This is a genomic window from Klebsiella sp. X1-16S-Nf21 (genome assembly GCF_002837615.1).
Classification (GTDB): domain Bacteria; phylum Pseudomonadota; class Gammaproteobacteria; order Enterobacterales; family Enterobacteriaceae; genus Klebsiella; species Klebsiella variicola.
The window spans coordinates 1-57,671 of record NZ_PJDK01000023.1 but is presented as its reverse complement, the minus strand read 5'-3'; the positions used below and the strand labels follow the sequence as shown (position 1 = coordinate 57,671).

Annotated in this window: 51 protein-coding genes (1 of these 51 running past the window's edge); 42 read left to right on the top strand and 9 right to left on the bottom strand. The window is 58.6% G+C overall.

From position 1 onward, the window contains the following. From rseB to acpS, 9 genes are all read left to right on the top strand, one after another. Positions 1-504 carry the 3' portion of a sigma-E factor regulatory protein RseB gene (rseB, locus tag CW267_RS12930; protein ID WP_012540854.1) on the top strand. 453 nt of this gene lie to the left of the window's left edge, so the window shows 504 of its 957 coding nt (coding positions 454-957); its start codon lies off the left edge, out of view; it ends in the stop codon at positions 502-504. Next, on the top strand, positions 501-980 hold the full coding sequence (rseC, locus tag CW267_RS12925) for a SoxR-reducing system protein RseC (protein WP_008803764.1): 480 nt from the start codon (positions 501-503) through the stop codon (positions 978-980). The genes rseB and rseC overlap by 4 nt, the downstream gene beginning before the upstream one ends. A gap of 185 nt (positions 981-1,165) precedes the next feature. Beyond that, the gene (gene lepA / locus CW267_RS12920; RefSeq protein ID WP_008803765.1) at positions 1,166-2,965 is read left to right on the top strand and encodes a translation elongation factor 4; all 1,800 of its coding nucleotides are present in this window, start codon (positions 1,166-1,168) and stop codon (positions 2,963-2,965) included. 13 nt (positions 2,966-2,978) lie between these two features. Next, on the top strand, positions 2,979-3,953 hold the full coding sequence (lepB, locus tag CW267_RS12915) for a signal peptidase I (RefSeq protein ID WP_008803766.1): 975 nt from the start codon (positions 2,979-2,981) through the stop codon (positions 3,951-3,953). 249 nt (positions 3,954-4,202) lie between these two features. Then, positions 4,203-4,883, top strand: coding sequence for a ribonuclease III (rnc, locus tag CW267_RS12905; protein WP_002914065.1), 681 nt, complete (start codon positions 4,203-4,205; stop codon positions 4,881-4,883). Further along, positions 4,880-5,785, top strand: a complete 906-nt coding sequence (era, locus tag CW267_RS12900; RefSeq protein ID WP_008803768.1) for a GTPase Era — start codon at positions 4,880-4,882, stop codon at positions 5,783-5,785. Before rnc ends, era begins: the two co-directional genes overlap by 4 nt. 11 nt (positions 5,786-5,796) lie before the next feature. Continuing rightward, positions 5,797-6,534, top strand: a complete 738-nt coding sequence (recO, locus tag CW267_RS12895) for a DNA repair protein RecO (protein ID WP_016161647.1) — start codon at positions 5,797-5,799, stop codon at positions 6,532-6,534. An 11-nt stretch (positions 6,535-6,545) separates the two neighbouring features. Next, the gene (gene pdxJ, locus CW267_RS12890; RefSeq protein WP_016161646.1) at positions 6,546-7,277 is read left to right on the top strand and encodes a pyridoxine 5'-phosphate synthase; all 732 of its coding nucleotides are present in this window, start codon (positions 6,546-6,548) and stop codon (positions 7,275-7,277) included. After that, positions 7,277-7,657, top strand: coding sequence for a holo-ACP synthase (gene acpS, locus CW267_RS12885; protein WP_015370293.1), 381 nt, complete (start codon positions 7,277-7,279; stop codon positions 7,655-7,657). The genes pdxJ and acpS overlap by 1 nt, the downstream gene beginning before the upstream one ends. 12 nt (positions 7,658-7,669) lie before the next feature. On the opposite strand, the gene CW267_RS12880 is transcribed toward acpS, so the two are convergent. Together CW267_RS12880 and CW267_RS12875 are read right to left on the bottom strand one after the other, a co-directional pair. After that, entirely contained in the window at positions 7,670-7,930 is a 261-nt protein-coding gene (locus CW267_RS12880) for a YfhL family 4Fe-4S dicluster ferredoxin (protein ID WP_004144350.1), read from the bottom strand. Positions 7,931-7,986: 56 nt separating this feature from the next. Further along, a complete protein-coding gene (locus CW267_RS12875; RefSeq protein ID WP_023298078.1) occupies positions 7,987-8,835 on the bottom strand; it encodes a MurR/RpiR family transcriptional regulator in 849 nt (282 codons plus the stop codon). A gap of 212 nt (positions 8,836-9,047) precedes the next feature. On the opposite strand from CW267_RS12875, the gene yfhb reads away from it, so the two are divergent. Beyond that, a complete protein-coding gene (gene yfhb / locus CW267_RS12870) occupies positions 9,048-9,683 on the top strand; it encodes a phosphatidylglycerophosphatase C (RefSeq protein ID WP_008803773.1) in 636 nt (211 codons plus the stop codon). Positions 9,684-9,745: 62 nt separating this feature from the next. Then, positions 9,746-10,255, top strand: a complete 510-nt coding sequence (gene tadA, locus CW267_RS12865; protein WP_032700879.1) for a tRNA adenosine(34) deaminase TadA — start codon at positions 9,746-9,748, stop codon at positions 10,253-10,255. Here the strand turns inward: tadA and mltF are convergent. Then, positions 10,252-11,868: a membrane-bound lytic murein transglycosylase MltF gene (gene mltF / locus CW267_RS12860; protein WP_008803775.1), complete on the bottom strand. Its 1,617-nt coding sequence runs from the start codon at positions 11,866-11,868 to the stop codon at positions 10,252-10,254. The genes tadA and mltF overlap by 4 nt on opposite strands. A 175-nt stretch (positions 11,869-12,043) precedes the next feature. On the opposite strand from mltF, the gene purL reads away from it, so the two are divergent. From purL to glnB, 5 genes are all read left to right on the top strand, one after another. Beyond that, entirely contained in the window at positions 12,044-15,931 is a 3,888-nt protein-coding gene (gene purL / locus CW267_RS12855; protein ID WP_100781381.1) for a phosphoribosylformylglycinamidine synthase, read from the top strand. Between the two features lie 591 nt (positions 15,932-16,522). Beyond that, entirely contained in the window at positions 16,523-17,944 is a 1,422-nt protein-coding gene (locus tag CW267_RS12850; protein WP_012967434.1) for a sensor histidine kinase, read from the top strand. A gap of 29 nt (positions 17,945-17,973) precedes the next feature. Next, positions 17,974-18,660 (top strand): two-component system QseEF-associated lipoprotein QseG, encoded by a 687-nt coding sequence (qseG, locus tag CW267_RS12845; protein WP_023298077.1) that lies wholly within the window; start codon positions 17,974-17,976, stop codon positions 18,658-18,660. Further along, complete coding sequence (glrR, locus tag CW267_RS12840; protein ID WP_008803779.1) at positions 18,647-19,984, top strand: two-component system response regulator GlrR; 1,338 nt, start codon at positions 18,647-18,649, stop codon at positions 19,982-19,984. Before qseG ends, glrR begins: the two co-directional genes overlap by 14 nt. Positions 19,985-20,049: 65 nt before the next feature. Continuing rightward, positions 20,050-20,388 (top strand): nitrogen regulatory protein P-II, encoded by a 339-nt coding sequence (gene glnB, locus CW267_RS12835; protein ID WP_002914032.1) that lies wholly within the window; start codon positions 20,050-20,052, stop codon positions 20,386-20,388. A gap of 74 nt (positions 20,389-20,462) precedes the next feature. On the opposite strand, the gene hmpA is transcribed toward glnB, so the two are convergent. Continuing rightward, positions 20,463-21,653 carry an NO-inducible flavohemoprotein gene (gene hmpA, locus CW267_RS12830; protein ID WP_032730949.1) on the bottom strand — a complete coding sequence of 397 codons (1,191 nt, stop codon included), beginning with the start codon at positions 21,651-21,653 and terminating at the stop codon, positions 20,463-20,465. A 325-nt stretch (positions 21,654-21,978) separates the two neighbouring features. Between hmpA and glyA the strand changes: the two genes are divergently transcribed. Further along, positions 21,979-23,232 (top strand): serine hydroxymethyltransferase, encoded by a 1,254-nt coding sequence (gene glyA / locus CW267_RS12825; protein WP_008803781.1) that lies wholly within the window; start codon positions 21,979-21,981, stop codon positions 23,230-23,232. Positions 23,233-23,287: 55 nt separating this feature from the next. Here glyA and CW267_RS12820 read toward each other — a convergent pair whose 3' ends face one another. Further along, on the bottom strand, positions 23,288-23,710 hold the full coding sequence (locus CW267_RS12820; protein WP_012540860.1) for a DoxX family protein: 423 nt from the start codon (positions 23,708-23,710) through the stop codon (positions 23,288-23,290). Positions 23,711-24,010: 300 nt separating this feature from the next. On the opposite strand from CW267_RS12820, the gene CW267_RS12815 reads away from it, so the two are divergent. After that, the gene (locus tag CW267_RS12815; protein WP_012540861.1) at positions 24,011-25,147 is read left to right on the top strand and encodes a 3-phenylpropionate MFS transporter; all 1,137 of its coding nucleotides are present in this window, start codon (positions 24,011-24,013) and stop codon (positions 25,145-25,147) included. On the opposite strand, the gene csiE is transcribed toward CW267_RS12815, so the two are convergent. Next, positions 25,144-26,421, bottom strand: coding sequence for a stationary phase inducible protein CsiE (csiE, locus tag CW267_RS12810; protein ID WP_008803784.1), 1,278 nt, complete (start codon positions 26,419-26,421; stop codon positions 25,144-25,146). The genes CW267_RS12815 and csiE overlap by 4 nt on opposite strands. A gap of 124 nt (positions 26,422-26,545) precedes the next feature. Between csiE and CW267_RS12805 the strand changes: the two genes are divergently transcribed. From CW267_RS12805 to CW267_RS12795, 3 genes are all read left to right on the top strand, one after another. Then, positions 26,546-27,184 (top strand): DUF1007 family protein, encoded by a 639-nt coding sequence (locus CW267_RS12805; protein WP_072122187.1) that lies wholly within the window; start codon positions 26,546-26,548, stop codon positions 27,182-27,184. Next, positions 27,175-28,155 carry a nickel/cobalt transporter gene (locus CW267_RS12800; RefSeq protein WP_072122188.1) on the top strand — a complete coding sequence of 327 codons (981 nt, stop codon included), beginning with the start codon at positions 27,175-27,177 and terminating at the stop codon, positions 28,153-28,155. The genes CW267_RS12805 and CW267_RS12800 overlap by 10 nt, the downstream gene beginning before the upstream one ends. Positions 28,156-28,254: 99 nt before the next feature. Next, positions 28,255-29,091, top strand: coding sequence for a hypothetical protein (locus CW267_RS12795; protein WP_016161641.1), 837 nt, complete (start codon positions 28,255-28,257; stop codon positions 29,089-29,091). 46 nt (positions 29,092-29,137) lie between these two features. On the opposite strand, the gene suhB is transcribed toward CW267_RS12795, so the two are convergent. After that, positions 29,138-29,941, bottom strand: coding sequence for an inositol-1-monophosphatase (suhB, locus tag CW267_RS12790; protein WP_008803788.1), 804 nt, complete (start codon positions 29,939-29,941; stop codon positions 29,138-29,140). A gap of 120 nt (positions 29,942-30,061) precedes the next feature. On the opposite strand from suhB, the gene trmJ reads away from it, so the two are divergent. The 11 genes from trmJ (at position 30,062) to sseB (ending at position 38,951) form a co-directional block, all read left to right on the top strand. Continuing rightward, the gene (gene trmJ, locus CW267_RS12785; protein WP_008803789.1) at positions 30,062-30,796 is read left to right on the top strand and encodes a tRNA (cytosine(32)/uridine(32)-2'-O)-methyltransferase TrmJ; all 735 of its coding nucleotides are present in this window, start codon (positions 30,062-30,064) and stop codon (positions 30,794-30,796) included. Between the two features lie 252 nt (positions 30,797-31,048). Next, positions 31,049-31,540 carry a Fe-S cluster assembly transcriptional regulator IscR gene (gene iscR, locus CW267_RS12780; RefSeq protein WP_008803790.1) on the top strand — a complete coding sequence of 164 codons (492 nt, stop codon included), beginning with the start codon at positions 31,049-31,051 and terminating at the stop codon, positions 31,538-31,540. A gap of 179 nt (positions 31,541-31,719) precedes the next feature. Beyond that, positions 31,720-32,934, top strand: a complete 1,215-nt coding sequence (iscS, locus tag CW267_RS12775; RefSeq protein WP_008803791.1) for a cysteine desulfurase — start codon at positions 31,720-31,722, stop codon at positions 32,932-32,934. A 26-nt stretch (positions 32,935-32,960) separates the two neighbouring features. Next, positions 32,961-33,347 carry a Fe-S cluster assembly scaffold IscU gene (gene iscU, locus CW267_RS12770; RefSeq protein ID WP_002913991.1) on the top strand — a complete coding sequence of 129 codons (387 nt, stop codon included), beginning with the start codon at positions 32,961-32,963 and terminating at the stop codon, positions 33,345-33,347. A 17-nt stretch (positions 33,348-33,364) separates the two neighbouring features. Then, positions 33,365-33,688, top strand: a complete 324-nt coding sequence (gene iscA, locus CW267_RS12765) for an iron-sulfur cluster assembly protein IscA (protein WP_002913979.1) — start codon at positions 33,365-33,367, stop codon at positions 33,686-33,688. A gap of 74 nt (positions 33,689-33,762) precedes the next feature. Beyond that, the gene (hscB, locus tag CW267_RS12760; RefSeq protein ID WP_008803792.1) at positions 33,763-34,278 is read left to right on the top strand and encodes a co-chaperone HscB; all 516 of its coding nucleotides are present in this window, start codon (positions 33,763-33,765) and stop codon (positions 34,276-34,278) included. Positions 34,279-34,293: 15 nt separating this feature from the next. Next, complete coding sequence (hscA, locus tag CW267_RS12755) at positions 34,294-36,144, top strand: Fe-S protein assembly chaperone HscA (protein WP_023298073.1); 1,851 nt, start codon at positions 34,294-34,296, stop codon at positions 36,142-36,144. Between the two features lies 1 nt (position 36,145). Then, positions 36,146-36,481 carry an ISC system 2Fe-2S type ferredoxin gene (fdx, locus tag CW267_RS12750; protein ID WP_004201872.1) on the top strand — a complete coding sequence of 112 codons (336 nt, stop codon included), beginning with the start codon at positions 36,146-36,148 and terminating at the stop codon, positions 36,479-36,481. 1 nt (position 36,482) lies between these two features. Next, entirely contained in the window at positions 36,483-36,683 is a 201-nt protein-coding gene (gene iscX, locus CW267_RS12745; protein WP_002913954.1) for a Fe-S cluster assembly protein IscX, read from the top strand. Between the two features lie 107 nt (positions 36,684-36,790). Next, on the top strand, positions 36,791-38,077 hold the full coding sequence (gene pepB / locus CW267_RS12740) for an aminopeptidase PepB (RefSeq protein ID WP_100781382.1): 1,287 nt from the start codon (positions 36,791-36,793) through the stop codon (positions 38,075-38,077). A 97-nt stretch (positions 38,078-38,174) separates the two neighbouring features. Continuing rightward, positions 38,175-38,951 carry an enhanced serine sensitivity protein SseB gene (sseB, locus tag CW267_RS12735; RefSeq protein ID WP_012540874.1) on the top strand — a complete coding sequence of 259 codons (777 nt, stop codon included), beginning with the start codon at positions 38,175-38,177 and terminating at the stop codon, positions 38,949-38,951. Positions 38,952-39,021: 70 nt separating this feature from the next. Here the strand turns inward: sseB and CW267_RS12730 are convergent, their stop codons facing one another. Both CW267_RS12730 and sseA read right to left on the bottom strand, forming a co-directional pair. Beyond that, positions 39,022-39,864: a hypothetical protein gene (locus CW267_RS12730; protein ID WP_038421646.1), complete on the bottom strand. Its 843-nt coding sequence runs from the start codon at positions 39,862-39,864 to the stop codon at positions 39,022-39,024. 226 nt (positions 39,865-40,090) lie between these two features. After that, complete coding sequence (gene sseA, locus CW267_RS12725; RefSeq protein WP_012967442.1) at positions 40,091-40,948, bottom strand: 3-mercaptopyruvate sulfurtransferase; 858 nt, start codon at positions 40,946-40,948, stop codon at positions 40,091-40,093. 206 nt (positions 40,949-41,154) lie between these two features. Here sseA and CW267_RS12720 point away from each other — a divergent pair, with 206 nt between their 5' ends. The 10 genes from CW267_RS12720 to der all read left to right on the top strand — a co-directional run. Beyond that, complete coding sequence (locus CW267_RS12720) at positions 41,155-46,104, top strand: alpha-2-macroglobulin family protein (protein ID WP_039102423.1); 4,950 nt, start codon at positions 41,155-41,157, stop codon at positions 46,102-46,104. After that, positions 46,105-48,429 carry a peptidoglycan glycosyltransferase PbpC gene (gene pbpC, locus CW267_RS12715; protein ID WP_100781383.1) on the top strand — a complete coding sequence of 775 codons (2,325 nt, stop codon included), beginning with the start codon at positions 46,105-46,107 and terminating at the stop codon, positions 48,427-48,429. 160 nt (positions 48,430-48,589) lie between these two features. Continuing rightward, on the top strand, positions 48,590-49,021 hold the full coding sequence (gene ndk, locus CW267_RS12710) for a nucleoside-diphosphate kinase (RefSeq protein ID WP_004144312.1): 432 nt from the start codon (positions 48,590-48,592) through the stop codon (positions 49,019-49,021). Positions 49,022-49,504: 483 nt separating this feature from the next. Beyond that, positions 49,505-50,671 (top strand): bifunctional tRNA (adenosine(37)-C2)-methyltransferase TrmG/ribosomal RNA large subunit methyltransferase RlmN, encoded by a 1,167-nt coding sequence (locus CW267_RS12700; protein ID WP_008803802.1) that lies wholly within the window; start codon positions 49,505-49,507, stop codon positions 50,669-50,671. 276 nt (positions 50,672-50,947) lie between these two features. Continuing rightward, positions 50,948-51,940: a cytoskeleton protein RodZ gene (rodZ, locus tag CW267_RS12695; protein ID WP_032730938.1), complete on the top strand. Its 993-nt coding sequence runs from the start codon at positions 50,948-50,950 to the stop codon at positions 51,938-51,940. A gap of 26 nt (positions 51,941-51,966) precedes the next feature. Next, complete coding sequence (gene ispG, locus CW267_RS12690) at positions 51,967-53,088, top strand: flavodoxin-dependent (E)-4-hydroxy-3-methylbut-2-enyl-diphosphate synthase (protein ID WP_008803805.1); 1,122 nt, start codon at positions 51,967-51,969, stop codon at positions 53,086-53,088. A 91-nt stretch (positions 53,089-53,179) separates the two neighbouring features. After that, complete coding sequence (gene hisS, locus CW267_RS12685; protein WP_012967446.1) at positions 53,180-54,454, top strand: histidine--tRNA ligase; 1,275 nt, start codon at positions 53,180-53,182, stop codon at positions 54,452-54,454. Between the two features lie 34 nt (positions 54,455-54,488). Beyond that, on the top strand, positions 54,489-55,109 hold the full coding sequence (locus CW267_RS12680) for a YfgM family protein (RefSeq protein ID WP_004201892.1): 621 nt from the start codon (positions 54,489-54,491) through the stop codon (positions 55,107-55,109). Positions 55,110-55,119: 10 nt separating this feature from the next. After that, a complete protein-coding gene (gene bamB / locus CW267_RS12675; RefSeq protein ID WP_008803807.1) occupies positions 55,120-56,298 on the top strand; it encodes an outer membrane protein assembly factor BamB in 1,179 nt (392 codons plus the stop codon). Between the two features lie 113 nt (positions 56,299-56,411). Beyond that, the coding region (gene der, locus CW267_RS12670) for a ribosome biogenesis GTPase Der (RefSeq protein ID WP_101148628.1) at positions 56,412-57,671 on the top strand (1,260 nt) is incomplete at its 3' end.

Genomic DNA, 57,671 nt, shown 5'->3' with positions numbered 1-57,671 from the left:
ACGCGCTATAGCTTTATCGCCTGGCTGGACGCCGAGACCAAACTGCCTCTGCGCGTCGATTTGCTCGACCGCGACGGTGAAACGCTGGAGCAGTTCCGGGTTGTCTCCTTCAACGTTGGCGATAACGTCAGCGCCAGCATGGAGACGCTGGCAAAAGCGAATCTACCGCCGCAGCTGTCCGTCCCTGAAGGGGGCGACAAAGCCAACTTCAACTGGGCGCCAACGTGGCTTCCCCAGGGGATGGCTGAAGTTTCCAGCAGTCAGCGCCGTCTGCCCACTTTTGACGGTCCAGTCGAATCACGTCTCTATTCCGACGGCTTGTTCAGCTTCTCGATCAATATCAACCGCGCCACGGCGGCCAGCAGTGACCAGCTGTTGCGCACCGGCCGACGTACCGTCAGCACGACGGTACGCGATAACGCGGAGATCACCGTGGTGGGCGAACTGCCGCCGCAGACGGCGAAGCGTATCTCTGACAGTATTAAATTCAAGGCAGTACAATGATTAAAGAGTGGGCCACCGTGGTTTCCTGGCATAACGGCGTGGCGCAGGTGCACTGCGACGTTAAAGCCTCCTGCAGCAGCTGCGCTTCCCGTGCCGGCTGTGGTAGCCGGGTGTTAAACAAGCTGGGGCCGCAGACCAGCCATACCATTAGCGTGCCCTGCGAGCAGCCATTGGCCGCGGGGCAAAAAGTGGAGCTGGGGATCGCTGAAAGTAGCCTGCTGGGCTCAGCGCTGCTCGTCTATATGGCGCCGCTGGTGGGGCTGTTTGTGATGGCGTCCATTTTCCAGGTGCTGTTTGCCAGCGATATCGCGTCACTTTGCGGCGCGCTGTTGGGCGGCGTCGGCGGCTTCCTGGTGGCGCGCGGTCTGTCGCCGCAGCTGGCTGCTCGCCAGTCATGGCAGCCGGTGATTTTAAGCGTCGGTTTGCCGCCGGATCTGCTGCGTGTTGATACGCCCTCCTCTGAAATGGGGCAGTGATTTCACTGCCCCTCATCTTTATTTACTCTTCCTGTAACAACGCCACAATTTCTGCCGTTATGCTGGATCTAACAGCATTTCCTGGTTTCACGGATGTAGTGTAGAATGCGGCGTTTTCGGATTAAAAAACGTCAGGCACAGTACAGCGGCCTCATGATACTCGTAAGGCATAATTAACTCTAAATATGAAGAATATACGTAACTTTTCGATCATCGCTCACATCGACCACGGTAAGTCGACGCTGTCTGACCGTATCATCCAGATTTGCGGTGGCCTTTCTGATCGCGAAATGGCGGCCCAGGTTCTGGACTCCATGGACCTTGAACGTGAGCGCGGGATTACCATCAAGGCGCAGAGCGTCACCCTGGACTATAAAGCCAGCGATGGTGAAACTTATCAGCTCAACTTTATCGACACCCCGGGCCACGTTGACTTCTCCTATGAAGTATCGCGCTCCCTGGCGGCGTGCGAAGGCGCGCTGCTGGTGGTTGACGCCGGGCAGGGCGTAGAAGCCCAGACCCTGGCGAACTGCTATACCGCCATGGAAATGGACCTCGAAGTCGTTCCGGTGCTCAACAAGATCGACCTGCCTGCGGCCGATCCGGAGCGCGTAGCGGACGAGATTGAAGATATCGTCGGTATCGATGCTCACGACGCGGTTCGCTGCTCGGCGAAAACCGGCGTTGGCGTGCCGGACGTGCTGGAACGTCTGGTGCGCGATATTCCGCCGCCGGAAGGCGATCCGGACGCGCCGCTGCAGGCGCTGATCATCGACTCCTGGTTCGATAACTACTTAGGCGTCGTGTCGCTGGTGCGTATTAAAAACGGCACCATGCGCAAGGGCGATAAAATTAAAGTGATGAGCACCGGCCAGGTCTATAACGCCGACCGTCTGGGCATCTTCACCCCGAAACAGGTCGATCGTACCGAGCTGAAATGCGGCGAGGTAGGCTGGCTGGTCTGCGCGATCAAAGACATCCTCGGCGCGCCGGTGGGCGATACCCTGACCGCGGCGCGTAATCCAGCGGATAAAGCGCTGCCGGGCTTCAAAAAAGTCAAGCCGCAGGTCTATGCCGGTCTGTTCCCGGTGAGCTCTGATGACTATGAAAACTTCCGTGATGCGCTGGGTAAACTGAGTCTGAACGATGCTTCCTTGTTCTATGAGCCGGAAAGCTCAACGGCGCTGGGCTTTGGTTTCCGCTGTGGCTTCCTCGGCCTGTTGCACATGGAAATCATTCAGGAGCGTCTGGAGCGTGAGTACGATCTTGACCTGATTACCACGGCGCCGACGGTAGTCTATGAAGTGGAAACGACCTCCAAAGAAGTTATCTACGTCGATAGCCCGTCCAAGCTGCCGCCGCTGAATAATATTCAGGAGCTGCGTGAGCCTATCGCCGAGTGTCACATGCTGCTGCCGCAGGAGTTCCTCGGCAACGTGATCACCCTGTGTATCGAGAAGCGTGGCGTGCAGACCAACATGGTTTACCACGGTAAACAGGTGGCGCTGACCTACGAAATCCCGATGGCGGAAGTGGTTCTCGACTTCTTCGACCGCCTGAAGTCTACCTCCCGTGGCTATGCGTCGCTGGATTATAACTTCAAACGCTTCCAGGCCTCGAACATGGTGCGCGTTGACGTGCTGATCAACGGCGAGCGTGTCGATGCGCTGGCGCTGATCACCCACAACGACAACGCCCCTTATCGTGGTCGCGAACTGGTCGAGAAGATGAAAGAGCTGATCCCGCGTCAGCAGTTCGATATCGCCATTCAGGCGGCTATCGGCAACCACATCATCGCGCGCTCTACTGTGAAACAGCTGCGTAAAAACGTCCTGGCGAAATGCTACGGCGGCGACGTCAGCCGTAAGAAAAAGCTGCTGCAGAAGCAGAAAGAAGGTAAGAAGCGTATGAAGCAGGTCGGTAACGTTGAACTGCCGCAGGAAGCGTTCCTCGCCATTCTGCACGTTGGTAAAGACGGCAAATAATTAAGGAGTTGGCATGGCGAACATGTTTGCCCTGATTTTGGTCATTGCGACCCTTGTGACAGGGCTGTTGTGGTGTCTGGATAAGTTCATCTTCGCACCAAAACGTCGTGAGCGTCAGGCCGCTGCTCAGGCAGCGACCGGCGAGCAACTGGACAAGAAAACGCTGAAGAAAGTGGGCCCGAAACCGGGCTGGCTGGAAACTGGCGCCTCGGTCTTCCCGGTGCTGGCGATTGTGCTGATTGTGCGTTCGTTTATCTATGAACCTTTCCAGATCCCGTCAGGTTCGATGATGCCGACCCTGCTGATTGGCGATTTCATCCTGGTGGAGAAATTCGCTTACGGCATTAAAGATCCGATCTACCAGAAAACGCTGATCGAAACGGGTCATCCAAAGCGCGGCGACATCGTGGTGTTTAAATATCCGGAAGATCCGCGTCTCGACTACATTAAGCGCGCGGTGGGATTACCGGGCGATAAAGTCACCTACGATCCGGTTGCCAAGCAGGTCACTATTCAGCCGGGCTGCAGCTCCGGACAGGCCTGCGGCAACGCGCTGCCGGTGACCTATTCCAATGTTGAGCCGAGCGATTTCGTTCAGACCTTCTCCCGCAGCAACGGCGGCGAAGCGTCCAGCGGTTTCTGGCAGTTGCCGAAGGGCGAAACCAAAGCTGACGGCATTCGTCTGACCGAGCGTCAGGAGACGCTGGGCGACGTCACGCACCGTATTCTGATGGTGCCGATCGCCCAGGATCAGGTTGGGATGTACTACCATCAGTCCGGCCTGCCGCTGGCCACCTGGATTGTACCGCCCGGTCAGTATTTTATGATGGGTGACAACCGGGATAACAGCGCCGACAGCCGCTACTGGGGCTTTGTGCCGGAAGCGAACCTGGTCGGAAAAGCGACCGCTATCTGGATGAGTTTTGAAAAACAGGAAGGTGAATGGCCGACCGGCGTGCGGTTATCGCGCATTGGTGGAATTCATTAATTTCCCCTGTTGAATTCACGTCGCTGCGATAACCGCAGCGACGTGAATTATTTAATATTTAAATCCATTCAAACTAACGACATCACGTGTCGTTGCGTATAGAATATCCCCCCGAAGTTTTTGGTTGTCGCTCTGCCGGGTGACACTGCACACGAAAGCGTATTGGACTGTTTCAACTTGCTGTATGAAGCGTATGCTCAGGTCGGTTTCGTGTGCTGCATCTTTGACGCATTCATTTATTGGTAACGCATGAACCCCATCGTAATTAATCGGCTTCAACGAAAGCTGGGCTACACTTTTCATCATCAGGAGCTGTTGCAACAGGCATTAACTCACCGCAGTGCCAGCAGCAAACATAATGAGCGCCTGGAGTTTTTAGGTGACTCCATTTTAAGTTTTGTGATCGCGAATGCGCTCTATCATCGTTTTCCTCGCGTAGACGAAGGCGATATGAGCCGCATGCGCGCGACGCTGGTGCGTGGCAACACGCTGGCGGAGATCGCTCGCGAGTTTGAACTGGGCGAGTGTCTGCGCCTCGGGCCGGGCGAACTGAAAAGCGGCGGTTTCCGTCGCGAATCCATTCTCGCGGACACCGTTGAAGCGTTAATTGGCGGGGTTTTCCTCGACAGCGATATTCAGAACGTTGAACGCTTAATCCTCTCCTGGTACCAGACCCGTCTGGACGAAATCAGTCCGGGCGATAAGCAAAAGGATCCGAAGACGCGTCTGCAGGAGTATCTGCAGGGACGTCATCTGCCGCTGCCGTCCTACCTGGTGGTCCAGGTGCGTGGCGAAGCGCACGATCAGGAATTTACTATCCACTGCCAGGTCAGTGGCCTGAGTGAACCGGTGGTTGGCACAGGTTCCAGCCGTCGCAAGGCGGAGCAGGCTGCCGCCGAACAGGCGCTGAAAAAACTGGAGCTGGAATGAGCGAAGAAAAAAGTTATTGCGGATTTGTCGCCATCGTTGGTCGTCCAAACGTTGGCAAATCCACGCTGTTGAATAAGCTGCTTGGGCAGAAGATTTCGATCACTTCCCGAAAAGCGCAAACGACGCGTCACCGCATCGTCGGTATCCATACCGAAGGGCCGTATCAGGCGATTTACGTCGATACCCCGGGCCTGCATATGGAAGAGAAGCGTGCTATTAACCGCTTAATGAACAAAGCGGCCAGCAGCTCAATTGGCGATGTTGAACTGGTCATTTTCGTGGTGGAAGGCACTCGCTGGACGCAAGACGACGAGATGGTGCTCAACAAGCTGCGTGACGCGAAAGCGCCAGTGATCCTCGCGGTCAATAAGGTGGATAACGTGCAGGACAAAGCGGAGCTATTGCCGCACCTGCAGTTCCTCGCCAGCCAGATGAACTTCCTCGACATTGTGCCGATCTCTGCGGAAACCGGCACCAACGTCGATACTATCGCGGCGATCGTGCGTAAGCATCTGCCGGAAGCGATCCATCACTTCCCGGAAGATTATATTACCGATCGTTCCCAGCGCTTTATGGCCTCCGAGATCATCCGTGAAAAACTGATGCGTTTTCTCGGTGCTGAGCTGCCGTACTCCGTCACTGTGGAAATCGAACGTTTCGTAACCAATGAGCGCGGCGGCTACGATATCAACGGCCTGATCCTCGTCGAGCGCGAAGGGCAGAAGAAGATGGTGATTGGCAATAAAGGCGCCAAAATTAAAACCATCGGTATCGAAGCGCGTAAGGACATGCAGGACATGTTTGAAGCGCCGGTACACCTCGAGCTGTGGGTCAAAGTGAAATCCGGCTGGGCCGATGACGAGCGCGCCCTGCGCAGTCTCGGTTACGTTGACGACCTCTGAGTTAACGCAACGTGGATGGATGGCAGCGCGCCTTTGTCCTGCATAGCCGACCGTGGAGCGAAACCAGCCTGATGCTGGACGTCTTCACGGAAGAATCGGGTCGTGTGCGCCTGGTGGCCAAAGGCGCACGCTCCAAACGCTCTAATCTCAAAGGCGCTTTACAGCCCTTTACCCCCTTACTGGTTCGCTTCGGCGGCCGCGGCGAAGTCAAAACCCTGCGCAGCGCGGAAGCCGTCTCGCTGGCGCTGCCGCTCAGTGGTATCACGCTCTACAGCGGTCTCTATGTGAACGAGCTTATCTCCCGCGTGCTGGAGCACGAAACACGCTTCTCCGAACTCTTTTTTGACTATCTGCACTGCATTCAGGCGCTTGCCGGAACCAGCGGCTCGCCGGAGCCCGCGTTGCGGCGTTTTGAGCTGGCGCTGCTCGGGCACCTGGGCTATGGCGTGGATTTTCTTCACTGCGCGGGCAGCGGTGAGCCGGTGGATGACACCATGACCTATCGCTATCGCGAAGAAAAGGGCTTTATTGCCAGCCTGGTGATTGATAACAACACGTTTACCGGGCACCATTTGAAAGCGTTGGCGAGTCGCGAATTTCCAGATGTTGATACGCTGCGCGCCGCGAAGCGCTTTACCCGTATCGCCCTGAAGCCCTATCTTGGCGGCAAACCGCTTAAGAGTCGGGAATTGTTTCGCCAGTTTATGCCCTCGCGAAAGGCGCGGGCGGATAATACGAATAATGATTAACGAGGATTGTCATGGCTGAATTACTGTTAGGGGTCAATATTGACCATATCGCGACCTTGCGTAACGCGCGCGGCACCGCCTATCCGGATCCGGTTCAGGCAGCGTTCATTGCCGAGCAGGCCGGCGCTGACGGCATCACCGTGCATCTGCGCGAAGACCGTCGCCATATTACCGATCGCGATGTGCGTATCCTGCGCGAGACGCTGCACACCCGGATGAATCTTGAAATGGCGGTCACCGAAGAGATGCTGACGATCGCCTGCGAAACCAAACCACACTTCTGCTGCCTGGTGCCGGAGAAACGTCAGGAAGTCACTACCGAAGGCGGACTGGACGTGGCCGGGCAGCGCGACAAGATGCGCGATGCCTGCCAACGTCTGGCGGATGCCGGTATCCTGGTCTCTCTGTTTATCGATGCGGATAACGAGCAGATCAAAGCGGCGGCAGACGTTGGCGCGCCCTATATCGAAATTCACACCGGCTGCTATGCCGATGCCAAAACCGATGCTGAGCAGGCGAAGGAGCTGGAACGTATTGCCAAAGCGGCCACCTATGCCGCCAGCCTTGGCCTGAAGGTGAATGCCGGCCACGGTCTGACCTATCACAACGTGAAAGCGATTGCCGCGCTGCCGGAAATGCATGAGCTGAATATCGGCCATGCGATTATCGGTCGCGCAGTGATGAGTGGCCTGAAAGAGGCTGTCGCGGAAATGAAGCGTCTGATGCTGGAAGCGCGCGGCTAATGGCCATTCTCGGGCTGGGTACCGACATCGTCGAGATCGCCCGCATCGAAGCGGTGATCGCCCGCAGCGGCGATCGCCTTGCCCGCCGGGTGCTGAGCGACCATGAATGGAGCATCTGGGAGCAGCACCAGCAGCCGGTGCGTTTCCTGGCGAAACGCTTTGCGGTCAAGGAAGCGGCGGCGAAAGCGCTGGGAACCGGGATCCGTAACGGACTGGCGTTTAATCAGTTCGAGGTATACAACGACGAGCTGGGCAAGCCGAAGCTGCGACTATGGGGCGAAGCAAAGCTTTTGGCGGAACGAATGGGGGTAAGCGCTATTCACGTTACTCTCGCCGATGAACGCCACTACGCCTGCGCCACGGTGATTGTCGAAAGCTAGCCAGGATGGCGGTTAAATTTTATCCGCGTGGTGCATTAGCACGAATTTATCCCAAAGCTGTTCTTCACTCTCGACGTGTGCCGGATCTTTCAGGATCGTATTCGGGATCGGGCACACTTTCTGGCAGGTTGGCGTGTCGTAATGACCCACGCACTCGGTGCAGCGGTCGCTGTTAATTTCATAAATGCTATCACCCATCGAAATGGCCTCATTCGGGCACTCCGGTTCGCACATATCGCAGTTGATGCATTTTTTGGTAATTAACAGCGCCATCAGGAAAGTCTCAGAAACAACACAAACAGGGCGGGCATTATACGCCCATTTTCTGCTCAGACCAGCTTTTTCACCAGCGCTTCGCTATGGCGAATGCGCTCCGGCGCCCGCTCCAGATCCTGCTGCACCAGCCCCATAAACAGCAGGTCGGTGAGCATCATTTGCGCGCTGGTGGAGGAGATGGCCGCGCTGCGCGTCGCCTGCTCTTCGGCAATGGTATACAGGCAGTGGGTTGCCTGCTGCTGCAGGGCGTTAGGGCTAAAGCCGGTGATCGCCAGGATCTTGCAGCCCACGCGCAGCGCTTCACCTGCCGCCATATTGATCTCCCGGCGCTCACCGGAGTAAGAGATCGCCAGCAGCAGATCGTCGCTGGACATGGCCTGCACTGTCGCCAGCAGGGCGTGCATATCCTGCTCAGAAACCGCGTTGATGCCGATCTTCATCAGCTTCCAGCTAAAGCTACGCGCCACCAGACCGGACGCGCCGATGCCGGTGACGATCACCCGCCGGGCATTGCGCAGCAGCGTGACGGCTTCCCGCAGCGTCTCTTCAGTATTGACGTCCAGCGAGGCATGCATGGCGGCGACATTGTCTTTAATGAGTTTCTCGCCGACCAGACGCAGCGGGTCGTCACCGCGAATGTGGTTATGTACCGGAACCGAGTGCGGATCCGGGCTGCTGGCCAGCGCTTCACTCAGCGCCAGCTTCAGCGCCGGAAAGCCTTTGAACCCCAGTTTCTGGGCAAATTTAACCACGCTGGACTGACTCACGCCGGCTTCCGCCGCCAGCTGCTGCGAGCTGAGGTGCCGGGTCTCATCGGGCTGGCTCAGAATATAATCGGCCAACTTTTTGTCGCTCGCCGCCAGGGTGGGATAGCGCTGACGAATACGCGTTAAACAGTTCATTGGAGCTCCGCTGGAGCCGTCCGGCTCGTGACTGACAGAATTTTTATTCGATTATAAGGGGTATACCACGAATTAAAAATTCTTGAGCCACAATTTTTCCTTCGCCTGCTAATTTAATTGTTCCTTAACGGCAGGGGATGTTTTCCCTCTTCGCGGCGTAAGGCTGTTAAGCTTAACCTAACGAGAAGCGAGTCCTGACATAAGGAGGCAGTTTGCAGCACAATGAACGGAAAGTGGTGTTTTTCGATCTGGACGGAACCTTGCATCAGCAGGATATGTTCGGCAGTTTCCTGCGCTACCTGCTGCGTAATCTGCCGCTAAACCTGCTGCTGGTGGTGGCGATGGGGCCGGCGATCCTTGCCGGGCTGGCGGTGTGTGGGCGGGCGGCGCGCTGGCCAATGAGCCTCCTGCTGTGGGCGTCAACCTTTGGCCGTCGCGAGGCGGTACTGAAGCGGCTGGAAGCGGAATTTGTCGGCTGGTTTCGCCATCATGTGACGGCGTTTCCGGTGGTTCATGCGCGGCTCACGGCCTACCTGACCAGTACCGATGCCGACGTCTGGTTAATCACCGGCTCGCCGCAGTCGCTGGTGGAGCAGGTCTATCGCGATACTCTCTGGCTGCCGCGGGTGAATCTGATAGCCAGCCGCACCGCGCGCCGCTGGGGCGGCTGGGTATTGACCCTGCGCTGCCTGGGGCATGAAAAAGTGGTGCAGCTGGAGAAAAAGATTGGCGCGCCGCTGCGGCTGTACAGCGGCTATAGCGACAGCGAGCAGGACAACCCGTTGCTCGGCTTTTGCCAGCATCGCTGGCGGGTAACGCCTCAGGGAGAGCTCCAGCAGCTGGAGTAATAGTGTGTAATTGATAGCGCCCATGTATAATGCGCCCCGCTTTTTCTGCTGGAGTGGCCGCTGTGTCTGACCTCGAACTCAATGATGAATACTGGATGCGTCATGCCCTGACGCTGGCAAAGCGCGCCTGGGAAGAGGGCGAGGTGCCGGTGGGCGCGGTGCTGGTGTATAACAACCAGGTCATCGGCGAGGGCTGGAACCGGCCGATCGGCCGTCACGACCCCACCGCTCACGCGGAAATTATGGCTTTACGCCAGGGCGGGCTGGTGCTGCAAAACTATCGCCTGATCGACGCCACGCTGTACGTGACCCTGGAGCCTTGCGTCATGTGTGCTGGCGCCATGGTGCACAGCCGTATCGCCCGCCTGGTCTTTGGCGCCAGGGATGCCAAGACCGGTGCCGCTGGCTCGCTAATAGATGTCCTGCACCATCCGGGAATGAATCATCGGGTTGAAATAAGCGAAGGCGTGCTGGCGGAGTCCTGCTCTACCATGCTGAGCGACTTCTTTCGCTGGCGGCGGGAAGAGAAAAAAGCGCTGAAGAAAGCCCGGGAGCAGACCGGAGAAGGTTAATACAGGTGGCCGGGGAGTTTTAACCGGGCATTATCCATCTGCTTATCGGCGCGAAACTTGAAAAAGGGCAGGGTGGTCTCCTGCGGCTGTTCGAGTTCATTCGGGAGCACGGCCGGGTAATCCTCCGCCAGGGCCAGCGTTTGCTGTTGCTGGCGCTCCTTCTCTGACAAATAGCCGACAAGGCTTATCTGATATTTGCGGATGTTTTCCACATAGGCGTAGGCCTCATGGCCGCGCGCGTAGCCGTATTTAAGTTTGCTGTAATAGGGCTTCTGGCTCAACAGGGGTAAACGCAGCTTAACGTCTGCCCAGCTGTTGGGATTGCCTTTTTGTTTGCGGGTGAGCGCCATGGCGTCCAGCATATGGGCATAGCCCATATTGTAAGCAGCCAGCGCAAACCAGATGCGTTCGTCTTTCGGAATCGAATCCGGCACTTTATCCATCATATCCTGCAGATAGCGCATGCCGCCGTCGATACTCTGCGCCGCATCGGTCCGGTCAGTCAGTCCCAGACTTTGCGCGGTGTTGCGCGTCAGCATCATCATGCCGCGCACGCCGGTGGGGGAAGTGGCCTGCGGATCCCAGTGGGATTCCTGCCAGGCGATCGCGGCCAGCAGGCGCCAGTCAATCTCGCGGGCGTACTTTTCAAATAGTGGCTGCACGTCCGGGAGAATATTTTCCACTGCACGGAGGAAGGTGCGGGTGTCGACATAATCGAAGTCGTTGCCGTGGCCGAGGTATTTCTCCTCCAGGCGCGCCAGCGTCCCGTCTTCATTAATGTTATTGAAGAAATCAAGCATTGCGGCCGACAGCGAATTATCTTCGCCCCGGGCGCTAAACCAGGTGACCGGCTGTTCGTCGGTGATATCCAGGGCCACCGCCAGCTCCGGATGGACGCGCTGAAACAGGCTGACGGCCACCGAATCGGCGACGGTGTAATCGAGTTTGCCGTCAATCACCGCCTGCATCAGCGCCGTGGTACCGCGCTTCTCGTCCACGCGCCAGGTAAGATCCGGATATTTCTCCGCTTTTAAGGCCTGCAGGTCGTTGATCGCCACGTGGCCCGGAGCGATAGTGAGTTGCTCGGCGGTTAGCGACGCGAGAGTGCGCGGCCGGATATTACCGACACGATAGACCAGCTGTTGGGAAACAGAATAGTAGGTGGGGCCAGCCTGGTAGTTTTTCACCCGCTCCTGGTTATAAACCAGACCGGCAGCCAGCATATCGGCCTGACCGTCGTCGAGGTCGTCAAACAGCTGGCTGATATTCTGCCGGACGGTTATCTTAAGCGTCACGCCCAGATAGTCAGCAAACTGCTTCGCCAGTTCATAATCCAGACCGAACGTTTTATCGTTCATGGTGGCGAAGGTCATCGGCGAGTTGATGGTGCTGATGCGCAGCTCGCCGCGAGCGATAATACCCGCCACCCGGTTCTCGGGTTTACTGGACCAGGGGATTGACGGCCACAGGGCCGCCGCCAGCAAAAGGGTGACAATGCCGATCAGCAGATAATTAATCTTTAATTTTTTCAGAGCGTTAATCTTCTGCAGCTTCAGGTTCCTCAGCAGGCGATGTCCGGAAAAAACGCAAGGTTGTCGTCGAATGTGCGGCATTCTGCTTAAGAATGCGCCAGTTGGCAACTTATTCGCGATGGTCGTCACATTTATTGATAAACAGCATCAATGATTTTATTTCTACGCAAACGGTTTCGTCGGGGCGCAGGATTCACTATAATGACGCCCGTTTCCCCCCCTGGCTCACCCTGAAAGCTTCGAAGACGAGAGACTTATGATGGAAATTTTGCGTGGTTCACCTGCACTGTCGGCATTCCGTATCAATAAACTGCTGGCACGATTTCAGGCGGCCAACCTTCCGGTAAGCGCCATATATGCCGAGTATATTCATTTTGCCGATCTGAACGCCTCGCTGAGCGCTGACGATCGCGAGCGCCTGGCGCGACTGCTTCAGTATGGCCCGAGCTTAAGCAGCCATACCCCGACCGGTAAATTACTGCTCGTGACCCCTCGCCCTGGCACCATCTCTCCCTGGTCTTCTAAAGCTACCGATATCGCTCACAACTGCGGTCTGACTCAGGTCGTGCGCCTGGAGCGCGGCGTGGCGTATTACGTTGAAGCCTCAACCCTGACCGAAGCGCAGTGGACCGCCGTGGCGGCGGAACTGCACGACCGCATGATGGAGAGCGTCTTCGACGCCCTGGAAGCGGGCGAGACGCTGTTTGCCCATCATCAGCCGACGCCGGTCACCAGCGTTGACCTGCTGGGCGAAGGCCGTCAGGCGCTGATTGACGCCAACCTCCGTCTGGGGCTGGCGCTGGCAGATGACGAAATTGACTACCTGCAGGATGCGTTTACCCGTCTGGGCCGCAACCCGAACGATATTGAGCTGTATATGTTCGCTCAGGCGAACTCTGAGCATTGTCGCCACAAGATTTTCAACGCCGACTGGATCATCGACGGCGAACAGCAGCCGAAGTCGCTGTTCAAAATGATCAAAAACACCTTCGAAAAAACGCCGGACTACGTCCTGTCGGCCTATAAAGATAATGCCGCGGTGATGGAAGGGTCTGAAGTGGGGCGCTATTTTGCCGACCACCAGACCGGGCGCTACGACTTCCATCAGGAGCCGGCGCACATACTGATGAAGGTGGAAACCCATAACCACCCGACGGCCATCTCTCCATGGCCGGGCGCGGCAACCGGCTCCGGCGGCGAAATCCGTGATGAAGGCGCCACCGGCCGCGGCGCGAAGCCGAAAGCGGGCCTGGTGGGCTTCTCGGTTTCCAACCTGCGTATTCCGGGCTTCGAGCAGCCGTGGGAAGAAGATTTCGGTAAACCGGACCGCATTGTCACCGCCCTGGACATCATGACCGAAGGCCCGCTGGGCGGCGCGGCGTTTAACAACGAGTTTGGTCGTCCGGCGCTGAACGGCTACTTCCGCACCTATGAAGAGAAAGTCACCAGCCACAATGGCGAAGAGCTGCGCGGCTACCACAAACCGATCATGCTGGCCGGCGGTATCGGCAACATCCGCGGCGAGCATGTGCAGAAGGGCGAGATTACCGTCGGGGCGAAGCTGATCGTGCTGGGCGGCCCGGCGATGAACATCGGTCTCGGCGGCGGCGCGGCCTCTTCTATGGCCTCCGGCCAGTCCGATGCCGACCTCGATTTCGCCTCCGTACAGCGTGACAACCCGGAAATGGAACGCCGCTGTCAGGAAGTGATCGACCGCTGCTGGCAGCTGGGCGACGCCAACCCGATCCTCTTTATCCACGACGTTGGCGCGGGCGGTCTCTCCAACGCCATGCCGGAGCTGGTGAGCGACGGCGGCCGCGGCGGTAAATTCCAGCTGCGCGATATTCTCAGCGATGAGCCAGGGATGAGCCCGCTGGAGATCTGGTGTAACGAATCGCAGGAGCGTTATGTTTTGGCGGTCGCCCCGGAGCAACTGCCGCTGTTCGACGAACTGTGTCGCCGCGAACGCGCGCCTTATGCCGTTATCGGCGAAGCTACCGCGGAGCAGCACCTGAGCCTGAGCGACAGCCACTTTAACGATCAGCCGATCGACCTGCCGCTGGACGTTCTGCTCGGCAAAACACCGAAAATGACCCGCGATGTGCAGACCCTGAAAGCCCAGGGCAGCGCGCTGGATCGCCAAGCGATTACCCTTGCCGATGCGGTAAATCGTGTTCTGCACCTGCCGACGGTGGCCGAGAAAACCTTCCTCGTGACCATCGGCGACCGCACCGTGACCGGTATGGTCGCCCGCGACCAGATGGTCGGCCCGTGGCAGATCCCGGTGGCCAACTGCGCGGTGACCACCGCCAGCCTCGACAGCTACTACGGCGAAGCGATGGCGATGGGCGAGCGCGCCCCGGTTGCCCTGCTGGACTTCGCGGCCTCTGGCCGTCTGGCCGTCGGCGAAGCGCTGACCAACATCGCCGCCACGCAGATTGGCGAGCTGAATCGCGTGAAACTGTCAGCTAACTGGATGGCCGCCGCAGGTCACCCGGGCGAAGACGCTGGCCTGTATGAGGCGGTAAAAGCGGTAGGCGAAGAGCTGTGTCCGGCGCTGGGCCTGACCATTCCGGTCGGTAAAGACTCGATGTCGATGAAAACCCGCTGGCAGGAAGGCAGCGAGCAGCGCGAGATGACCTCCCCGCTGTCGCTGGTGATCTCCGCTTTCGCCCGTGTCGAAGATGTTCGTCATACCGTCACGCCGCAGCTTTCTACAGAAGATAACGCTCTGCTGCTGATCGACCTCGGTAAAGGGCACAACGCGCTGGGCGCGACGGCCCTGGCGCAGGTCTATCGCCAGCTCGGCGACAAGCCGGCTGACGTGCGCGATGTTGCCCAGCTGAAAGGCTTCTGGGACGCGATGCAGGCCCTGGTGGCGCAGCGTAAACTGCTGGCCTACCACGACCGCTCCGACGGCGGCCTGCTGGTGACTCTGGCGGAAATGGCCTTTACCGGCCACTGTGGCCTGGAAGCAGATATCGCCGCGCTGGGCGATGATCGTCTGGCCGCGCTGTTCAACGAAGAGCTGGGGGCGGTGATCCAGGTGCGCGCTGCAGACCGTGAGGCGGTGGAAGCCATTCTGGCGGTTAACGGCCTGGCAGACTGCGTGCATTACCTTGGTAAAGCGGTCGAGGGCGATCGCTTCGTGCTGACCGCCAACGGTCAGACGGTGTTTAGCGAGAGCCGCACTACGCTGCGCATGTGGTGGGCGGAAACCACCTGGCAGATGCAGCGTCTGCGCGACAACCCGGCCTGCGCCGATCAGGAGCACGAGGCGAAAGCCAATGACGCCGATCCGGGCCTCAATGTGAAGCTTTCGTTTGAGATTAATGACGACATTGCGGCGCCGTACATTGCCACCGGCGCGCGTCCGAAAGTGGCCGTCCTGCGCGAGCAGGGGGTGAACTCCCACGTTGAAATGGCGGCAGCCTTCCATCGCGCCGGCTTTGACGCCATCGACGTGCATATGAGCGACCTGCTGGCGGGCCGCACCGGTCTGGGGGATTTCCATGCCCTGGTGGCCTGCGGCGGCTTCTCCTATGGTGACGTGCTGGGCGCGGGTGAAGGCTGGGCGAAGTCGATTCTGTTCAACGAGCGCGTGCGCGATGAGTTCGCGACGTTCTTCCATCGTCCGCAGACGCTGGCGCTCGGCGTGTGCAACGGCTGTCAGATGATGTCCAACCTGCGCGAGCTGATCCCGGGCAGCGACCTGTGGCCGCGCTTTGTGCGTAACCAGTCTGACCGCTTCGAAGCGCGCTTTAGCCTGGTGGAAGTGACGCAAAGCCCATCCCTGCTGCTGGAAGGCATGGTTGGCTCACGGATGCCGATTGCGGTCTCCCACGGCGAAGGTCAGGTGGAAGTGCGCGACAGCGCGCATCTGGCCCAGCTGGAGAGCAAAGGTCTGGTGGCGCTGCGCTTCGTGGATAACTTTGGCAAAGTGACCGAAACCTATCCGGCGAACCCGAACGGTTCCCCGAACGGTATCACCGCGGTGACCAGCGAAAGCGGGCGCGCGACCATCATGATGCCGCACCCGGAACGCGTCTTCCGCACCGTAAGCAACTCCTGGCACCCGGAGAACTGGGGCGAGGACAGCCCGTGGATGCGTATCTTCCGTAACGCGCGTAAACAGCTGGGTTAACCTTCCGGCAGCGCCTCATGTGAATGTATCAGCCCCCTGCTCAGGCAGGGGGCTTTTTTTATCTGTGATGGCCGGCACGCCAGGGTGTCGGGAATTGCCGACAACCCCTATGTTATGGTGTCGTCAATAGGAGACACTTAACATATTGATTTTATTGAGCAGTGGTGCGGCGCCTGTTTAGTGTCGTCAATTAGCGACAATATGAATAAAAAATGTACGGTTCCGGTATGGCAATGATCGTGAGCTAATATCATATATATCAGCGTGTTAATAAAATGTTTTGAAAGGTGGCATAGTTCATGCATAATATTAACCAGTGGCTCATTCACCTTCTTATGTCAGCCCCTTCGGGACGCGCTACATAAACTTCGAATGACGCACAAACAGGTGCCTGCCGTCCAACTCCTGATAACAGCCTGGCTTTATCAGACATCGGGCGAAACGTCGAGTAAGGCACCGCCTCATTCCTGAACAAAGCCAGGCCTTGCGCCTGGCTTTGTTGTTTCTGCGGCGCAGTAACCAGCGGTAGCGCTTTTCTCCGGCGCGCTCCTCAGTTAGCATCGACCAGAGCTAATGATTGAGACAACATCCTTGAAGCGACTCTCTCTTTTTCCCCGTTCGCTGCGTCAACTGGTGACGCTCTCCTTTGTGCTGATCCTGCTGCCGCTGTTGGTGCTGGCGTGGCAGGCCTGGCAGAGCCTGAATGCCCTTAGCGCCCAGGCGGCGCATATTAACCGCACTACGCTGGTCGATGCCCGACGCAGCGAGGCGATGATCAATGCCGCGCTGGAGATGGAGCGCAGCTATCGCCAGTACTGCGTGCTGGACGATCCGACGCTGGCGCGGGTGTATCAGAATCAGCGACAGCGCTACAGCCAGATGCTGGATGCCCATGCCGGCGTGCTACCGGACGAGAAACTCTGGCAGGCGCTGCGTCAGGACGTCAGCGATCTGGCGCAGTTGCAATGTAAAAATAGCGGCCCCGATGCCCAGGCGGCCGCCAGACTGGAAGTTTTCGCCAGCAATAACAGCGATATGGTGCAGGCGACCCGGGCAGTCGTCTATTCCCGCGGCCAGCAGCTGCAGCAGGAGATTGCCGAACGCGGCCAGTTTTTCGGCTGGCAGGCGCTGGTGCTGTTTCTGCTGAGCCTGGCGCTGGTGCTGCTCTTCACCCGCATGATTATCGGTCCGGTGAAAGGCATAGAAAGAATGATCAATCAGCTGGGAGCAGGGAAGTCGCTGGACGACGCCGCATTGTTTACCGGCCCGCGCGAGCTGCGCTCGGTGGGCAAGCGCATCATCTGGCTCAGCGAGCGCCTGGCGTGGCTGGAGTCGCAGCGGCATCAATTTCTTCGTCATCTGTCGCATGAGCTGAAAACCCCGCTGGCCAGTATGCGTGAAGGTACCGAGCTGTTGGCCGACCGGGTCGCCGGGCCACTGACCCCTGAGCAGCAGGAGATCGTCGAGATCCTCGACAGCAGTAGTCGTAACCTGCAAAAGCTGATTGAACAGTTGCTGGACTACAACCGAAAACAGGCCGACAGCCCGGTGGCTCGCGAAGCGGTGGATCTGGTGGACCTGGTGGAAAACGTCGTGGCGGCGCACAGCCTGCCCGCGCGGGCTAAACTGATGCATACTGAACTGACGCTGCAGGCGCGGCGTTGCCTGGCAGAGCCTGCACTATTGATAAGCGTAATGGATAATCTCTACTCCAATGCGGTGCACTATGGCGCTGAATCCGGTAACATCCGTATCCACAGCTACCGGCACGGAGAGCAGGTGCGTATTGATGTCGCCAACAGCGGCGAACCGATCCCGGCCGCGGAAAAGAATATGATTTTCGAGCCTTTTTACCAGGGGAGTCACCAGCGTAAAGGGGCCGTTAAGGGCAGTGGGCTGGGGTTGAGTATCGCCCGCGACTGCGTCCGGCAGATGCAAGGGGAGCTCAGCTTAGTTGACGCGCCCGCCGGGCAGGTCTGTTTTCGCATTACGCTTCCCTCAGCGCCGGAATAATCCAACTTATGAATCGATATCGGGGAACTATGTCCCAATTCCTGGCCTGGCGCCGTTCCCTTCGCGGATGGCTGCTTTCAGGCATTGCTTGTCTGACGCTGGCGGGGTGTTCCGCCGGCTTTTCACCGCATACCGCGGAAGGTACCGCCGCCCCCGGGCAGGCGCAGCATCAGGTGGCCGATTTTGTCGCGGTAGACTGCGCGGACATCTGGGCCCACAGCAGCGATGCCAGCGACAAAAATCCCCTCTACTGGCTGCGGGGCATTGACTGTGCCGATCGCCTCGCACCGGCGCAGGCGCGGGCGGAGGCGAAACGCCATACCGACGACAGCTGGCAGGACGCGTTCCGTCGCGGCATCCTGCTTGCTGATGCCAAAATTACTCCCGACGAGCGTCGCGACCTGGTGGCGCGTCTCGATACCTTCAGCCCGCAAATCGCCGTTCAGGTCCGCCCGCTGTATCAGCTTTGGCGCGACGGCCAGACCCGTCAGCTGCAGCTGGTGGAAGAGCGTGCCCGTTACGCGAAGCTTCAGCAGTCCAGCGATAGCGAACTGGAGACGCTGCGACAGCAGGAGCAGGCGCTGCGCGAACAGCTGGAGCTGACCACCCGTAAGCTGGAGAACCTGACGGATATCGAACGCCAGCTCTCCAGCCGCAAGCCGGGCGGCAACTTCGGCAGCGAAAAAGTGCCGGAGGTGATCCATGACGATCCGTAAACCGGCGCGTTTGCTGCTGGTGGATGACGATCCGGGGCTGTTGAAGCTGCTGGGCATGCGCCTGGTCAGCGAAGGCTACAGCGTGGTCACCGCCGAGAGCGGGCCGGAAGCGCTGCGCGTGCTGGGGCGTGAGAAAGTGGATCTGGTGATTAGCGATCTGCGGATGGATGAAATGGATGGCCTGCAGCTGTTCAGCGAGATCCAGAAGGGGCTGCCCGGCATGCCGGTGATTATTCTCACCGCCCATGGTTCGATTCCCGACGCCGTGGCCGCGACCCAGCAGGGGGTGTTCAGCTTCCTGACCAAGCCGGTCGATAAAGATGCCTTGTATAAAGCCATTGATGAGGCGTTAGAGCAGCGCTCGCCGGCCACCGACGAAGCCTGGCGCCAGGCGATTGTCACCCGCAGCCCGCTGATGCTGCGCCTGCTTGAGCAGGCCGGGATGGTGGCGCAATCGGATGTCAGCGTGCTGATTAATGGCCAGAGTGGGACCGGGAAGGAGATCGTCGCCCAGGCGATCCATAACGCCAGCCCGCGTCATGATAAACCGTTCGTGGCGATCAACTGCGGCGCGCTGCCGGAACAGCTGCTCGAATCCGAACTGTTTGGCCATGCGCGGGGCGCCTTTACCGGCGCGGTCAGTAACCGTGAAGGATTATTCCAGGCCGCTGAGGGCGGTACGCTGTTTCTCGACGAGATCGGTGATATGCCGGTTGCGCTGCAGGTGAAGCTGCTGCGCGTCCTGCAGGAGCGTAAGGTGCGTCCGCTGGGCAGCAACCGCGATATCGAGATCAACGTGCGGATCATCTCCGCCACCCATCGCGACCTGCCGAAGGCGATGGCCCGCGGCGAGTTTCGTGAAGATCTGTTTTACCGACTCAACGTGGTGAATCTGAAGATCCCACCGCTTTCCGAACGGGCTGAGGATATCCCGCTGCTGGCTAATCATTTGCTGCGCCAGTCCGCCGATCGCCATAAGCCGTTTGTCCGGGCGTTTTCCAGCGATGCGATGAAGCGGCTGATGGCCGCCAAGTGGCCGGGTAACGTGCGCCAGCTGGTGAACGTGATTGAGCAGTGTGTGGCCCTGACCTCGTCGCCGGTGATTGGCGACGCGCTGGTGGAGCAGGCGCTGGAAGGAGAGAATACCGCGCTGCCGACCTTCGTGGAGGCGCGCAATCAGTTTGAGCTGAACTACCTGCGCAAGCTGCTGCAAATTACTAAAGGCAATGTCACCCACGCCGCGCGGATGGCAGGGCGCAACCGCACCGAATTCTATAAACTGCTGTCGCGCCATGAGCTCGACGCCAACGACTTTAAAGAGTAGCTCCGCAACATAGCGCAAGTTATGATACGGTAAGCAACCGGTTACGCGACTAAGACAGGAACACCATGAAAAAGATTGATGCGATTATTAAACCTTTCAAACTGGATGACGTGCGTGAAGCGCTGGCCGAAGTCGGCATCACCGGGATGACGGTGACGGAAGTGAAGGGCTTTGGCCGCCAGAAAGGTCATACCGAGCTGTACCGCGGCGCGGAGTACATGGTGGATTTTCTGCCAAAAGTAAAAATTGAAATCGTGGTGACCGACGATATCGTCGATACCTGTGTGGATACCATCATCCGTACGGCGCAGACCGGCAAGATTGGCGACGGCAAGATCTTTGTCTTCGACGTCGCGCGGGTCATTCGTATCCGTACTGGTGAAGAAGACGACGCGGCGATTTAATCCTCGCCGCTCGCTGCAGTATTGCCGGGTGACGCTGCGCTTACCCGGCCTACAAATCCCCGCGTCGTCGGGGCTTACAGGACCTTATGCGGGCCGAAACATTCGTAATGAATGTTGTCTTTATTAACCCCTAATTCTACCAGCTGCTTCGCTGCAAACTGCATAAACGCTACCGGGCCGCAAAGATAGAACTGCATCTGCGGGGCGCGAATATTGTCCGCCACTGCCGCTAAATCCATCAAACCTTCGCTATCAAAACGTCCAGTCTGACGGTCGGCTTCGCTCGGGTTGCGATACCACACGTGCGAGGTAAACGCCGGCAGCGCCGCGCCAAGCGCACTCACTTCATCGGCAAAGGCGTGAACGTCGCCATTTTCCGCCGCATGGAACCAGTTCACCTGACCCTGATGACCGCTCTTCGCCAGCGCATCCAGCATCGCCAGCATCGGCGTTTGCCCGACGCCCCCGGAGAGCAGGGTGACCGGCGTCTGTGGCTCAACGTTAAGGAAGAAGTCACCCGCCGGGGCGGCTAAATAGACCACATCGCCTTCGCTGGCATGGTTATGCAGCCAGCTGGAAACCTGACCGCCGTCCTCACGTTTTACCGCGATGCGGTAGCCTTTGCCGTCTGCTTTGCGGGTTAAAGAGTATTGACGAATTTCCTGATAGTCGAAGCCTTCCGGTTTCAGCCAGATGGCCAGGTACTGCCCCGGCTGGTAATCGGCGACCGGCTGACCGTCGACTGGAGCCAACTCAAAGCTGGTGATGAGCTGGCTGCGCGGGGTTTTCTTCACGATGCGGAACGCGCGGGTCCCTTCCCAGCCGCCGGTTTTACTGGCGTTTTGCTGATAAATTTCTGCTTCGCGGCCGATAAAGACGTTCGCCAGCACGCCGTAAGCTTTTCCCCAGGCATCAAGCACGTCCTGACCCGGGCTGAACATTTCATCGAGGGTCGCCAGCAGATGGCTGCCAACGATGTTGTACTGCTCCGGTTTGATCTGGAAGCTGGTGTGTTTCTGGGCGATTTTTTCCACCGCCGGCAGCAGGGCGGGCAGGTTATCGATATTGCTGGCGTAGGCGGCAATGGCGTTGAATAACGCTTCGCGCTGATCGCCGTTGCGCTGGTTGCTCATGTTGAAGATCTCTTTGAGCTCCGGATTATGCGCGAACATACGATCGTAGAAATGGGCGGTGAGCTTTGGGCCGGTCTCTACCAGCAGGGGGATGGTGGCTTTGACCGTGGCGATGGTTTGAGCGTCGAGCATAGCGTGCTTCCTTGTGTGTTATCTTATTGATGTATTTTAAATGCATCTTATAGAAATAACCCTGCTATGTAAATGGTTCTTTAACACTTAACCCCGATGCCGTTACAACATGAAGAATTTGCATCACAAACCTGAAAAGAAATCCGTTGATAATGAGAGAGACGTTATTGCTCAAAGCCTTGTGTCATGCGGAGCCAATCGTTTGCGTAAAATCCTTTGTCAAGACCTGTTATCACAGAATGATTAGGTTATACTGTGGGCCGTTGTCCAATCGGACCGCCTTTTTAGGCCGAAATTTTATTGTTAGCTGAGTCAGGAGATGCGGATGTTAAAGCGTGAAATGAACATTGCCGATTATGATGCCGAACTGTGGCAGGCTATGGAGCAGGAAAAAGTACGTCAGGAAGAGCACATCGAACTGATCGCCTCCGAAAACTACACCAGTCCGCGCGTCATGCAGGCGCAGGGCTCTCAGCTGACCAACAAATATGCTGAAGGGTATCCGGGCAAGCGTTACTACGGCGGCTGTGAATATGTCGACGTGGTTGAGCAACTGGCTATCGACCGCGCGAAAGAACTGTTCGGCGCTGACTATGCTAACGTCCAGCCGCACTCCGGCTCTCAGGCTAACTTTGCGGTCTACACCGCGCTGCTGCAGCCGGGCGATACCGTGCTCGGTATGAACCTGGCGCAGGGCGGCCACCTGACTCACGGCTCTCCGGTTAACTTCTCCGGCAAACTGTACAACATCATCCCTTACGGTATTGATGAGTCCGGTAAAATTGACTATGACGACATGGCGAAGCAGGCTCAGGAACACAAACCGAAGATGATCATCGGTGGTTTCTCCGCTTACTCCGGTATCGTTGACTGGGCGAAAATGCGTGAAATCGCCGACAGCATCGGCGCTTACCTGTTCGTCGATATGGCGCACGTGGCTGGCCTGATTGCCGCGGGTGTGTATCCGAACCCGGTTCCGCATGCTCACGTTGTGACCACCACCACCCACAAAACCCTGGCGGGTCCGCGCGGCGGCCTGATCCTGGCGAAAGGCGGTAGTGAAGAGCTGTACAAAAAACTGAACTCTGCCGTGTTCCCAAGCGCGCAGGGCGGCCCGCTGATGCACGTTATCGCGGCGAAAGCGGTGGCGCTGAAAGAAGCGATGGAGCCAGAGTTTAAAGTTTACCAGCAGCAGGTTGCGAAAAACGCCAAAGCAATGGTGGAAGTGTTCCTGAACCGCGGCTACAAAGTGGTTTCTGGCGGGACTGAGAACCACCTGTTCCTGCTGGATCTGGTGGATAAAAACCTGACCGGTAAAGAAGCTGACGCCGCCCTGGGCCGCGCCAACATCACCGTGAACAAAAACAGCGTGCCGAACGATCCGAAGAGCCCGTTCGTGACTTCCGGTATCCGTATCGGTTCTCCGGCTGTGACTCGCCGCGGCTTTAAAGAAGCGGAAGTCAAAGAGCTGGCTGGCTGGATGTGTGACGTGCTGGACAATATCAATGATGAAGCGGTCATTGAACGTGTGAAAGGCAAAGTGCTGGATATCTGCGCCCGCTTCCCGGTTTATGCGTAAGCGTTAACGTTGCAATAAAAAAGGCCGCGATTGCGGCCTTTTTTGTGTCTGCTGATTAGCGGCGGTCGAGCGAAATCGCTCCGGGGCCGGTAATCGCCAGCAGCAGAAAAGCGCCGGCGATGCTGACGTTTTTCCAGAAATTAATCATGTTCGGCAATACCGCATCGCCGGTCATATCCCAGTAATGATGGCCAATCACCGCCGTACCCAGCGTATAAAAAATAAAGATGACCGCCAGCGGGCGGGTGAAAAAGCCCAACACAATTAAGATCGCGGCAGGGACCTCCATTATCACAGCGATAATCGCCGCCAGCGTCGGCATCGGCGCGCCGGAGGCGGCCATGTACTGCACCGTACCGCCAAAGCCTAACAGTTTCGGATAACCAAAAAGGATAAACAGGACCACCACGGCGATGCGGGCGATGAGCAGCAGCAAGGAGCGGGAAGCGCCAAAATCAAAATAGCGGAGTGTGTTCATAATCAGCTCGTTATGAGAGAAGTGTGATTTAAACGTAATACACAAATTTGCCCGCCGCCATGGAGAGAAAATAATAATGTTGCGCTTCGTTTCATCAGGATTTGGCTGCGGGGTTGCTCGCACTTTGATGCCCGGTTATCGGATTTTATTTAATACAACCGGCGATGGGATGGTGCTCGCTCTGTGATGTGTGTCACGATTTAAAGACAAATGTACTCAACTTCCATATAGAGAGTGAGACACCGGTTTACTCAAGATGGGGTTTGTCGCCAGACTGTCGCCACCATTCGGGAGGAAATCATGGTCTTGCACTCCACGCGCTGGCTGGCGCTCAGTTATTTCACCTACTTTTTTAGCTACGGTATTTTTCTGCCCTTCTGGAGCGTCTGGCTGGCCGGAAACGGGCTGACTCCGGAAACCATCGGCCTGTTGCTTGGCGCTGGCCTGGTGGCTCGTTTTCTTGGGAGCCTGCTGATTGCCCCGCGGGTCAGCGATCCCTCCCGGCTCATTGCCGCGTTGCGCGTGCTGGCCCTGTTAACCTTACTTTTCGCGCTGGCCTTCTGGGTCGGCAGTCACGTGGCATGGCTGCTGGCGGTCATCATCGGCTTCAACCTGTTCTTTTCGCCGCTGGTGCCGCTGACGGATGCCCTGGCCAATACCTGGCAAAAGCAGATCACCATGGACTATGGCCGGGTGCGGCTATGGGGCTCCATTGCCTTTGTCATCGGTTCGGCGCTGACCGGCAAGCTGGTCAGTCTGTTTGACTACCGGGCGATCCTGCTGATGTTAAGCCTGGGTGTCGCCTCGATGCTGCTGGGTATGCTGCTTAAGCCGTCGGTGATGCCCCACGGGGAGTCGCGCCAGCAGCAGGGAGCAGGACTGACGGCCTGGCTGACGCTGGTACGCCAGAGCTGGCGCTTTCTCGCCTGCGTCTGTTTGCTACAGGGGGCGCACGCCGCCTACTACGGCTTTAGCGCCATCTACTGGCAGCAGGCCGGCTATTCTGCCTCGGCGGTCGGTTATCTGTGGTCGTTAGGCGTGGTGGCGGAAGTGGTGATCTTCGCGTTGAGTAAAAAGGTGTTCCGCCGCTTCAGCGCACGCGACCTGCTGCTGCTCTCCGCCGTCTGCGGGCTGATTCGCTGGGGACTGATGGGCTGGACCACGGCGCTGCCGGGACTCCTCCTTGCGCAGATCCTTCACTGTGGCACCTTCACGGTGTGTCACTTGGCGGCGATGCGCTATATCGCCGCCCGTCAGGGCAGCGAAGTGATCCGCCTGCAGGCCGTCTATTCTGCGGTGGCGATGGGCGGGAGTATTGCCATCATGACCGTCTTCGCCGGTTTCCTCTATCAGCACCTGCACCAGGGCGTGTTCTGGGTAATGGCCCTGCTGACGATCCCGGCGCTGATTATCCGGCCAAAAGCGGTGGCGACCTAGTCCTCAAGCATCGCGCAGATATGCTGCTGCTGGCGTTCAGTGAAGCAGTTCTCCGCGTGGATCAGCGGCGGCGAAAACAGCGGTAGCGCCGTCGCATAAGGGGTGACGATAAGCGTCACCCCTTTGGGCGCACCTTCCTTCTGAAAGCGTTCTACGCTCTGGTATTTGATATTCAGCGGCAGCAGCGTGAGTTCGCGCAGCTGCTGTTCCAGAGCCTCTTCTATAGCCGGGTTGTCATCGGTTAGCAACAGCACCTGTTTTTCGTGCAGGTCGCTTTTCTGCATCAGCCAGGCGCCAAAGATCACCGCGATTAAGCCGGTCTCTTCCTCATTAAAGCGGATGTGCCAGGCCTCCTCGAATTCGCTCAATGCCGCCTGGGTGGTACGCAGTAAGCGAGGATAGAGCCGGCTCACTTCCTCCGTGAGCGTGCTGTCGATGCCGATGGCAAACACGCTGCGGATCAACGCCTGCGATAAATGAATATAGAGTTGATCGCTGAGCCCCTGCTCATCACTGAAAGCTCTGCCGGCGAGGACCTGGAAGCGATGGATCAGGCCGGAGATAGCCAGTCGCAGGCGGCGATCGTGCGGGTGACCGTCGCGGACCGGGTCGGGGGTTTTGAGCAACATAAACAGTAGCGAGAGGAAGAAGGGCTCTCCAACATGCGGCGGAGCGCCGACCCGGCGCTGCCAGTGGCGGACAATCTCCTGCGCCAGGGTAAACTCGGCGGCGGTCTGGGCCCAGCGCTGCTGTTCATCATTGAAGTCCGGAGAGTATCCCCGGTGATGCTCAAGCAGACAGTACTGCAGATATAAGCGCAGAAACTGCACGTCGCGGCAGTCAAACTGGCGATTGAGCGCCCGCGCGCAGCGGTTCACCAGCGCCTGCAGATTGGTATCATCGTATAAGGTACGGGCAATGCCTTCCTGTTTAAGCTGCGTTTTCAGGGCCGGGGTAAAATGATGATTGACGAACTGCGGGCAGAGGCGTAGCCCCCGCCGCAGCGCATGCAGCAGACATAAACGTTGGTCGAGCGCGGCGCCTTCAATCCGATAGCTGCCGTCCACCTCTGACCGGAGGGTCAAACGGTGGTAACGCTGAATTTCGCGTCCGGTCTCCTCAATATCCTGCCGGGCCGTGGTCTCATCAACGAGGTTGATCCTGCCAAGCCGTTCAGTCGTCACCGACTGTCCGGGCAGATAAAACATCAGGAGCACCTGGCTACGGCGCTGTGGACTGGAAAGCGCAGATGGTGGTTCAATGACGGTCATCATCTGGTAAGTTCCAGTTAGGGTTTTCGCTAAGAATAGACAATGGCAGAGGCGGGGGCAGGGCGAAACGCCCGCTTTAGCTCAGGATTGCTGGTGAAGTTCACAGAATTTTTCACGTGAGGAACAGATGAACAGAGTGAAACAATGCACCAGCGCGGCGTTTTTCATGGTTTTATCATTTTCAGCCGCCGCGCATCCGCATAGCTTCATTAGTTTGCAGAGCGAGCCGGTGGTTAAAGACGGTCTGCTGAGCGGGTTTAAAATGCGCTGGACCATGGATGAAATTACCTCATCGGATCTGCTCTATGACGCCGGTAACGCCAAACCGGGCAGCGAAGTATGGAAAAAGCTGGCGGCGGAGGTGATGGCCAACGTACTCGGCCAGCACTATTTCAGCGAGCTGTGGCACAACGGCCAGCGGGTGAAATTTGAAAATCGTCCCGACGGCTATGGCCTCGAGCGTGACGGACTGCAGGCGGTACTGACCTTTACGCTGCCGCTGGCGACGCCGCAACCCGTTGCCGGGCAGACGTTTACCTTTTCCACCTTCGACCCGACCTACTACGTCGACATGTTTTATGACAAGGATAGCGATTTTTCCCTGCCCACCGCGCTGCGGGCCGCCTGTAAGGCAACGGTGATGACGCCAAAACCGAACGACAAAATGCTCTCGTACGCCCAGTCGCTGGATAAAGCGGATGCGCCGCCGGAGGATATGGCGCTGGGCAGCTATTTTGCCCAGAAGGTGACCCTGACATGTCAGTAATTTTCACCCCCCGCGCGCGATCCTCGCGCTGGAAAGCGCTGTGGCCGCTGGCGCTGTTGCTGGCTGTGAGCATCATCGGCGGCATTTGGCTATGGCGGGCGTGGCCGCAGGTGCTGATGCAGAGTGCGGTCTGGCAGCGCTCGTTGAATCTGGAACTCAGCCGCCTGCTGCAGGCGGTGGCGGAGAACCCGGCAGCGGCGGGCCTGTCGCTGCTCGGGTTCAGTTTCGTTTATGGTGTGGTGCATGCCTTAGGGCCCGGCCATGGCAAAATTGTCATTACTACCTGGCTCGCCACCCATCCCTCGAAGCTGAAATCAAGCATTAACCTGACGCTGGCCGCCTCTTTATTACAGGGGCTGGTGGCCATCGCGCTGGTGGTCGTGGTGCTGGCGCTGCTGCAGCTGCCGGCGCGCCAGCTGCATCTCAGCAGTTTCTGGCTGGAGAAGGGCAGCTATCTGCTGGTGGGCGCATTAGGCTTGCTGCTGTGCTGGCGGGCGTTAAAAAAGCTGCGTCTGCTGCTGAGCCGGCCAACGTTTACCGCTTTTACCCCACATCATGTTCATCACGAGCATTGCGGCTGCGGGCATCAGCATCTCCCGGTGCCGGATCAGCTTCAGAGCGGCGACGACTGGCGGGCACGCGCCGCGATCGTCCTGTCGATGGGCATGCGCCCCTGCTCGGGAGCGATCATGGTGCTGCTGTTCAGTAAGGTGATCGGGGTGTTCAGTTGGGGAATGGCGGCAGCGCTGGCGATGGCGGCGGGGACCTCGTTGACCATCACGGCGCTGGCGCTGCTGGTGCACAGTTTTCGCCAGCTGGCGGTGAAGCTGGGTCAGCATCAGGCGCCGCCGCTGTGGCGTCAGGTGGGCTGGCTGACGCTGGCGCTGGCCGGCGGCGTGATTTTGCTGGCGGCGGCAGGAGTGATGTGGTTCACCGCGGTCCCGGCCGGCGGTGGGATCCGCCCGTTTTAGTCAGACGCCGGGCGCAAATCCGAAAGAGGGCGCCTGTGCTTGCCGCTGGCGAAGCGATGCTCTAGTTTTCCGCTTTTCGGCGGATGACAAGGAGTCGCTATGGCCGCAAATATCGTTTCTTCCGCACCGAGCGGGCGGTTTTATTATGGCTGCGCCGGTGCCGCCGGGCTGCTGGCGGGCCTGGCGATCGTCTACTGGTTTCCGGCGCTGGCCAGCTGGTGGCCGTCAGATCTGGTGCGCGTCTACCACGCCATGTCGTATGTCATGGGATTCGGGGTGTCGCGTATCGGGGATATCCCGCTGGTGGCCTACGCCACCTTAACGCTGTCGGGTTTCGTCATGGCTTTTTGCCACCCCGGGCACAGTAAACTGCCCATTGTTGCCTGGGCTGTGCATAATCAGCCTTCGCTACGGGAGATGGTCGATTGGATCCTGCGCAGCTGGGTATTGCAGTTCGGTTTCCTGGTGATCATTTTCTGGCGTTTTGCTTTCATGGGGAAGCTGACCAGCTATCGGCTGATGCAGTTCGTGGGCATCTTTAACGACGTCTGCTATCTGGCCACGCTGGTGCTGGCTGGGATACTGCTGCGCGATAGCTGGCGAGACTTTCAAGGCGTTTCCGCACCGGCAAGCAATATTCGCATTCCGCTGATCTTTGCCCTGAGCTTTTATCTGCCGTTTCAGCTGGTATGGATTTTACTCAGTGCGCAGCAGTTCGAGTTGCCGCTGTGGGGATGGCTGCTGCTGGTTCCGGCGATGGTCGGCGTGCTGTTAGCCCGCCTGGCGACAGTAGGAATAGCGTTGTGTTTCCGGCGCTGGCTGGGACCGCAGGGCTGCCTGCGCTGGCGCGGGCCGCTGGCCTTGTTTAGCGGCCTGACGGTACTGTGCATCGGCGGCAATGCGGTGATTCGCCAGATCCTCAACATGATAAAATGACATAAAAAAAGGAAGCCGCGGCTTCCTTTTTGACATCTGTAAGAGATTAACGCTTCAGCGCATCGCTCAGCTGCTCACGCATATTCGCCAGCATCGCTTTCACCACGCGCGGGTTACCGGCAACGATGTTGCCCGTCAGCAGGTAGTTATGGCCACCGGTGAAGTCGCAGACAATCGCGCCAGCTTCACGGGCGATCAGCTCGCCTGCGGCGAAATCCCAAGGCTTCAGGGCGATCTCAAAGTAACCGTCAACGCGGCCGGCGGCTACATAGGCCAGATCCAGCGCGGCAGAGCCGGTGCGACGGAAGTCGGCACATTCGGTAAACATGTTGCCGAGAATATTCATGTAAGTGGTGGCGTGCTGCTTCGCTTTGAACGGGAAGCCGGTCGCGATGATGGTGCCGTCGAGGTCGCGAGCGTTGCTGCCGCGCAGACGGTAGCCGTTCAGCTGCGCGCCCTGGCCGCGGGTCGCGGTAAACAGTTCGTTACGCATCGGATCGTAAACCACCGCGACTTCAGTACGACCTTTGATGCGTACGGCGATGGAAACAGAGAAGTGGGGCAGACGTTTAACGAAGTTGGTGGTGCCATCCAGTGGATCGATAACCCATTGAACATCCTGCTCTTCACCAGCGTGTTCACCGCTTTCTTCGGTGATAATGGTGTGCTGCGGGTAAGATTTGCGAATAGTTTCGATAATAATCGCTTCAGCGGCTTTATCGACGTTGGTCACAAAATCATTGCTGCCTTTCTGGCTGGTTTCTACGGTGTCTGGCGTTTCGTAGTGCTTGGCAATTAAATTACCCGCCTTGCGCGCGGCGCGCACGGCGATGTTCAGCATCGGATGCATCGGTCTCTCTCACTGGATGTTAAAGAACGGGAAAAAACGGCGCATATAATAACAGCGAAATCTGCTTATGTCTCCGTTTTATGGTAGCATGCCCGAATAATCTTTAGCCGAAGAACCATAATGCTGCAAAATATTCGAATCGTACTGGTAGAAACCTCCCACACCGGCAATATGGGCTCTGTAGCCCGCGCGATGAAAACCATGGGCTTAACTAACCTGTGGCTGGTCAACCCACTGGTCAAACCCGACTCACAGGCGATAGCCCTCGCCGCGGGCGCCAGCGATGTGATCGGTAACGCGCAGATCGTCGATACCCTTGATGAAGCCCTGGCGGGCTGCAGCCTGGTGGTGGGTACCAGCGCGCGCTCCCGCACACTGCCGTGGCCAATGCTCGATCCGCGCGAATGCGGCCTGAAAAGCGTCGCCGAGGGGCAGCATGCGCCGGTGGCGCTGGTCTTTGGCCGCGAACGCGTTGGCCTGACCAACGAAGAGCTGCAGAAGTGCCACTACCACGTGGCGATCGCCGCGAACCCGGAGTACAGCTCGTTGAACCTGGCGATGGCGGTGCAGGTTATCGCTTATGAAGTGCGGATGGCCTGGCTGGCGACGCAGGAGCAGGCGCAGCCTGCGGTTGACCATGAAGAGGCGCCGTACCCGCTGGTGGACGATCTGGAGCGTTTCTACGGCCATCTTGAGCAGACGCTGCTGGCGACGGGCTTCATCCGCCCGAATCATCCGGGGCAGGTGATGAACAAGCTGCGTCGTCTGTTCACCCGCGCGCGTCCGGAAAGTCAGGAGCTGAACATTCTGCGCGGCATGCTGGCGTCTATTGAGCAGCAGAATAAAGGTAAGTAAGCGCGTTAACGCCGGATGGCGCTTCGCTTATCCGGCCTACGAATCTACATCTCTGTTGTAGCCCGGGCGAGGCCTTTGGCCGACCCCGGGAGCGGCTCGAAATTAATAACGGCACGGAAAGCCAAATACCTGACTAAAACAGTCAAGTAAATAGTTGACCAAATTACTCGGGAATGTCAGACTTGGCCCTGCTATGCAATACCCATATTAATAAAAAGCCCGGCCAGGGGCGAGTTTGAGGTTAAGTAAGACATGAGACTGACATCTAAAGGGCGTTATGCCGTGACCGCGATGCTTGACGTTGCGCTCAACTCTGAAACGGGCCCGGTGCCGTTGGCAGATATTTCAGAGCGTCAGGGAATTTCGCTTTCCTATCTGGAACAGCTGTTCTCTCGCCTGCGTAAAAATGGCCTGGTTTCCAGCGTTCGTGGTCCAGGCGGTGGTTATCTGTTAGGTAAAGATGCCAGCAGCATCGCCGTCGGCGAAGTGATCAGCGCGGTAGACGAATCCGTTGACGCGACCCGTTGCCAGGGCAAAGGCGGCTGTCAGGGCGGCGATAAGTGCCTGACTCACGCGCTGTGGCGCGATTTGAGCGAACGCCTGACCGGCTTCCTGAACAATATCACCCTGGGTGAACTGGTGAATAACCAGGAGATCCTTGATGTGTCCGGCCGTCAGCATCAGCACGAAACCCAGCGCAATGCGCGCACCCAGGACGCGATCAACGTTAAGCTGCGCGCCTGAGTGACCCGTCCCGTTTCGGACTGCGGCTGACAGGGCGAGGCAGCACGAAACGGTCGGGACAACGATTATAAAGAGCTTTCAGAATCAGGCCGGGATGCGCCAGCATTCCGTGTACTCGGTCGTACATCAAGCCGGTTGCCTGATTCCTTGCATTGAGTGATGTACGGAGTTTAAGAGCAATGAAATTACCGATTTATCTCGATTACTCCGCAACCACGCCGGTGGACCCGCGTGTTGCCGAGAAAATGATGCAGTTCCTGACCATGGACGGGACCTTTGGTAACCCGGCCTCCCGTTCCCACCGTTTTGGCTGGCAGGCTGAAGAGGCGGTTGATATCGCCCGCAATCAGATTGCCGAGCTGGTCGGTGCCGACCCGCGCGAAATCGTCTTTACCTCTGGTGCGACTGAATCCGACAACCTGGCGATCAAGGGTGCAGCCAACTTTTATCAGAAAAAAGGTAAGCACATCATCACCAGCAAAACCGAGCATAAAGCGGTTCTGGATACCTGCCGTCAGCTGGAGCGTGAAGGCTTCGAGGTGACCTACCTGGCGCCGCAGCGCAACGGGATTATCGATCTCAAAGAGCTGGAAGCGGCGATGCGTGACGACACCATCCTGGTTTCCATCATGCATGTGAATAACGAAATCGGCGTGGTGCAGGATATCGCTACCATCGGCGAGATGTGTCGCGCCCGCGGTATCATTTACCACGTAGACGCCACCCAGAGCGTGGGCAAGCTGCCTATCGATCTGAGCCAGCTGAAGGTGGACCTGATGTCCTTCTCAGGCCATAAAATCTATGGTCCGAAAGGCATTGGCGCGCTGTACGTTCGCCGGAAACCGCGTATCCGTATCGAAGCGCAGATGCACGGCGGTGGCCACGAGCGCGGTATGCGTTCTGGTACTTTGCCTGTTCACCAGATCGTCGGCATGGGTGAAGCTTACCGTATCGCCAAAGAAGAGATGGAAAGCGAAATGGCGCGTCTGCGCACGCTGCGCAACCGTCTGTGGAACGGCGTGAAGGATATGGAAGAAGTTTATCTCAACGGCGACCTCGAGCAGGGCGCGCCGAACATTCTTAACGTCAGCTTCAACTACGTTGAAGGTGAGTCGCTGATTATGGCGCTGAAAGACCTGGCGGTTTCCTCCGGTTCAGCCTGTACTTCCGCGAGCCTTGAGCCATCCTACGTGCTGCGCGCGTTAGGTATGACTGATGAACTGGCGCACAGCTCTATTCGTTTCTCTTTAGGTCGTTTCACTACCGAAGAAGAGATTGACTACACCATCAAACTGGTTCGTAACTCCATCGGCCGTCTGCGCGATCTTTCTCCGCTGTGGGAAATGTTTAAGCAGGGCGTGGATTTGAACAGTATTGAATGGTCACATCACTAATTCGGCACCGATAAGGAGAATTCAACATGGCATACAGCGAAAAAGTTATCGATCATTACGAGAATCCGCGCAACGTCGGCTCTTTTGACAACAGCGACGAGAACGTCGGCAGCGGTATGGTCGGCGCGCCGGCCTGCGGCGACGTGATGAAGTTGCAGATTAAAGTCAACAATGAAGGTATCATTGAAGACGCGCGCTTCAAAACCTACGGCTGCGGTTCCGCCATCGCTTCCAGCTCCCTGGTCACCGAGTGGGTGAAGGGCAAATCCCTGGACGAAGCGCAGGCGATCAAGAACACCGATATCGCCGATGAACTGGAACTGCCGCCGGTGAAAATTCACTGCTCTATTCTGGCGGAAGACGCGATTAAAGCCGCGATTGCGGATTACAAAAGCAAACGTGAAGCAAAATAATTAGTTGAGGTTTTGTTATGTCGATTACTCTTAGCGACAGTGCTGCAGCGCGAGTCAATGCCTTTCTGGCGAACCGCGGTAAAGGGTTTGGCCTGCGCCTGGGCGTGAGAACCTCCGGCTGCTCGGGTATGGCCTATGTACTGGAGTTTGTTGACGAGCCGGCGGCAGAAGACACCGTGTTTGAAGACAAAGGCGTGAAGGTCGTGATCGACGGCAAAAGTCTGCAATTCCTCGACGGCACTCAGCTGGACTTCGTCAAAGAAGGTCTCAACGAAGGGTTCAAGTTCACCAACCCTAACGTCAAAGACGAGTGCGGCTGCGGCGAAAGCTTTAACGTATAATCGGTCATCCCCAACCCCACCGCGGTTACGCCGCGCGTGGGGTTTTCATTTAGATGCATGACCCTGAGGTTACTATGGACTATTTCACCCTCTTCGGGTTACCAGCCAGCTATACCCTCTCGCTTGAACAACTGGCTGTCCGGTATCAGGATCTGCAGCGCCAGTACCATCCGGATAAATTTGCCAGCGCGCCTGCTGCGGAACAGCTTGCGGCGGTTCAGCATTCCGCGACCATAAACCAGGCCTGGCAGACGCTGCGCCATCCGTTGACCCGGGCGGAATACCTCCTCTCGCTTCATGGCTTCGATCTGGCCAGCGAGCAGCATACCGTTCGCGATACCGCATTCCTGATGGAACAGCTGGAGCTACGCGAAGAGCTCGACGAGATCGGTAAGGCGAAAGACGATGCGCGGCTGGAAGCCTTTATCAAACGAGTGAAAGCGCTGTTTGATACCCGCCATCAACTGATGGTTGACCAATTGCATAATGAGAGCTGGGAGGCGGCGGCGGATACGGTACGTAAGCTCCGTTTTCTTGATAAACTGCGCAGCAGTGCTGAAGAACTCGAAGAAAAACTGCTCGATTTTTAATTTTCGGAAGCAATTATGGCCTTATTACAAATTAGTGAGCCCGGCCTGAGCGCCGCGCCGCACCAGCGTCGTCTGGCGGCCGGTATCGACCTGGGCACCACCAATTCTCTGGTGGCTACCGTGCGTAGCGGCCAGGCCGAAACCTTGCCCGACCATCAAGGCCGCTATCTGCTGCCGTCGGTGGTGAACTACCACGCTTCGGGGCTGACCGTCGGCTATGATGCCCGGCTTAACGCCGCCCAGGATCCTGCCAATACCATCAGCTCGGTGAAGCGAATGATGGGGCGCTCCCTCGCCGATATTCAAAACCGCTACCCGCATCTGCCGTATCAGCTGCAGGCCAGTGAAAACGGCCTGCCGATGATCCAGACCGCCGGCGGCCTGCTGAACCCGATTCGCGTCTCCGCCGACATCCTGAAAGCGCTGGCTGCCCGGGCAACCGAAGCGCTGGCTGGTGAACTCGACGGCGTGGTGATCACCGTTCCCGCTTATTTCGACGACGCTCAGCGTCAGGGGACCAAAGACGCGGCGCGTCTGGCGGGGCTGCACGTGCTGCGCCTGCTCAATGAGCCGACCGCGGCGGCTATCGCCTACGGCCTCGATTCCGGTCAGGAAGGGGTAATTGCGGTCTACGATCTCGGCGGCGGCACCTTTGATATTTCCATTCTGCGCTTAAGCCGCGGGGTGTTTGAAGTGCTGGCGACCGGCGGTGACTCGGCGCTCGGCGGCGATGATTTCGACCATCTGCTGGCCGACTATCTGCGCGAGCAGGCGGGCTTCAGCGACCGCAGCGATAACCGCCAGCAGCGTGAGCTGCTGGATGCCGCCATCGCGGCGAAAATCGCCCTCAGCGATGCCGAGGCAGCGCACGTCGAGGTCGGCGGCTGGCAGGGCGATATCACCCGCAGCCAGTTTAACGATCTGATTGCCCCGCTGGTAAAACGCACTTTACTGGCCTGCCGTCGCGCGCTGAAAGACGCCGGCGTTGAGGCGCAAGAGGTGCTGGAAGTGGTGATGGTCGGCGGTTCCACTCGCGTGCCGCTGGTGCGCGAACGCGTTGGCGAATTCTTTGGCCGCACCCCGCTGACCTCCATCGACCCGGACAAAGTCGTCGCCATCGGCGCGGCGATTCAGGCGGATATTCTGGTCGGCAACAAGCCGGACAGCGAACTGCTGCTGCTCGACGTTATCCCGCTGTCGTTAGGGCTGGAGACCATGGGCGGCCTGGTGGAGAAAGTGATCCCGCGTAATACCACCATTCCGGTGGCCCGCGCGCAGGAGTTTACCACCTTCAAAGATGGTCAGACGGCGATGTCCATTCATGTGATGCAGGGCGAGCGTGAGCTGGTGCAGGATTGCCGCTCGCTGGCGCGTTTTGCGCTGCGCGGGATCCCGGCTCTGCCAGCGGGCGGGGCGCATATTCGCGTCACCTTCCAGGTCGATGCCGACGGTCTGCTGAGCGTCACGGCGATGGAAAAATCGACCGGCGTGGAAGCCTCTATCCAGGTGAAACCGTCTTACGGTCTGACCGATGGCGAAATCGCCACCATGATTAAAGATTCGATGAGCTACGCCGAACAGGATGTCCAGGCGCGCATGCTGGCTGAACAGAAAGTGGAAGCCGCCCGCGTCCTGGAGAGCCTGACAAGCGCGCTGGCCGCCGACGCCGCGCTGTTAAGCGCCGCAGAGCGTCAGGTTATCGATGCTGCTGCGGAGCAGGTACGCGCCGCGGCGGCAGGCGACGACGCCGACGCCATTAAAGAAGCGATTAAAAATATCGACACACAAACCCAGGAATTCGCCGCCCGCCGTATGGATCAGTCGGTCCGTATCGCGCTGAAAGGCCAATCCGTGGACGAGGTTTAAAATGCCAAAAATTGTATTTCTGCCCCACCAGGACCTGTGTCCGGATGGCATCGTTGTGGAAGCTGAGACTGGTGAAACTATTCTGGATGCGGCGCTGCGTAGCGGCATCGAGATTGAACACGCCTGCGAAAAATCCTGTGCCTGCACCACCTGCCACTGCATCGTGCGTGAAGGCTTTGACTCGCTGGCGGAAAGTACCGAAGATGAAGACGATATGCTGGATAAAGCCTGGGGACTGGAACCGGACAGCCGCCTGAGCTGCCAGGCGCGCGTCACCGACGAAGATCTGGTCGTTGAGATCCCGCGTTACACCATCAACCACGCACGCGAGCATTAATATGGCACTGAAATGGACCGACAGCCGTGAAATCGGCGAAGCGCTGTACGACGCTTATCCGGATCTCGATCCGAAAACCGTTCGCTTTACCGACATGCATCAGTGGATTTGCGATCTGGAAGAGTTCGATGACGACCCAAACGCATCCAATGAAAAAATTCTCGAGGCGATTCTGTTAGTCTGGTTAGACGAAGCCGAATAATTTTCGCGTTATGATTTATGCGACGGTATTAAGTCGGATGAATCATCGAGCGAGAGAACATTACGGGCTGCCATACGGTGGCCCGTTTGCTAAGAAGGATAATGATAATGACCGAAGCCATGAAGATTACGCTTTCTACTCAGCCAGCCGATGCGCGCTGGGGAGAAAAGGCGTCTTACAGCATTAATAACGACGGCATCGCCCTGCATCTCAACGGCAAAGACGACCTGGGCCTGATTCAGCGCGCGGCGCGTAAAATTGACGGTATGGGCATCAAACATGTCGCGTTAAGCGGCGAAGGCTGGGACACCGACCGCGCGTGGGCGTTCTGGGCGGGTTATAAAGGTCCGAAAGGCACCCGTAAAGTTGAATGGCCGACCCTGGACGATGCGCAGCGTAGCGAGCTGGACAACCGTCTGACCATTATTGACTGGGTGCGCGACACCATCAACGCGCCGGCGGAAGAGCTGGGCCCGGAGCAGCTGGCACAGCGCGCCGTGGACCTGCTGTGCAGCGTGGCGGGCGAGCAGATGAGCTATCGCATCACCAAAGGCGAAGATCTGCGTGAGCAGGGCTATCTCGGTCTGCACACCGTAGGCCGCGGCTCCGAGCGTCCGCCGGTCCTGCTGGCGCTGGATTATAACCCGACCGGCGATAAAGAAGCCCCGGTATACGCCTGCCTGGTGGGCAAAGGCATCACTTTTGATTCCGGCGGCTACAGCATCAAACAGAGCGCCTTTATGGATTCAATGAAATCCGATATGGGCGGCGCGGCGACCATCACCGGCGCGCTGGCTTTTGCCATTACCCGCGGGCTGAACAAGCGCGTGAAGCTCTACCTGTGCTGCGCCGACAACCTGATCAGCGGTAACGCCTTTAAACTCGGCGATATTATTCATTATCGTAGCGGCAAAACCGTTGAAGTGATGAACACTGACGCCGAAGGCCGCCTGGTGCTGGCGGATGGCCTGATTGACGCTTCGGCGCAGAAGCCGGCGCTGATCATCGATGCCGCCACCCTGACCGGCGCGGCGAAAACCGCGTTGGGTAATGACTACCACGCGCTGTTCAGCTTTGACGATGCGCTGGCGAATCGCCTGCTGGCGAGCGCCCAGGCGGAAAACGAAGCCTTCTGGCGTCTGCCGCTGGCCGAGTTCCACCGCAACCAGCTGCCGTCGAACTTCGCTGAACTGAACAACACCGGCAGTGCCGCCTATCCGGCTGGCGCCAGTACCGCGGCGGGTTTCCTGTCCCACTTCGTGGAAAACTACCATCAGGGCTGGCTGCATATCGACTGTTCGGCAACCTACCGTAAATCTGCCGTTGAGCAGTGGTCGGCGGGCGCGACGGGTCTTGGCGTGCGTACCATTGCTAACCTGCTGACGGCTGAGTAACGGCCTTGCCGGGGGCGCTACGCTTACCCGGCCAGGAAAACCGTATGCCCGCGTGGACGAATGGCCGCCGGGCAATTCATTGTGAAGTAGCCAAACTATGTCTGATACGAAAAATGAATTAGAAACCCTGCTGGAAAAAGCGGCGACTGAGCCCGCCCACCGTCCGGCATTTTTCAGCGCGCTGCTGGAGGCGACCGTCTGGGTACCCGGCAGTGCAGCCGATGGTGAGCAGATTGTCGAAGACAGCGCGCTGGATCTGCAGCACTGGGAAAAAGATGACGGCAGCTCGGTGATCCCGTTCTTTACCTCGCTGGAGGCGCTGCAGCAGGCGGTGGAAGACGAACAGGCTTTCGTGATGATGCCGGCCCGTACGCTGATGGCGATGACGCTGGGCGAATCGCTGTTCCTCAACCCGAAGCTGCCGAGCGGCAAAGAGTTCACCCCGCGTGAAATCAGCCATCTGCTCGGGGAAGAGGGCAGCCCGCTCAGCACCCAGACGGTGCTGGAAGGGGGCGAAGCGCTGTTATTGTCTGAAGTCGCTGACCCGCCGGCGCAGATGGTCGATTCGCTGACCACGCTGTTCAAAACGCTGAAAACCGTCAAGCGGGCGTTTCTGTGCTCGATTAAAGAGAGCGCCGACGCGCCGGCCAACTTGTTGATCGGTATTGAAGCGGAAGGGGATATTGAATCCGTTATCCAGACCACCGGCAGCGTGGCGACCGATACCCTGCCCGGCGATGAGCCGATCGATATTTGTCAGGTGGTGGAAGGCGAGAAGGGCATCAGCCACTTTATGATTGCCCATATCACACCGTTCTATGAAAAGCGCTGGGGCAGCTTCCTGCGCGATTTCAAACAAAACCGCATTATCTGACCGCGGGGGCGGCTGCCCCCGCTGTTTCTTTATGCTTCCAGTGTGAGGCCGAAAATCGGCTTTGCCAGGGTTAATGCAGCGCAGCAAAGATCCGCGGATAGGCTGACACCATGTTATAGATAAGGAATCCCGTCACACACAGCGTGACAATGCCGTTGAAGAGCGCCATATCCCCACGCCATGCCCGACATCTCTCCTCACCCAGCAAAGAACGTAGCGCTGCCACCAGCCCGCCGATCAGCATAAACGCCAGTAACACCCCTGCCATCTGGGCGATAACAATGTACCAGCCCAGCGGCGTATTCACGCCCCGGGCGCTCATCAGCGCGATCTGTGCCGGCAAAATCGTCTGGAACCCCAGCGTGAGTATCATGAGAAGGCGCAGGTCCGCCAGCTGAGCGTCGAACGTGCGGGCCAGACGCCGGGCGTCACGCAGGAGCAGCACCCCTGACGCCACCGCCGCGGCAACGCTGACGTGCTGGAGAATAAAAATATATAACGCCAGGGTCCCGGATCCGACCCGGGATAAAAAGAACAGATTGCAAAAGACGATGATCAGCAGGCCAAATTTTATGCCCCAGGCACGGAGTACCTCGCCGGGCCAGCGCCGGCTTGACGCAGGGTTATGCATCATCCACGCGGCAAGGGTCGACTTACCGTAACCGGGCGCGAGCAGCACCATCAGAAAACCCAGCAGCGCCTGATGGCCATAGGTGATCAGCGGGACCTCTTCCAGAGTGACCCCGAGAAAGCGGGTATAAACAGAAACCGGCGCAGGCACCAGGCTTAACCATATCCGGTTCCATTGCGGCCAAAAATAAAGAATGACGCCGCCCGCCAGCAGGCCAGCTATGCCTCCCAGCCAGGGACGGCGCGGTGAATCAGCAGAATGTGGGTTGGAGACTAATGCCATTTTCACTCCTTGTGGTGACATCAGATTGGGACGGACTGGATGCGCTATCAGTCCTGAGGAATTCCGTACCGGTGCTCTGCCTCCTCATCAGGCAAAGCGAATACGGCAGGTACAAACCCTGCGGCAGCACAGAGTAACCGGTTTAGCGAGAAGCAGAAGGAGGGGAGAGGGAAAATCAGAAATTATTTAGTGGCCGCGGGACGGGAGGCCCGCGGTCACGCCGTGTTTACGGAGCGGCAGAGGCCGGTTCAATCGGCAGATCGCTCCGCGCGCCCCATTCGCTCCAGGAGCCGTCGTACAGGCAGACGCCGTTCACGCCAAGCGTGGTGAGCGCCAGCACGACCACCGCCGCTGTCACCCCCGATCCGCAGCTGGCGATGATTGGCCGTTCAAAATCGACACCCTGACGTAAAAAGATGTCGTTCAGCTCGTCGACGGTTTTCAGTTCGCCGTTAATCACCAGCTCCGTCCACGGCACGTTAAGCGCGCCAGGGATATGCCCGCGACGCAGGCCCGGGCGCGGTTCGTCGGCCTGGCCGTTAAACCGGGCCGCCGGACGCGCATCGACAATCTGCGCCGACCCTTCATGGCTGACCAGCAGGACGTCGGTCAGGCGCTTAATTTGTTGGGGATCGAAACGCACGTCGAATTCCCCTTCGGCCACCTCGGGCACGCCTTGCTCCAGCGGCAGTTCGTCACGTCGCCAGCCCTCCAGCCCACCGGCCAGTATGGACACCTTCTCCACGCCAAAGGTGCGCAGCATCCACCAGGCGCGAGGCGCGGAAAACAGATTGCCTTCGTCATAAACCACCAGGTGCTTATCGCTGCAGACGCCCAGCTCGCGCATGGCGACGGCAAACGCCTCGGCGCGCGGCATCATATGCGGCAGCGGGCTGGTGTGATCGGACAGCGCCTCGATATCGAAAAACAGCGCGTTCGGCACGTGGCCGGCGCGGTATTCCGCGGCCATATCGCGCAGGGCCTCCTGCCCGGCGGGCGCCATACGGGCGTCGATAATCTGGATCTCCGGGTCATCAATATGTTCTGCCAGCCAGTCGGCGGCGACAAAAAACGAGGTGGACATGGGTGCCTCCGTTTTACAATTCATGACTGAATTGTCGGCGTTTTATCTCACGCTGACAAGTTAAGGACGTCAGAGTGGGGACGACGTCACGGCACTTTTCTGATTAATCGGCAGAAACCCGCGTCATCACTGTTGAGAAGTGCCGCCTTAACGCATAATAAAAAGTGATAATTTGCATCAGGCCCACCGGCCGAGGGGTTAGAAGGATGAAACCATTTCGTTTAGCGGCGCTGTCACTGGCGCTCCTTACCGCATTTTCATTAACCGGGTGTGATGACAGCGGTACGCCGCAGGCCACGGCCCCGGCGCCAGCTGCGGATAGCAACCCAGGCGCGACGGCAAAACCGGACCGCGTCCAGCTGGCGGCGCTGGCGGAAAAAAGCCAGGGCAAAGCGCTGACGCTGCTCGACGCCTCGGAGGTGCAACTGGATGGCGCCGCGACCCTGGTGCTGACGTTTTCTGTGCCGCTGCAGCCGGACCAGGATTTCTCCCGCAGCGTGCATCTGGTCGACAAGAAAAGCGGTAAGGTCGACGGTGCCTGGGAACTGGCGCCGAATCTGAAAGAGCTGCGTCTGCGTCACCTTGAGCCAAAGCGAGAGCTGATTGTCTCGGTCGACCCGACGCTGACCGCCCTGAACAAGGCCACGCTCGACAAACCGTTTGAGAAGACCCTGACCACCCGCGATATCGCACCGAGCGTTGGGTTTGCCAGCCGCGGCTCGCTGCTGCCGGGCAACGTGGTCGCCGGGCTGCCGGTGATGGCGCTGAACGTCGACAATGTCGATGTCAATTTCTTCCGTATTAAGCCGGAATCACTCTCCGCGTTTGTCAGCCAGTGGGAATACCGTAACTCGTTAAGCAACTGGGAGTCTGACGAGCTGCTGAAGATGGCGGATCTGGTCTATACCGGCCGCTTCGATCTCAACCCGGCACGCAATACCCGCGAAAAGCTGCTGCTGCCGCTGAACGATATCAAGCCGCTCCAGCAGCCGGGCGTCTACGTGGCGGTGATGAACCCGGCGGGCCATTATAGCTACAGCAACGCGGCGACGCTGTTTACCCTCAGCGATATCGGCGTCTCGGCGCATCGCTACCACAATCGGCTGGACGTCTTTACCCAGAGCCTGGAAAACGGCGCCGCCCAGTCTGGTATCGACGTCCAGCTGCTCAACGCCAAAGGGCAGACCCTGGCGGAGGCGAAAAGCGACAGCCAGGGCCACGTTACTCTGCAAACCGATAAAGAAGCCGCGCTGCTGCTGGCGCGTAAAGAGGGGCAGACGACGCTGCTGGATCTCAAGTTGCCGGCGCTGGATCTGGCGGAATTCTCTATCGCAGGGGCGCCCGGTTTTAGCAAACAGTTCTTTATGTTTGGCCCGCGCGATCTCTATCGGCCGGGCGAAACGGTGATCCTCAATGCGCTGTTGCGCGATAGCGACGGCAAGCCGCTGGCGGAGCAGCCGGTGAAGCTGGAGGTGGTTCAGCCGGACGGCCAGGTGATCCGTTCGGTGATGAGCAAACCGGTGAATGGTCTGTACCAGTTCACTTATCCGCTTGACAGCGGCGCGGCTACCGGCATGTGGCACATTCGCGCCAGCACCGGCGATAACCAGCCGCGCGAGTGGGACTTCCACGTCGAAGACTTTATGCCGGAACGCATGGCCCTGAACCTGACGCCGCAGGCCGAGCCAGTCGCGCCGGATGCCGACGTCACCTTTGCCGTCAGCGGCGCTTATCTCTACGGCGCGCCGGCCAGCGGCAACCAGCTGCAGGGCAAGCTGTTCCTGCGCCCGCTGCGCGACGCCGTCGCCGCGCTGCCGGGCTTCCAGTTCGGCGATATTGCGGAAGAAAACCTCTCCCGTAGTCTGGATGAAGTCCAGCTGACGCTGGACGAAAAAGGCCATGGCGAAGTGACCACCTCAAGCCAGTGGCAGGATAGCCATTCGCCGCTGCAGGTGGTGTTGCAGGCGAGCCTGCTGGAATCCGGGGGGCGTCCGGTGACCCGTACCGTACAGCAGCCGATCTGGCCCGCCGGGGCGCTGCCGGGGATCCGCCCGCAATTTACGCTGAAGGACGTTTACGATTACCGCACCGATACCACCGTGAAGCAGCCGGTGGTCGATGAGAACAGTAACGCTGCGTTTGATATCGTCTATGCCGACGCCAAAGGCGAGAAAAAAGCGGTCTCGGGCCTGCAGGTACGGCTGATCCGCGAGCGCCGCGACTACTACTGGAACTGGTCCGATAGCGAAGGCTGGCAGTCGCAGTTCGATCAGAAAGATCTGCAGGAGGGCGAGGAGTCGCTGGATCTGCAGGCCGGACAAACCGGCAAAGTGAGCTTCCCGGTAGAGTGGGGCTCATATCGCCTGGAGGTGAAAGGGCCGGACGACGTGGTCAGCAGCGTGCGCTTCTGGGCCGGCTATAGCTGGCAGGATAACAGCGAAGGTACCGGCGCGGCGCGTCCTGATCGGGTCACCATGAAGCTGGATAAACCGAGTTATAAACCGGGCGACACCATCAAGCTGCACATCGCCGCCCCGGCGGCGGGTAAAGGCTACGCGATGGTGGAATCCAGCGAAGGGCCGCTGTGGTGGCAGGAAATTGACGTCCCGGCGGAGGGGATGGATTTGTCTATTCCGGTGGATAAAGCCTGGAACCGCCACGATCTCTACCTCAGCACGCTGGTGGTTCGCCCCGGCGATAAATCCCGCTCGGCGACGCCGAAACGCGCGGTCGGCCTGCTGCATCTGCCGCTGGGCGATGAAAACCGCCGCCTGACGCTGGCGCTGGAGGCTCCGGACAAAATGCGCCCCAACCAGCCGCTGACGGTGAAAGTGAAAGCCAGCGTCAAAGAGGGCGAGGCGCCGAAACAGGTCAACGTCCTGCTCTCGGCGGTGGATAGCGGGGTACTGAATATCACCGATTACGCTACCCCGGATCCGTGGAACGCCTTCTTTGGCCAGAAGCGTTACGGCGCAGATATCTATGACATCTACGGCCAGGTGATCGAAGGGCAGGGACGTGTGGCCAGCCTGCGCTTCGGCGGCGATGGCGACGAGTTAAAACGCGGCGGCAAACCGCCGGTCAACCACGTGACGATCGTCGCCCAGCAGGCGCAGCCGGTGGTATTGAACGATCAGGGCGAAGGCACGGTGACGTTACCCATTGGCGATTTTAACGGCGAGCTGCGGGTGATGGCCCAGGCGTGGACGGCGGATGACTTCGGCAGCAGCGAAGATAAAGTGGTGGTGGCCGCCCCGGTCATCGCCGAACTGAACACCCCGCGCTTCCTCGCCAGCGGCGATACCACACGGCTGGCGCTGGATCTCAGCAATCTAACCGATAAACCGCAAACCCTGCAGGTACATCTTACCGCCAGCGGGCTGGTGACCTTGACCGATGGCCAACTGCCACCGGTGCAACTGGCGCCGGGGGCGCGCAGCACGCTGTTTATACCGGTGAGCGCGCTGGCGGGATTCGGCGATGGTCAGGTCAATGCTACTATCAGCGGCCTGAGTCTGCCGGGAGAAACCTTCGCCCCGCTGCAGAAACAGTGGAGAATCGGCGTCCGTCCGGCGTTCCCGGCCCAGACTGTCAACAGCGGCGCGGTGCTACAGCCCGGCGAAAGCTGGCAGGCGCCGGCGGCGCAGAGCCAGGGGTTCGCCCCGCAAACGCTGCAGGGCCAACTGCTGCTCAGCGGGAAACCGCCGTTGAACCTCGCGCGCTATATCCGTGAGCTGAAAGCCTATCCTTACGGCTGCCTTGAGCAGACCGCCAGCGGCCTGTTCCCGTCGCTGTACACCAGCGCGGCGCAGCTAAAAGCGCTGGGCATCAGCGGCGATAGCGATGAAAAACGCCGCGCGGCAATCGATGTTGGTATCTCACGCCTGCTGCAGATGCAACTGGAAAATGGCGGCTTTGCGTTGTGGGATAAAGAGGGGCCGGAAGAGTACTGGCTGACCGCCTACGCCATGGACTTCCTCGTCCGCGCGGGCGAGCAGGGCTATAGCGTACCGGTCAACGCCATTAATAAAGGTAACGAACGCCTGCTGCGCTATCTGCAGGAGCCGGGGCTGATGACCGTGCGCTACAGCGATGACGCCCAGGCCAGCCGCTTTGCCGCCCAGGCATACGCCGCGCTGGTGCTGGCGCGTCAGCAAAAAGCCCCGCTCGGCGCCTTGCGTGAAATCTGGAGCCGTCACGACCAGGCGCGATCCGGCTTGCCGCTGCTGCAGCTCGGCATTGCGCTGAAAACCATGGGCGATGCGCCGCGCGGCGATGAGGCCATGAAGCTGGCGGTTGCCACCCCGCGCCAGGATGAGAATCGTTGGCTGGGCGATTACGGTAGCCCGCTTCGCGATGACGCCCTGAAGCTGGCGCTGCTGGAAGAGAACAGGCTGCTGCCGGAGGTGCAAAACACGCTGTTGAGCACGCTGTCGGAAGAGGCCTACGGCCAGCGCTGGCTGTCGACCCAGGAAACCAACGCCCTGTTCCTTGCCGGACGTACGCTTGCCGACCTGCCGGGCAACTGGCAGGCGCAAACCTCGCTGCAGGCTGAGCCGCTGGCCGGCGACAAAGCGCAAACCCGTAACCTCGACGGCGATCGGCTGGCGACGCTGCAGGTGAGTAATACCGGCAGTCAGCCGCTGTGGCTGCGTCTCGACAGCAGCGGCTATCCGCAAAGCGCGCCACAGCCGGGCGGCAACGTGTTGGGGATTGAACGCGCTATTTTCGATACCCACGGCCAGCAGAAATCGCTGACCTCGTTGCGCAGCGGCGAACTGGTGCTGGTGAAGCTGGAGGTGACCGCCAAACGCAATGTGCCTGACGCGCTGGTGGTTGAACTGTTGCCTGCCGGTCTGGAGCTGGAAAACCAGAATCTGGCCAACAGCAGCGCCAGCCTGCAGGAGAATGGCGACGCGGTGCAAAATCTCCTTAACCAGATGCAGCAGGCGGATATTCAGCATATCGAGTTCCGTGACGACCGTTTCGTCGCCGCTGTCGCTGTCAATGAAGGCCAGCCGGTGACGCTGGTCTATCTGGCGCGGGCGGTAACGCCAGGCACTTATCAGGTCCCGCAGCCCCAGGTGGAATCGATGTATGTGCCGCAGTGGCGGGCGACCGGGGCGGCCAGCGGTCCGCTCACCGTGACGCCGTAAATGCGCGTATTGCCTCGGGTAAAACGCCGCTGGCGCTGGCTGGCGGCGTTTATTTTTCTGCTGTGGCTGGCGGTGCTGGCCGCCGATCGCCTGTGGCCGCTGCCGCTGCAGGACGTCACGCCTGCCCGCGTGGTGGTGGCGGAAGACGGCACGCCGCTCTGGCGCTTTGCCGATGCGCAGGGCGTCTGGCGTTATCCGGTGACTCTCGCCGACGTGTCGCCGCGCTATCTGCAGGCGCTCATCCAGTATGAAGACCGCTGGTTCTGGAAACATCCTGGGGTCAATCCCTTCGCGGTGCTGCGCGCCGCCTGGCAGGATTTAACCTCCGGGCGGGTCATTTCCGGCGGCAGCACGCTCACCATGCAGGTGGCGCGTCTGCTCGACCCTCATCCGCGCACCTTCGGCGGCAAGCTACGCCAGCTATGGCGGGCGCTGCAGCTGGAGTGGCATCTGTCAAAAAACGACATTCTTACCCTCTATCTGAACCGCGCGCCGTTTGGCGGCACCTTACAGGGGATCGGCGCGGCCAGCTGGGCTTATCTTGGCAAACCGCCCGCTCAGCTCAGCTACGGCGAGGCGGCGCTGCTGGCGGTGCTGCCCCAGGCGCCCAGTCGTTTGCGCCCGGACCGCTGGCCGCAGCGGGCCCAGGCGGCGCGCGATAAAGTCCTCACGCGCATGGTCAGCCAGGGCGTCTGGCCGCAACGGCCGGTACAGGAAGCGATGGAAGAACCTGTATGGCTATTCCCGCGGCAGATGCCGCAGCTGGCGCCGCTTTTTTCACGCCGGGCGCTGGCGACCAGTCGCGACGAAAAGGTGACGACAACGCTCGATGCCGGGCTCCAGCGGCAGCTTGAGGATCTGGCGCTGAACTGGAAATCGCGCCTGTCGCCGCGCAGCTCACTGGCGATTGTTGTCGTCGATCACACGGATATGAAAGTCCGCGGCTGGGTGGGATCGGCGGATATCACCGACGACAGCCGCTTCGGCCATATTGATATGGTCTCGGCGGTGCGTTCGCCGGGATCGGTGCTGAAACCCTTTGTCTACGCGATGGCGATGGATGACGGGCTGATCCATCCGGCGTCGTTATTACAGGATGTTCCACGACGCTTTAGCGATTATCGTCCCGGCAATTTTGACAGCGGATTTCATGGCCCGGTGAGCGTCAGCGAGGCGCTGGTGCGCTCCCTGAATCTGCCGGCGGTGCAGGTGCTTGAAGCCTACGGGCCCAAACGTTTCGCGGCGAATTTACGCAACGCCGGGCTGCCCCTGACGCTGCCCGCTGGCGCAGAGCCGAACCTGTCGCTGATCCTCGGTGGGGCCGGGGCACGGCTGGAAGATATCGTCGCGGCGTACAGCGCCTTTGCCCGTCACGGCAAGGCGGCGCGGCTGCGCCTGAAGCCCGACGACCCGCTGGTGGAAAGATCGCTGATGTCACCCGGCGCGGCGTGGATTGTCCGGCGCATTTTGGCTGGCGAAGCGCAACCGGTTCCCGATGCCTCACTGCCGCAAGTGGTGCCGCTGGCGTGGAAAACCGGTACCAGCTATGGCTATCGCGATGCGTGGGCGGTCGGCCTCAATGCGCGATATCTGATAGGTATCTGGACCGGACGGCCAGACGGTACGCCGGTGGTGGGCCAGTTTGGCTTCGCCAGCGCCGTGCCGCTGTTAAACCAGGTCAATAATCTGTTGCTGGCGCGCCAGGCGATGAGCCGCGGCGGGCTGCCGGTCGACCCGCGCCCGCAAACGGTGAGCCGCGGGACTATTTGCTGGCCAGGCGGGCAGGATCTACCGGCCGGTGACAGCAACTGCCGCCGGCGCTTAGCCAACTGGCTGCTGGATGCCAGCCAGCCACCGACGCTGCTGCTGCCCGGGCAGGAGGGCGTGCGCGGGATCCGCTTCCCGGTGTGGCGCAACGCAGCAGGGGAAAGGGTGGCCGCGGATTGTCCGGGTGCGACTGAAGTCGTTATTGATGTCTGGCCGCTGCCGCTGGAACCGTGGCTGCCGGCCAGCGAGCGCCGTCGCGCGCGTCTGGGGCCGGTATCGAAAGTGTGCCCACCGTTGCAAACTCAGAATGCCGCGCCGCTGGTGTTGTCAGGTATTCGCGAAGGGGCGGTGATAAAACGTCTGCCGGGCGAGGCGCGGGTGATGTTACCCGTGCAAACCAGCGGTGGAGAAGGGCGGCGCTGGTGGTTTATCAACGGCCAGCCGTTAGACGCCGCCGGTGCGACAACCACGCTAACGCTGGATAAGCCTGGCGAGTGGCAGCTGGTGGTCATGGATGAGGCTGGGCAAACGGCGGCCGCCAGTTTCACCCTGCAATAACCAGGGTAAATTTGTTGTTGGCAGTTTGTGTTTCCAATACTCATCTTATTTTAACAAAATGTTACCTTCATCCGTAGGCATCGCCGACGTTGCTCATTATAATGCGCGCCAGGCCATACGATCGTATGCGCAACAACAGAACATTTAATTAGAGGTAATCATGGCTATTGAACGTACTTTTTCCATCATCAAACCAAACGCGGTGGCAAAAAACGTTATTGGCAGCATCTTTTCTCGCTTTGAAGCTGCAGGGTTCAAAATCGTCGGCACCAAAATGCTGCATCTGACCGTTGAGCAGGCTCGCGGTTTCTATGCTGAGCACGAAGGTCGTCCGTTCTTCGATGGTCTGGTTGAATTCATGACCTCCGGCCCGATCGTGGTTTCCGTACTGGAAGGCGAAAATGCGGTTCAGCGTCACCGTGACCTGCTGGGCGCCACCAACCCGGCGAACGCCCTGGCCGGTACCCTGCGCGCTGACTACGCTGATAGCTTCACTGAGAACGGCACCCATGGTTCCGATTCTGTAGAATCCGCTGCTCGCGAAATCGCGTTCTTCTTTGCTGAAGGCGAGGTTTGCCCGCGCACTCGCTAATCTCCTGCGTCTTTCACGCCACAGCATTGTTGGCTTCCTTCGCGCACCCCGGTCACATAGTTATCTATGCTCCCGGGGATTTGCGAACTCGCCGCCTCGCTGTGACCTGAAATACTTTGGAGATACAAACCTCGTCTTTTCGACCGTCGCGGCGTTGGCTGCGCGCGTTCACCCCGGTCACATAGTTATCTATGCTCCCGGGGATTAATGAGAGGCTCCTGCCTCTCACCGGAGGCCAGCCTACGGCTGGTCAAATTCGTTCCCGACGAATTTGTCACTTGCTTGCCGCCTTGCGACAATCGAAAAGCCTTAGAGGATTGAGCAGTCAGTTACAGATTTTTTATCATTGCTTTGTGCAAACGTGGCAATGATGCGCCAGAATTTGTAGAATACAGCGCCCCTGGACGAGCAGTCGCTCTCCGGGGCGTTTCTTTTTCAACCCACCTGGGGCCATAACGTGTAATAACGAGGCCGGAAAACATTATGTCTGAACAAATTGTCACGCCTGATACCGCCGCTCTGACGGTGCCGAACAAAGATGCCAAAATCAACCTGCTGGATTTAAACCGTCAGCAGATGCGCGAGTTTTTTAAAAACATGGGCGAGAAGCCTTTCCGCGCCGATCAGGTGATGAAATGGATGTATCACTACTGCTGCGACGACTTTGATGAAATGACCGACATCAACAAAGTCCTGCGCGGCAAACTGAAAGAAGTCGCTGAGATCCGTGCCCCGGAAGTGGTGGAAGAGCAACGCTCAACCGACGGCACCATCAAATGGGCGATCGCCGTTGGCGATCAGCGCGTTGAGACCGTCTATATCCCGGAAGAAGACCGCGCCACCCTGTGCGTCTCTTCACAGGTAGGCTGTGCGCTGGAATGTAAATTCTGCTCCACCGCTCAGCAGGGCTTTAACCGCAACCTGCGGGTGTCCGAAATTATTGGCCAGGTCTGGCGCGCGGCGAAAATCGTCGGCGCGGTGAAGACCACCGGCGTGCGTCCGATCACCAACGTGGTAATGATGGGCATGGGCGAGCCGCTGCTGAACCTCAACAACGTCGTCCCGGCGATGGAAATCATGCTGGATGACTTCGGTTTTGGTCTCTCCAAACGTCGCGTCACCCTGTCGACGTCTGGCGTGGTGCCGGCGCTGGATAAGCTCGGCGATATGATCGACGTTGCGCTGGCGATTTCCCTGCACGCGCCGAACGACACCATTCGTGACGAAATCGTCCCGATCAACAAAAAATACAACATCGAGACCTTCCTCAACTCGGTGCGTGGTTATATTTCGAAGTCCAACGCCAACCAGGGCCGGGTGACCATCGAGTACGTCATGCTGGATCACGTCAACGACGGTACCGAGCACGCCCACGAGCTGGCGGCGCTGCTGAAGGACACCCCGTGCAAGATCAACCTGATCCCATGGAACCCCTTCCCGGGGGCGCCTTACGGCCGTAGCTCCAACAGCCGCATCGACCGTTTCTCCAAGGTCCTGATGGAATATGGATTTACGACCATCGTGCGTAAAACCCGCGGTGACGATATTGATGCCGCCTGCGGCCAGCTGGCGGGCGATGTTATTGACCGTACCAAGCGCACGCTGCGTAAGCGGATGCAGGGTGAAGCGATTGACGTAAAAGCGGTCTGACAAATGATGACCCGTGCAGCACAGGCGGCGCGGGTCATATTTATGACCAATAACCAGGCGAAATACGCTGATTCAGTTAATAATTACGGTGCGTTTTTGTCGACTTTGAGGCAGTATGTAGCGGCACAACAACCGCTTAGCATTCAATTTTGATTCGTCTCTGTGATCGCGCGCCTGACAGTCCTATACTGTGAGGCTGACGTACCACAGATGTCTCGCGGCGCCGGCGTTTTCCCGCGCTGAACTTTAAATTTCACGTACCAGTAGTTGTAGCGAATGAATACTGAAGCCACTCAAGATCATCAAGAAGCAAACACCACGGGCGCGCGTTTGCGTCACGCCCGCGAACAACTCGGACTTAGCCAGCAAGCGGTGGCCGAACGCTTATGCCTGAAGGTGTCCACGGTTCGTGATATTGAAGACGATAAGGCACCTGCCGACCTCGCTTCCACCTTCCTGCGCGGTTACATCCGCTCCTACGCTCGCCTCGTACATATCCCTGAAGAAGAACTGCTGCCGATGATGGCCAAGCAAGCGCCTATCCGTGCGGCAAAGGTCGCGCCAATGCAGAGCTTCTCTTTAGGCAAGCGTCGCAAAAAGCGCGATGGCTGGCTGATGAGCTTTACCTGGCTGGTGCTGTTTGTGGTTATCGGCCTGAGCGGTGCCTGGTGGTGGCAAGACCATAAGGCGCAGCAGGAAGAGATCTCGACCATGGCCGATCAGTCTTCCGCTGAGCTGAACGGCGGTGACGCCAACAGCCAGAACGTGCCGCTGGATACCAGCGCGCCGGTAGACTCAGGCACCGATAGCGCCGCGAACAGCGCGCCAACCGATACCGCCAGCGCACCGACCACCAGCGCCCCGGCTCAGACGCCAGCGGACAATAACGCGGTCGTGGCACCTTCTCAGGCTAATGTCGATACCGCCGGAACGGCCCCGACGACCCCGGCAACGCCGGCCTCGCCGTTACCGACCGATCAGGCGAACGTCACGACCCCAGCGGCGTCGGCACAGGATCTGGTGATGAACTTTTCCGCCGACTGCTGGCTGGAAGTGAGCGATGCCACCGGTAAAAAACTGTTCAGCGGCCTGCAGCGTAAAGGTGGCAACCTGAACCTGAGCGGTCAGGCGCCGTATAAACTGAAAATTGGCGCCCCGGCAGCGGTACAGATCCAGTTCCTCGGCAAGCCAGTCGATTTGAGTCGTTTTATCAGAACTAACCAGGTTGCGCGTCTGACCCTCAATGCCGAACAATCACCGGCGCAGTAACAGACGGGTAACGCGGGAGATTTTTCATGCATAACCAGGCTCCGATTCAACGTAGAAAATCTAAACGTATTTACGTTGGTAATGTGCCAATTGGCGATGGGGCCCCCATCGCCGTCCAGTCAATGACCAATACGCGTACCACCGATGTGGCCGCGACGGTAAGCCAAATCAAAGCGTTAGAGCGCGTCGGCGCGGACATCGTCCGCGTCTCTGTTCCGACGATGGATGCCGCCGAAGCGTTCAAACTGATCAAACAGCAGGTCAACGTCCCGCTGGTCGCCGATATCCATTTTGACTACCGTATCGCGCTGAAAGTCGCCGAATACGGTGTTGACTGCCTGCGTATCAACCCGGGCAACATCGGCAACGAAGAGCGCATTCGCACGGTTGTGGACTGCGCACGCGATAAAAACATTCCTATCCGCATCGGCGTCAACGCCGGCTCGCTGGAAAAAGATCTGCAGGAAAAATATGGCGAGCCGACGCCGCAGGCGCTGCTCGAATCGGCTATGCGCCACGTCGATCATCTCGATCGCCTCAACTTCGATCAGTTTAAAGTCAGCGTTAAAGCCTCCGACGTCTTCCTGGCGGTAGAGTCTTATCGCCTGCTGGCGAAACAGATCGATCAGCCGCTGCATCTCGGGATCACCGAAGCGGGTGGGGCACGCAGCGGCGCGGTGAAGTCCGCGATCGGCCTGGGCCTGCTGTTATCCGAGGGGATCGGCGATACGCTGCGCGTCTCGCTGGCGGCGGATCCGGTGGAAGAGATCAAGGTCGGCTTCGATATCCTCAAGTCCCTGCGCATTCGTGCTCGCGGCATTAACTTCATTGCCTGCCCAACCTGCTCGCGTCAGGAGTTTGACGTTATCGGTACGGTCAACGCCCTGGAGCAGCGTCTGGAAGATATCATCACCCCGATGGATGTTTCGATCATCGGCTGCGTGGTGAATGGTCCGGGCGAAGCGCTGGTCTCCACCCTCGGCGTGACCGGCGGCAACAAGAAAAGCGGCCTGTATGAAGACGGCGTGCGTAAAGATCGACTGGACAACGACGACATGATCGACCAGCTGGAAGCGCGTATTCGTGCCAAAGCCTCGATGCTCGATGAAGCCCGTCGTATTGACGTTCAACAGCTTGAAGCAAAATAACGTGTTGGGAAGCGATACGCTTCCCGTGTATGATTGAACCTGCGGGCGCAAGGCGCCGGGGTTCATTTTTGTATATATAAAGAGAATAAACGTGGCAAAGAACATTCAAGCCATCCGTGGCATGAACGATTATCTGCCGGGCGAAACCGCTCTCTGGCAGCGCATTGAAGGCTCACTGAAGCAGGTGCTCGGTAGCTACGGTTACAGCGAAATCCGTTTGCCGATTGTAGAGCAGACCCCGTTATTCAAACGCGCGATCGGCGAAGTGACCGACGTGGTTGAAAAAGAGATGTACACCTTTGAGGACCGCAACGGCGACAGCCTGACGCTGCGTCCGGAAGGGACGGCGGGCTGCGTACGTGCCGGCATCGAACATGGTCTGCTGTACAATCAAGAACAGCGTCTGTGGTACGTCGGGCCAATGTTCCGCCACGAGCGTCCGCAGAAAGGTCGCTACCGCCAGTTCCACCAGATCGGCGCCGAAGTGTTTGGCCTGCAGGGCCCGGACATCGATGCCGAGCTGATTATGCTGACCGCGCGCTGGTGGCGTGAGCTGGGCATCTCCGATCACGTCAGCCTTGAGCTGAACTCCATCGGTTCGCTGGAAGCGCGTGCCAACTACCGCGACGCGCTGGTCGCTTACCTGGAGCAGTTTACCGATAAACTGGATGAAGACAGCAAACGCCGGATGTACACCAACCCGCTGCGTGTGCTGGACTCCAAGAACCCGGACGTGCAGGCGCTGCTGAACGACGCGCCGGCGCTCGGCGACTACCTCGACGAAGAGTCGAAAACCCACTTTGCCGGCCTGTGCGCGCTGCTCGACGATGCCGGGATCCGCTACACCGTCAACCAGCGTCTGGTACGCGGCCTCGACTACTATAACCGTACCGTGTTCGAGTGGGTAACCACCAGCCTCGGTTCCCAGGGCACCGTCTGCGCCGGCGGCCGCTACGACGGTCTGGTTGAGCAGCTTGGCGGTCGTGCCACCCCGGGCGTGGGCTTTGCTATGGGGCTGGAACGTCTTGTTTTACTGGTCCAGGCAGTGAATCCGGAATTTAAAGCCGATCCTGTTGTCGATATATACCTGGTAGCCTCCGGGACCGATACTCAGTCTGCTGCAATGCGTCTGGCTGAGCAGGTTCGCGATGCGCTGCCCGGCGTCAAGCTGATGACCAACCACGGCGGCGGCAACTTTAAGAAGCAGTTTGCCCGCGCCGATAAGTGGGGCGCCCGTATCGCCCTAGTGGTCGGTGAGTCAGAGATCGCTGACGGAAACGTGGTAGTGAAGGATTTACGCTCAGGTGAGCAAACTACCGTAACGCAGGAGAGCGTTGCCGCGCATTTGCGCACACTTCTGGGTTAATCTCCCGGGAATTATTAGTCAGGAGAAGGACTGCGTGGAAACTTTTAACAACGAGAACGATCAGGTCGATGCGCTGAAGCGCTTCTTTGCCGAAAACGGCAAAGCGCTGGCGGTCGGGGTGATTTTAGGGATTGGCGCGCTGGTTGGCTGGCGCTACTGGACCTCCCATCAGCAGGATACGGCCAGAGACGCGTCTCTGGCTTACGAACAGGCGACTTCCGCGCTGAAATCGAATACGCCAGAAGTACTGTCAGGGGCGGAGAAATTCGCGGCTGACAATAAAAATACCTACGGCGCCTTCGCCTCTCTCGAGCTGGCACAGCATTTTGTTGAACAGAACGATCTGCCTAACGCTGAAAAGCAGCTGCAGCAGGGGCTGGCGGCCGCGTCTGATGATAACCTGAAATCGGTTATCAGCATGCGTCTTGCCCGCGTTCAGCTGCAGATGAAACAGGCTGATGCGGCGCTGAAAACCCTCGACAGCATCAAAGGTGAGGGCTGGACCGCCATTGTGGCCGATTTGCGCGGCGAAATTCTGTTGAGCAAAGGCGATAAGCAAGGGGCCCGTGCGGCGTGGGAAGCTGGCGTGAAAAGCGATGCTTCTCCTGCGCTCAGCGAAATGATGCGTATGAAAATGAATAATTTGTCCATCTGAGAGGGACTCGATGCAATTGCGTAAATTACTTTTGCCAGGGCTGCTTTCCGTTACCTTGCTGAGCGGGTGTTCGCTGTTTAATAGCGAAGAAGATGTGGTGAAAATGTCACCGCTGCCGACGGTAGAAAACCAGTTTACGCCGTCCACGTCCTGGAGCACCTCGGTTGGCGATGGTATCGGCGAATTTTACTCTAACCTTCATCCGGCCTTCGCCGACGGCGTAGTGTATGCTGCTGACCGTAAAGGCACCGTCAAAGCGCTGAACGCAGACGACGGCAAAGAGGTGTGGTCTGTGAACCTGGCGGAGAAAGATGGCTGGTTCTCGCGCGTGCCAGCGCTGCTTTCCGGCGGTGTGACCGTCTCTGGCGGCCATGTTTATATTGGCAGTGAGAAAGCGCAGCTGTATGCGCTGAATACCAGCGATGGTACCGTTGCCTGGCAAACCCGCGTTGCTGGCGAGGCGCTGTCGCGACCAGTGGTGAGCGATGGCATGGTGCTGGTGCATACCAGTAACGGCCAGCTGCAGGCGTTGAATGAGACCGATGGTGCCGTGAAGTGGACCGTTAACCTCGATATGCCGGCACTCTCCCTGCGCGGCGAGTCTGCGCCTGCGACCGCTTATGGCGCGGCGATCGTCGGCGGCGACAACGGCCGCGTCAGTGCAGTATTGATGCAGCAGGGGCAGATGATTTGGCAGCAGCGTATTTCTACGGCCACCGGCCCGACGGAAATTGACCGCCTGAACGACGTCGACACGACGCCGATCATCGTTAACGGTGTGGTTTATGCGCTGGCTTATAACGGTAACCTGACCGCGCTGGACCTGCGTAGCGGCCAGATTATGTGGAAACGCGAGCTGGGTTCGGTGAATGATTTCATCGTCGATGGTAACCGTATCTACCTGGTTGACCAGAACGATCGCCTGCTGGCACTGACCACCGATGGTGGTGTGACCCTGTGGACGCAAAGCGATCTGCTGCACCGTTTGCTGACCGCGCCGGTGTTGTATAATGGCAATCTGGTCGTCGGTGATAGCGAAGGCTACATGCACTGGGTGAATCCGGAAGATGGCCATTTTGTGGCACAGCAGAAAGTCGATAGTTCCGGCTTCCTGACCGATCCGGTGGTTGCAGATGGTCGACTGCTGATCCAGGCGAAAGACGGTACGCTGTACGCGATTACGCGTTAATTACCGCTGTCGTGAATGATTAAGAAACGGCCCCTGGCAGACAGGGGCCGTTTTGACTTTTTTAAAAACGTCGTTAAGACGATGTTGCTTAGTGATTGTATGAGGCATTTAACATGATACCTGTGGTCGCGCTTGTCGGGCGCCCTAACGTTGGAAAATCCACGCTCTTTAACCGCCTGACGCGCACTCGTGATGCGCTGGTTGCGGATTTCCCGGGGCTGACTCGTGACCGTAAGTACGGTCGGGCCGAAGTCGAAGGCCGCGAATTCATCTGTATCGATACCGGTGGTATTGATGGTACGGAAGAGGGCGTGGAAACCCGGATGGCGGAGCAGTCGCTGTTGGCTATCGAAGAGGCCGATGTGGTGCTGTTTATGGTCGATGCGCGCGCAGGCCTGATGCCGGCGGACATCGCCATCGCTAAACATCTGCGCTCTCGTGAAAAGCCCACCTTCCTGGTGGCCAATAAAACCGACGGCATCGATGTCGACCAGGCGATGGCGGACTTCTGGTCCTTAGGCCTGGGTGATATCTATCCTATCGCTGCTTCGCACGGCCGCGGCGTGACCAGCCTGCTGGAGCAGGCCCTGCTGCCATGGGTGGATGAGATCAGCCCGCAGGAAGAGGTGGATGAAGACGCCGAATACTGGGCAAAATTCGAAGCCGAGCAGAATGGTGAAGCGGAAGAAGAGCCGGAGGACGACTTCAATCCGCAGGATCTGCCGATCAAGCTGGCGATTGTTGGACGCCCTAACGTCGGTAAATCAACCCTCACCAACCGCATCCTCGGTGAAGATCGCGTGGTGGTTTACGATATGCCGGGCACCACCCGCGACAGTATTTACATCCCGATGCAGCGTGACGAGCGTGAATATGTGCTCATCGATACCGCCGGGGTACGTAAGCGCGGGAAAATCACCGACGTCGTGGAAAAGTTCTCGGTGATCAAAACGCTGCAGGCGATTGAAGACGCCAACGTCGTGCTGCTGGTGATCGATGCTCGCGAAGGGATCTCCGATCAGGACCTCTCGCTGCTGGGCTTTATCCTCAACAGCGGTCGTTCGCTGGTGATCGTTGTCAACAAGTGGGATGGCCTGAGTCAGGAAGTGAAGGAGCAGGTGAAGGAGACCCTCGACTATCGTCTGGGCTTTATCGACTTTGCCCGGGTGCACTTCATCTCCGCCCTGCACGGTAGCGGCGTCGGCAACCTGTTTGAATCGGTACGCGAAGCCTATGACAGCGCCACCCGCCGCGTAAGCACCGCGATGCTGACCCGGATCATGAACATGGCGGCGGAAGATCATCAGCCACCGCTGGTGCGTGGCCGTCGCGTGAAGCTGAAATATGCCCACGCCGGGGGCTACAACCCGCCT

What these genes read in the sequence shown, in the direction of transcription:
- rseC (WP_008803764.1), top strand. Translation starts at nt 501, where the DNA reads ATGATTAAAGAGTGGGCCACCGTGGTTTCCTGGCATAACGGCGTGGCG.
- lepA (WP_008803765.1), top strand. Translation starts at nt 1,166, where the DNA reads ATGAAGAATATACGTAACTTTTCGATCATCGCTCACATCGACCACGGT.
- lepB (WP_008803766.1), top strand. Translation starts at nt 2,979, where the DNA reads ATGGCGAACATGTTTGCCCTGATTTTGGTCATTGCGACCCTTGTGACA.
- rnc (WP_002914065.1), top strand. Translation starts at nt 4,203, where the DNA reads ATGAACCCCATCGTAATTAATCGGCTTCAACGAAAGCTGGGCTACACT.
- era (WP_008803768.1), top strand. Translation starts at nt 4,880, where the DNA reads ATGAGCGAAGAAAAAAGTTATTGCGGATTTGTCGCCATCGTTGGTCGT.
- pdxJ (WP_016161646.1), top strand. Translation starts at nt 6,546, where the DNA reads ATGGCTGAATTACTGTTAGGGGTCAATATTGACCATATCGCGACCTTG.
- acpS (WP_015370293.1), top strand. Translation starts at nt 7,277, where the DNA reads ATGGCCATTCTCGGGCTGGGTACCGACATCGTCGAGATCGCCCGCATC.
- CW267_RS12880 (WP_004144350.1), bottom strand. Translation starts at nt 7,930, where the DNA reads ATGGCGCTGTTAATTACCAAAAAATGCATCAACTGCGATATGTGCGAA.
- CW267_RS12875 (WP_023298078.1), bottom strand. Translation starts at nt 8,835, where the DNA reads ATGAACTGTTTAACGCGTATTCGTCAGCGCTATCCCACCCTGGCGGCG.
- mltF (WP_008803775.1), bottom strand. Translation starts at nt 11,868, where the DNA reads ATGCCGCACATTCGACGACAACCTTGCGTTTTTTCCGGACATCGCCTG.
- purL (WP_100781381.1), top strand. Translation starts at nt 12,044, where the DNA reads ATGATGGAAATTTTGCGTGGTTCACCTGCACTGTCGGCATTCCGTATC.
- qseG (WP_023298077.1), top strand. Translation starts at nt 17,974, where the DNA reads ATGTCCCAATTCCTGGCCTGGCGCCGTTCCCTTCGCGGATGGCTGCTT.
- glrR (WP_008803779.1), top strand. Translation starts at nt 18,647, where the DNA reads ATGACGATCCGTAAACCGGCGCGTTTGCTGCTGGTGGATGACGATCCG.
- glnB (WP_002914032.1), top strand. Translation starts at nt 20,050, where the DNA reads ATGAAAAAGATTGATGCGATTATTAAACCTTTCAAACTGGATGACGTG.
- hmpA (WP_032730949.1), bottom strand. Translation starts at nt 21,653, where the DNA reads ATGCTCGACGCTCAAACCATCGCCACGGTCAAAGCCACCATCCCCCTG.
- glyA (WP_008803781.1), top strand. Translation starts at nt 21,979, where the DNA reads ATGTTAAAGCGTGAAATGAACATTGCCGATTATGATGCCGAACTGTGG.
- CW267_RS12820 (WP_012540860.1), bottom strand. Translation starts at nt 23,710, where the DNA reads ATGAACACACTCCGCTATTTTGATTTTGGCGCTTCCCGCTCCTTGCTG.
- CW267_RS12815 (WP_012540861.1), top strand. Translation starts at nt 24,011, where the DNA reads ATGGTCTTGCACTCCACGCGCTGGCTGGCGCTCAGTTATTTCACCTAC.
- csiE (WP_008803784.1), bottom strand. Translation starts at nt 26,421, where the DNA reads ATGATGACCGTCATTGAACCACCATCTGCGCTTTCCAGTCCACAGCGC.
- CW267_RS12805 (WP_072122187.1), top strand. Translation starts at nt 26,546, where the DNA reads ATGAACAGAGTGAAACAATGCACCAGCGCGGCGTTTTTCATGGTTTTA.
- CW267_RS12800 (WP_072122188.1), top strand. Translation starts at nt 27,175, where the DNA reads ATGTCAGTAATTTTCACCCCCCGCGCGCGATCCTCGCGCTGGAAAGCG.
- CW267_RS12795 (WP_016161641.1), top strand. Translation starts at nt 28,255, where the DNA reads ATGGCCGCAAATATCGTTTCTTCCGCACCGAGCGGGCGGTTTTATTAT.
- suhB (WP_008803788.1), bottom strand. Translation starts at nt 29,941, where the DNA reads ATGCATCCGATGCTGAACATCGCCGTGCGCGCCGCGCGCAAGGCGGGT.
- trmJ (WP_008803789.1), top strand. Translation starts at nt 30,062, where the DNA reads ATGCTGCAAAATATTCGAATCGTACTGGTAGAAACCTCCCACACCGGC.
- iscR (WP_008803790.1), top strand. Translation starts at nt 31,049, where the DNA reads ATGAGACTGACATCTAAAGGGCGTTATGCCGTGACCGCGATGCTTGAC.
- iscS (WP_008803791.1), top strand. Translation starts at nt 31,720, where the DNA reads ATGAAATTACCGATTTATCTCGATTACTCCGCAACCACGCCGGTGGAC.
- iscU (WP_002913991.1), top strand. Translation starts at nt 32,961, where the DNA reads ATGGCATACAGCGAAAAAGTTATCGATCATTACGAGAATCCGCGCAAC.
- iscA (WP_002913979.1), top strand. Translation starts at nt 33,365, where the DNA reads ATGTCGATTACTCTTAGCGACAGTGCTGCAGCGCGAGTCAATGCCTTT.
- hscB (WP_008803792.1), top strand. Translation starts at nt 33,763, where the DNA reads ATGGACTATTTCACCCTCTTCGGGTTACCAGCCAGCTATACCCTCTCG.
- hscA (WP_023298073.1), top strand. Translation starts at nt 34,294, where the DNA reads ATGGCCTTATTACAAATTAGTGAGCCCGGCCTGAGCGCCGCGCCGCAC.
- fdx (WP_004201872.1), top strand. Translation starts at nt 36,146, where the DNA reads ATGCCAAAAATTGTATTTCTGCCCCACCAGGACCTGTGTCCGGATGGC.
- iscX (WP_002913954.1), top strand. Translation starts at nt 36,483, where the DNA reads ATGGCACTGAAATGGACCGACAGCCGTGAAATCGGCGAAGCGCTGTAC.
- pepB (WP_100781382.1), top strand. Translation starts at nt 36,791, where the DNA reads ATGACCGAAGCCATGAAGATTACGCTTTCTACTCAGCCAGCCGATGCG.
- sseB (WP_012540874.1), top strand. Translation starts at nt 38,175, where the DNA reads ATGTCTGATACGAAAAATGAATTAGAAACCCTGCTGGAAAAAGCGGCG.
- CW267_RS12730 (WP_038421646.1), bottom strand. Translation starts at nt 39,864, where the DNA reads ATGGCATTAGTCTCCAACCCACATTCTGCTGATTCACCGCGCCGTCCC.
- sseA (WP_012967442.1), bottom strand. Translation starts at nt 40,948, where the DNA reads ATGTCCACCTCGTTTTTTGTCGCCGCCGACTGGCTGGCAGAACATATT.
- CW267_RS12720 (WP_039102423.1), top strand. Translation starts at nt 41,155, where the DNA reads ATGAAACCATTTCGTTTAGCGGCGCTGTCACTGGCGCTCCTTACCGCA.
- pbpC (WP_100781383.1), top strand. Translation starts at nt 46,105, where the DNA reads ATGCGCGTATTGCCTCGGGTAAAACGCCGCTGGCGCTGGCTGGCGGCG.
- ndk (WP_004144312.1), top strand. Translation starts at nt 48,590, where the DNA reads ATGGCTATTGAACGTACTTTTTCCATCATCAAACCAAACGCGGTGGCA.
- CW267_RS12700 (WP_008803802.1), top strand. Translation starts at nt 49,505, where the DNA reads ATGTCTGAACAAATTGTCACGCCTGATACCGCCGCTCTGACGGTGCCG.
- rodZ (WP_032730938.1), top strand. Translation starts at nt 50,948, where the DNA reads ATGAATACTGAAGCCACTCAAGATCATCAAGAAGCAAACACCACGGGC.
- ispG (WP_008803805.1), top strand. Translation starts at nt 51,967, where the DNA reads ATGCATAACCAGGCTCCGATTCAACGTAGAAAATCTAAACGTATTTAC.
- bamB (WP_008803807.1), top strand. Translation starts at nt 55,120, where the DNA reads ATGCAATTGCGTAAATTACTTTTGCCAGGGCTGCTTTCCGTTACCTTG.